Annotated in this window: 52 protein-coding genes and 1 riboswitch (2 of these 53 cut by a window edge); of the genes, 35 read left to right on the top strand and 17 right to left on the bottom strand. The window is 63.3% G+C overall.

Features of this window, described 5'->3' with window-relative positions:
- Window positions 1-140, top strand: the 3' end of a protein-coding gene (locus tag INT29_RS11520; protein WP_193071698.1) for a hypothetical protein. Its footprint begins 406 nt before the window's first position; only the last 140 of its 546 coding nucleotides appear in the window; its start codon lies beyond the left edge, outside the window; the stop codon is at window positions 138-140.
- Window positions 137-1000, top strand: a complete 864-nt coding sequence (locus tag INT29_RS11515) for a hypothetical protein (RefSeq protein WP_101571789.1) — start codon at window positions 137-139, stop codon at window positions 998-1000. The genes INT29_RS11520 and INT29_RS11515 overlap by 4 nt, the downstream gene beginning before the upstream one ends.
- Before the next feature lie 18 nt (window positions 1001-1018).
- Here the strand turns inward: INT29_RS11515 and INT29_RS11510 are convergent, their stop codons facing one another.
- A complete protein-coding gene (locus tag INT29_RS11510) occupies window positions 1019-1906 on the bottom strand; it encodes a LysR family transcriptional regulator (protein WP_193071697.1) in 888 nt (295 codons plus the stop codon).
- A 91-nt stretch (window positions 1907-1997) separates the two neighbouring features.
- On the opposite strand from INT29_RS11510, the gene INT29_RS11505 reads away from it, so the two are divergent.
- Window positions 1998-2942, top strand: coding sequence for an EamA family transporter (locus INT29_RS11505; RefSeq protein WP_193071696.1), 945 nt, complete (start codon window positions 1998-2000; stop codon window positions 2940-2942).
- A gap of 38 nt (window positions 2943-2980) precedes the next feature.
- Here INT29_RS11505 and INT29_RS11500 read toward each other — a convergent pair whose 3' ends face one another.
- Entirely contained in the window at window positions 2981-3880 is a 900-nt protein-coding gene (locus tag INT29_RS11500; protein WP_319020888.1) for an AraC family transcriptional regulator, read from the bottom strand.
- 95 nt (window positions 3881-3975) lie between these two features.
- Complete coding sequence (locus INT29_RS11495) at window positions 3976-4551, bottom strand: TetR/AcrR family transcriptional regulator (protein ID WP_193071695.1); 576 nt, start codon at window positions 4549-4551, stop codon at window positions 3976-3978.
- Window positions 4552-4624: 73 nt separating this feature from the next.
- Here INT29_RS11495 and INT29_RS11490 point away from each other — a divergent pair, with 73 nt between their 5' ends.
- From INT29_RS11490 to INT29_RS11480, 4 genes are all read left to right on the top strand, one after another.
- The gene (locus tag INT29_RS11490; RefSeq protein ID WP_193071694.1) at window positions 4625-5383 is read left to right on the top strand and encodes a metallophosphoesterase; all 759 of its coding nucleotides are present in this window, start codon (window positions 4625-4627) and stop codon (window positions 5381-5383) included.
- A 224-nt stretch (window positions 5384-5607) separates the two neighbouring features.
- The gene (locus INT29_RS20425; protein ID WP_264298415.1) at window positions 5608-5736 is read left to right on the top strand and encodes a hypothetical protein; all 129 of its coding nucleotides are present in this window, start codon (window positions 5608-5610) and stop codon (window positions 5734-5736) included.
- 151 nt (window positions 5737-5887) lie between these two features.
- Window positions 5888-7075 (top strand): PLP-dependent aminotransferase family protein, encoded by a 1188-nt coding sequence (locus INT29_RS11485; RefSeq protein WP_193071693.1) that lies wholly within the window; start codon window positions 5888-5890, stop codon window positions 7073-7075.
- Window positions 7076-7156: 81 nt separating this feature from the next.
- A complete protein-coding gene (locus INT29_RS11480) occupies window positions 7157-8122 on the top strand; it encodes a DMT family transporter (protein ID WP_193071692.1) in 966 nt (321 codons plus the stop codon).
- Here INT29_RS11480 and INT29_RS11475 read toward each other — a convergent pair.
- Window positions 8094-9572, bottom strand: coding sequence for a phytoene desaturase family protein (locus INT29_RS11475; protein ID WP_193071691.1), 1479 nt, complete (start codon window positions 9570-9572; stop codon window positions 8094-8096). The genes INT29_RS11480 and INT29_RS11475 overlap by 29 nt on opposite strands.
- Window positions 9573-9766: 194 nt before the next feature.
- Between INT29_RS11475 and INT29_RS11470 the strand changes: the two genes are divergently transcribed.
- On the top strand, window positions 9767-10018 hold the full coding sequence (locus INT29_RS11470; protein ID WP_101571805.1) for a hypothetical protein: 252 nt from the start codon (window positions 9767-9769) through the stop codon (window positions 10016-10018).
- 38 nt (window positions 10019-10056) lie between these two features.
- On the opposite strand, the gene INT29_RS11465 is transcribed toward INT29_RS11470, so the two are convergent.
- On the bottom strand, window positions 10057-10737 hold the full coding sequence (locus tag INT29_RS11465) for a uridine kinase (protein WP_193071690.1): 681 nt from the start codon (window positions 10735-10737) through the stop codon (window positions 10057-10059).
- Window positions 10738-10749: 12 nt separating this feature from the next.
- The gene (locus INT29_RS11460; RefSeq protein WP_226831358.1) at window positions 10750-11466 is read right to left on the bottom strand and encodes a TenA family protein; all 717 of its coding nucleotides are present in this window, start codon (window positions 11464-11466) and stop codon (window positions 10750-10752) included.
- A riboswitch (TPP riboswitch) is annotated at window positions 11457-11563 on the bottom strand. It overlaps the preceding gene by 10 nt.
- A 65-nt stretch (window positions 11564-11628) precedes the next feature.
- On the opposite strand from INT29_RS11460, the gene INT29_RS11455 reads away from it, so the two are divergent.
- On the top strand, window positions 11629-11991 hold the full coding sequence (locus INT29_RS11455) for a VOC family protein (protein WP_101571811.1): 363 nt from the start codon (window positions 11629-11631) through the stop codon (window positions 11989-11991).
- 76 nt (window positions 11992-12067) lie between these two features.
- Here the strand turns inward: INT29_RS11455 and INT29_RS11450 are convergent, their stop codons facing one another.
- Window positions 12068-13501: an MFS transporter gene (locus INT29_RS11450; RefSeq protein ID WP_193071689.1), complete on the bottom strand. Its 1434-nt coding sequence runs from the start codon at window positions 13499-13501 to the stop codon at window positions 12068-12070.
- A gap of 217 nt (window positions 13502-13718) precedes the next feature.
- Here INT29_RS11450 and INT29_RS11445 point away from each other — a divergent pair, with 217 nt between their 5' ends.
- From INT29_RS11445 to INT29_RS11435, 3 genes are all read left to right on the top strand, one after another.
- On the top strand, window positions 13719-14234 hold the full coding sequence (locus INT29_RS11445) for a HutD family protein (RefSeq protein ID WP_193071688.1): 516 nt from the start codon (window positions 13719-13721) through the stop codon (window positions 14232-14234).
- A 327-nt stretch (window positions 14235-14561) separates the two neighbouring features.
- Entirely contained in the window at window positions 14562-15914 is a 1353-nt protein-coding gene (locus INT29_RS11440; protein ID WP_193071687.1) for a hypothetical protein, read from the top strand.
- A gap of 259 nt (window positions 15915-16173) precedes the next feature.
- Complete coding sequence (locus INT29_RS11435; protein ID WP_193071686.1) at window positions 16174-17661, top strand: catalase; 1488 nt, start codon at window positions 16174-16176, stop codon at window positions 17659-17661.
- A 150-nt stretch (window positions 17662-17811) separates the two neighbouring features.
- Here the strand turns inward: INT29_RS11435 and INT29_RS11430 are convergent, their stop codons facing one another.
- The gene (locus tag INT29_RS11430) at window positions 17812-19434 is read right to left on the bottom strand and encodes an amino acid permease (RefSeq protein WP_101571822.1); all 1623 of its coding nucleotides are present in this window, start codon (window positions 19432-19434) and stop codon (window positions 17812-17814) included.
- A gap of 475 nt (window positions 19435-19909) precedes the next feature.
- Here INT29_RS11430 and INT29_RS11425 point away from each other — a divergent pair, with 475 nt between their 5' ends.
- From INT29_RS11425 to INT29_RS11405, 5 genes are read left to right on the top strand one after another with little or no spacing between them, the layout of a single operon-like run.
- Window positions 19910-21274, top strand: a complete 1365-nt coding sequence (locus INT29_RS11425) for a glutamine synthetase family protein (RefSeq protein ID WP_101571824.1) — start codon at window positions 19910-19912, stop codon at window positions 21272-21274.
- Window positions 21255-22079 carry a gamma-glutamyl-gamma-aminobutyrate hydrolase family protein gene (locus tag INT29_RS11420; RefSeq protein ID WP_319020887.1) on the top strand — a complete coding sequence of 275 codons (825 nt, stop codon included), beginning with the start codon at window positions 21255-21257 and terminating at the stop codon, window positions 22077-22079. Before INT29_RS11425 ends, INT29_RS11420 begins: the two co-directional genes overlap by 20 nt.
- Window positions 22076-23428 carry an aldehyde dehydrogenase family protein gene (locus tag INT29_RS11415; protein WP_193071684.1) on the top strand — a complete coding sequence of 451 codons (1353 nt, stop codon included), beginning with the start codon at window positions 22076-22078 and terminating at the stop codon, window positions 23426-23428. Before INT29_RS11420 ends, INT29_RS11415 begins: the two co-directional genes overlap by 4 nt.
- 51 nt (window positions 23429-23479) lie before the next feature.
- Entirely contained in the window at window positions 23480-24271 is a 792-nt protein-coding gene (locus INT29_RS11410) for a 3-oxoacyl-ACP reductase (protein WP_193071683.1), read from the top strand.
- 14 nt (window positions 24272-24285) lie between these two features.
- Window positions 24286-25062: a FadR/GntR family transcriptional regulator gene (locus INT29_RS11405; protein ID WP_193071682.1), complete on the top strand. Its 777-nt coding sequence runs from the start codon at window positions 24286-24288 to the stop codon at window positions 25060-25062.
- 25 nt (window positions 25063-25087) lie between these two features.
- On the opposite strand, the gene INT29_RS11400 is transcribed toward INT29_RS11405, so the two are convergent.
- A complete protein-coding gene (locus INT29_RS11400; RefSeq protein WP_193071681.1) occupies window positions 25088-27034 on the bottom strand; it encodes an aconitate hydratase in 1947 nt (648 codons plus the stop codon).
- Between the two features lie 145 nt (window positions 27035-27179).
- Between INT29_RS11400 and INT29_RS11395 the strand changes: the two genes are divergently transcribed.
- Window positions 27180-28025 (top strand): DNA-formamidopyrimidine glycosylase family protein, encoded by an 846-nt coding sequence (locus INT29_RS11395; protein ID WP_193071680.1) that lies wholly within the window; start codon window positions 27180-27182, stop codon window positions 28023-28025.
- A gap of 133 nt (window positions 28026-28158) precedes the next feature.
- Window positions 28159-29109 carry an aldo/keto reductase gene (locus INT29_RS11390; protein WP_101571834.1) on the top strand — a complete coding sequence of 317 codons (951 nt, stop codon included), beginning with the start codon at window positions 28159-28161 and terminating at the stop codon, window positions 29107-29109.
- On the opposite strand, the gene INT29_RS11385 is transcribed toward INT29_RS11390, so the two are convergent.
- The gene (locus INT29_RS11385) at window positions 29072-30307 is read right to left on the bottom strand and encodes an MFS transporter (RefSeq protein WP_101571836.1); all 1236 of its coding nucleotides are present in this window, start codon (window positions 30305-30307) and stop codon (window positions 29072-29074) included. The genes INT29_RS11390 and INT29_RS11385 overlap by 38 nt on opposite strands.
- 4 nt (window positions 30308-30311) lie before the next feature.
- A complete protein-coding gene (locus INT29_RS11380) occupies window positions 30312-31049 on the bottom strand; it encodes a TetR/AcrR family transcriptional regulator (RefSeq protein ID WP_101571838.1) in 738 nt (245 codons plus the stop codon).
- A 47-nt stretch (window positions 31050-31096) separates the two neighbouring features.
- Here INT29_RS11380 and INT29_RS11375 point away from each other — a divergent pair, with 47 nt between their 5' ends.
- Window positions 31097-32497: a flavin-containing monooxygenase gene (locus INT29_RS11375; RefSeq protein ID WP_193071679.1), complete on the top strand. Its 1401-nt coding sequence runs from the start codon at window positions 31097-31099 to the stop codon at window positions 32495-32497.
- A complete protein-coding gene (locus INT29_RS11370) occupies window positions 32494-33318 on the top strand; it encodes an SDR family oxidoreductase (protein ID WP_101571843.1) in 825 nt (274 codons plus the stop codon). Before INT29_RS11375 ends, INT29_RS11370 begins: the two co-directional genes overlap by 4 nt.
- Window positions 33319-33374: 56 nt before the next feature.
- Here the strand turns inward: INT29_RS11370 and INT29_RS11365 are convergent, their stop codons facing one another.
- Window positions 33375-34610, bottom strand: coding sequence for a threonine/serine ThrE exporter family protein (locus tag INT29_RS11365; protein WP_101571845.1), 1236 nt, complete (start codon window positions 34608-34610; stop codon window positions 33375-33377).
- Window positions 34611-34686: 76 nt separating this feature from the next.
- The gene (locus INT29_RS11360; protein ID WP_226841879.1) at window positions 34687-36315 is read right to left on the bottom strand and encodes a GMC family oxidoreductase; all 1629 of its coding nucleotides are present in this window, start codon (window positions 36313-36315) and stop codon (window positions 34687-34689) included.
- Between the two features lie 142 nt (window positions 36316-36457).
- Between INT29_RS11360 and INT29_RS11355 the strand changes: the two genes are divergently transcribed.
- Complete coding sequence (locus tag INT29_RS11355; protein ID WP_257930137.1) at window positions 36458-36739, top strand: muconolactone Delta-isomerase family protein; 282 nt, start codon at window positions 36458-36460, stop codon at window positions 36737-36739.
- A gap of 27 nt (window positions 36740-36766) precedes the next feature.
- Here the strand turns inward: INT29_RS11355 and INT29_RS11350 are convergent, their stop codons facing one another.
- Window positions 36767-38728, bottom strand: a complete 1962-nt coding sequence (locus INT29_RS11350; RefSeq protein WP_101571849.1) for a primary-amine oxidase — start codon at window positions 38726-38728, stop codon at window positions 36767-36769.
- Window positions 38729-38816: 88 nt separating this feature from the next.
- Between INT29_RS11350 and INT29_RS11345 the strand changes: the two genes are divergently transcribed.
- From INT29_RS11345 to INT29_RS11330, 4 genes are all read left to right on the top strand, one after another.
- A complete protein-coding gene (locus INT29_RS11345; RefSeq protein WP_101571851.1) occupies window positions 38817-39434 on the top strand; it encodes a TetR/AcrR family transcriptional regulator in 618 nt (205 codons plus the stop codon).
- 96 nt (window positions 39435-39530) lie between these two features.
- Window positions 39531-40499 carry a helix-turn-helix domain-containing protein gene (locus INT29_RS11340; RefSeq protein ID WP_193071678.1) on the top strand — a complete coding sequence of 323 codons (969 nt, stop codon included), beginning with the start codon at window positions 39531-39533 and terminating at the stop codon, window positions 40497-40499.
- Between the two features lie 96 nt (window positions 40500-40595).
- Window positions 40596-42092: an APC family permease gene (locus INT29_RS11335; RefSeq protein WP_226841877.1), complete on the top strand. Its 1497-nt coding sequence runs from the start codon at window positions 40596-40598 to the stop codon at window positions 42090-42092.
- Window positions 42093-42183: 91 nt separating this feature from the next.
- Complete coding sequence (locus tag INT29_RS11330; RefSeq protein WP_193071677.1) at window positions 42184-43599, top strand: aldehyde dehydrogenase family protein; 1416 nt, start codon at window positions 42184-42186, stop codon at window positions 43597-43599.
- 3 nt (window positions 43600-43602) lie between these two features.
- Here the strand turns inward: INT29_RS11330 and INT29_RS11325 are convergent, their stop codons facing one another.
- The gene (locus INT29_RS11325; RefSeq protein ID WP_101571859.1) at window positions 43603-44205 is read right to left on the bottom strand and encodes a TetR/AcrR family transcriptional regulator; all 603 of its coding nucleotides are present in this window, start codon (window positions 44203-44205) and stop codon (window positions 43603-43605) included.
- A gap of 77 nt (window positions 44206-44282) precedes the next feature.
- On the opposite strand from INT29_RS11325, the gene INT29_RS11320 reads away from it, so the two are divergent.
- Window positions 44283-46019 carry a CocE/NonD family hydrolase gene (locus INT29_RS11320; RefSeq protein WP_193071676.1) on the top strand — a complete coding sequence of 579 codons (1737 nt, stop codon included), beginning with the start codon at window positions 44283-44285 and terminating at the stop codon, window positions 46017-46019.
- 21 nt (window positions 46020-46040) lie between these two features.
- Here the strand turns inward: INT29_RS11320 and INT29_RS11315 are convergent, their stop codons facing one another.
- Window positions 46041-47003 carry a LysR family transcriptional regulator gene (locus INT29_RS11315; protein ID WP_226841876.1) on the bottom strand — a complete coding sequence of 321 codons (963 nt, stop codon included), beginning with the start codon at window positions 47001-47003 and terminating at the stop codon, window positions 46041-46043.
- Between the two features lie 101 nt (window positions 47004-47104).
- Here INT29_RS11315 and INT29_RS11310 point away from each other — a divergent pair, with 101 nt between their 5' ends.
- Genes INT29_RS11310 through INT29_RS11295 form a run of 4 tightly spaced genes read left to right on the top strand, consistent with a single transcriptional unit; the run spans window position 47105 to window position 52727 of the window.
- Window positions 47105-48517, top strand: coding sequence for an MFS transporter (locus INT29_RS11310; RefSeq protein ID WP_193071675.1), 1413 nt, complete (start codon window positions 47105-47107; stop codon window positions 48515-48517).
- A gap of 55 nt (window positions 48518-48572) precedes the next feature.
- Window positions 48573-50273, top strand: coding sequence for an acyl-CoA dehydrogenase family protein (locus INT29_RS11305; RefSeq protein ID WP_193071674.1), 1701 nt, complete (start codon window positions 48573-48575; stop codon window positions 50271-50273).
- Between the two features lie 26 nt (window positions 50274-50299).
- Complete coding sequence (locus INT29_RS11300; RefSeq protein WP_319020886.1) at window positions 50300-51526, top strand: CoA transferase; 1227 nt, start codon at window positions 50300-50302, stop codon at window positions 51524-51526.
- 1 nt (window position 51527) lies between these two features.
- On the top strand, window positions 51528-52727 hold the full coding sequence (locus INT29_RS11295) for an acyl-CoA dehydrogenase family protein (protein WP_193071673.1): 1200 nt from the start codon (window positions 51528-51530) through the stop codon (window positions 52725-52727).
- A 23-nt stretch (window positions 52728-52750) separates the two neighbouring features.
- Here the strand turns inward: INT29_RS11295 and INT29_RS11290 are convergent, their stop codons facing one another.
- Complete coding sequence (locus INT29_RS11290) at window positions 52751-53827, bottom strand: amidohydrolase family protein (protein ID WP_193071672.1); 1077 nt, start codon at window positions 53825-53827, stop codon at window positions 52751-52753.
- A gap of 185 nt (window positions 53828-54012) precedes the next feature.
- On the opposite strand from INT29_RS11290, the gene INT29_RS11285 reads away from it, so the two are divergent.
- The 4 genes in view from INT29_RS11285 to INT29_RS11270 are tightly spaced (at most 59 nt apart) and all read left to right on the top strand, a layout consistent with a single transcriptional unit that may run on beyond the window.
- Window positions 54013-55041 (top strand): 2-keto-3-deoxygluconate permease, encoded by a 1029-nt coding sequence (locus INT29_RS11285; RefSeq protein ID WP_193071671.1) that lies wholly within the window; start codon window positions 54013-54015, stop codon window positions 55039-55041.
- 59 nt (window positions 55042-55100) lie between these two features.
- A complete protein-coding gene (locus INT29_RS11280; RefSeq protein WP_193071670.1) occupies window positions 55101-56354 on the top strand; it encodes a four-carbon acid sugar kinase family protein in 1254 nt (417 codons plus the stop codon).
- Window positions 56351-57376, top strand: a complete 1026-nt coding sequence (gene pdxA, locus INT29_RS11275) for a 4-hydroxythreonine-4-phosphate dehydrogenase PdxA (protein ID WP_101571875.1) — start codon at window positions 56351-56353, stop codon at window positions 57374-57376. Before INT29_RS11280 ends, pdxA begins: the two co-directional genes overlap by 4 nt.
- 41 nt (window positions 57377-57417) lie before the next feature.
- Window positions 57418-57671 carry the 5' portion of a GntR family transcriptional regulator gene (locus tag INT29_RS11270; RefSeq protein ID WP_180958958.1) on the top strand. 682 nt of this gene lie beyond the right edge of the window, so 254 of the gene's 936 nt are visible here — the first part of the coding sequence; its start codon is at window positions 57418-57420; the stop codon falls past the right edge of the window.

Below are 57671 nucleotides of genomic sequence, written 5' to 3'. Positions count from 1 at the left end.
CAGATTCCTTTGAACGCCTCCATCCGGACGAGCCGAAGCCGGAGAAGATGATCCTCTGCCGCAGCGTGACCCAGTTGGAGAACGGCCGCAGCGTCGGCGAACCCGAACACAAGATCCTGGCGACTTGGGAGGTGCAGTGAACAAGCCCACCACAGCCGAGGCGAAGGCCGGAAACCCAGTCATCGCCTGGTTCACGCCGCAGCTCCCTCTGGCCCGGGTCGCGGTCTTCCGCGTCTTCATCTACCTCTTCGTCATCATCGATGTCCTGACCATCTCCGCCGATGTCATCCCACACGGGTGGACTCCCGACCTCTACCAGCCGCTGTGGCTGGCCAGGTTCCTCCACATCCCACCGGTCAGCGTCGTCGGCGCACAGATCCTGCTCGCCGCGATCATCGTCTTCTCGCTGCTGGCGGCCGCCGGAATTCTGCAGCGCCTGAGTGGGTGGATCGTCGCGCTGACCTTCGGGTTGTGGATGTTCTACACCCAGGGTTATGGCTACGTCGCCCACGATCACATGGCCCTCGTCATCGCTGTGGTGGTTTTGCCGACGGTCGGAGTCGCGCGATTCCGGGACGTGGGAACCACCTCGGCGAAGGCAGGGTGGGCACTGCGGGTCGTGCAGATCGCTGTCGTCCTCACCTACTTCTACTCGGTGGTTATGAAGTGGATCGCCTCGGGCAACATCACTCACTGGGCCAACGGTGCCGTCATCATCTGGGCACTCATGCGCCGCGGTGCCGAATGGTCGAAGCCGTTCCTCGAAATGCCGGGCCTGCTCATCGCCGGTCAGTGGGCGACGTTAGTCTTCGAGTTCCTGTCGCCGATCGTGCTGTTCTTCAAGGGCAAATGGCTCTACGGTGCCGTCATCTTCTTCATGCTCTTCCACCTCATGACCTACATCGCCCTGGGCATCCACTTCCTGCCGACGGTCATCTGCTGGGCGGCATTCCTGCCCTTGGAGAAGCTGGTGCCGAAACGGTTCGCCGCCCGGCGTTAGCCGATTCGCGCCGGAGTGTCAGGCGATGTGCCGCAAGGCGTCGAGCACCCGTTTGAGGGCTGCGCGTTCGGCGGTGTCGGGGCGCATGACCGCGACAACCCAGCGCGTGGTCGTGACTCCGGTCAGAGGCACGAGAGTGAGACCTGCGTTCTGCGGAGTCGTGAGTCGCGGCAGCAGCGCAAGGTGATCGCTGGAGGCGACGATCGCTTCAATGAGACGGTTGTCCCTGATGCGTTGAGTGACTTCGAGTGCCCGTCCGGTCACGTGCTCGATCGACGACATGATCGTGGCGAACGGGTATCCTTCTGGCACGCCGATCCACCGGGCATCGACGAGATCGTCTGGAGCCAGTTTGCTGCGCCTGGCCAGCGGGTGGGAGTCGGACATCGCCACATCGATGCGTTCCCGAGCCAAGGATTCGACCGTGAGCCCTTCTGTATTGGAGGGGCGTCGGGAAATCAGGCTGTGGGCGACGACGATGTCGAACTCCGAAGTCAGACCCGCGAATTCGTGTTCAGCGAGGTCCACATCGGTGGTGGTCACGACGATGCTCGGGTTGGTTTCACGCAGACGCTGCAGTGTGGTTGGAATGAGATAGGTGAGTGCGCTCGGCAGTCCCGCGATCTTCACTTCGCCGGCGGCCTCGCCGAGGTAGTCCTCCCAGTCCGCCTGCACACGGGCGATCGCAGAGGCCACGTCCTTGCCTCCCGAGGCGAGAAGTCTCCCGGCCCTCGTCAGCTTCAGTCCGCGACCCTCGGGTTCGACGACCTCGTGCCCCAGTTCTCGTGCTGCCTGTTTGAGCTGCTGAGAGACCGCCGATGGTGTGCGGTACGTGGCTCCGGCTACGGCGGTCACGCTGCCGAGTTCGGCGAGGCGCCGCAGCAGCTCAAGGTGTCTGGGGTCCATGTCCCAATGCTACAAGTGTTAAGTCAGGCTACAAATACATTGAAGAACATGTCGATTGTGTTAATTGTGGTGCTGACTCGAGAATGGAGTCATGTCCTTCAAGCACTGCCTTCTCGCCGCCACGGTGGCTGTGATGTGGGGATTGAACTTTCTGGCGATCGATTTCTCGCTCGAGCAGTTCCCTCCCTTCTTCCTCGTTGCTCTGCGTTTCGCTGTACTTGCGCTTCCGGCACTGTTCTTCGTCCCGAGACCCGATGTGAAGTTCCGCTGGATCGTGGGTTATGGAATGGGTTTCGGGCTCCTGCAGTTCCTGTTCCTCTACTGGGCGATGGCAGCAGGAATGCCTGCAGGACTGGCCTCACTCGTCCTTCAGGCCTCGGGGCCATTCACGGTGCTGTTGGGGATGACGTTCCTGCGGGAGAAGGTGCGCGGTTCGCAGATGGTGTTTCTACTCGTCGCGATGGCCGGTCTTGGAGTCGTCGGGTGGCAGAGATTCGACTCGAATGCGAGCTTCCTGCCATTCCTGCTCACCGTCGCAGGTGCCTTTGGTTGGGCGATCGGCAATATCTGCAATCGTCAGGCCCATTCCGTTGAGCCGGTGAAGTTCACAATGTGGATGTCGGTGATCCCACCGGTGCCTATGCTGCTTCTCGCTCTGGTGGTCGAAGGTCCGGCCAGAATCGGAGAGTCGTTGACGACGCTCATGACCCCCACTGGTTGGCTGGGTCTGGCAGGACTTGCGTACACGGTCGTCATCGCTACGATCCTTGGGTCCGGAATCTGGTCGTGGCTGATGTCGCGCAATCCTGCCGGAGTCGTCGCCCCGTTCTCGATGCTCGTGCCAATCGTCGGCATGAGCACCGCCTGGTTCGTCCTCGGCGAGACGGTGTCCTTGGGTGAGCTGTGCGGAGCGGTCCTCGTCATCATCGGTGTCCTCGGCGCAGGGATGCGAGCGGCGAAGGGGCACAAGATACTCGCCGAGGCGGTGTCCACCGGCATGGACTCCGTTGTCGACGTCCCAGCTGGGACGCGGTGAGCGCCCGGGTGCACCCGCGAGGGCACCCGGGCATATCGTCATCCGCGTTCGACCGGCATCCACAGTTCGGTCGTGGCGGTGCTGAAATCTTCCGACCGTTCGGCAATCGCCACGATGGACGGCCCCGGCCGAAGCTGCCACGGATTTGAGGGGAACCACTCACTTGCCGTCGCCGCCCAGGTCGTCTGAAGGGCTTCGGGGTAGGGCCCTGAGGCCGTGAAGACCGCCCAGGTGCCTGCCTCGAGGGCGATGACATCGAGGTCCTTCGGCGCCGAGGCGTCTGACCCGACTGCGACTCCGTGCAGGTAGGTGAGCTCGGTGCCCTCGCGGTGGTCCGGGTCGACATGGGCCGTGACCTGAAGGAGCCCACGGGGTTCCATCTCGCTGAGGGCCTTGAGCCGAACGTGCTCGTCATCAGGCAGTGACGAGATGTGTTCGCGGATGTGCGGATTCTCGCCCTCATAGATGAGAGGCACGCGCGCGGCATGGCCGATGAGTGAGAATGCTGGTTGTTCGGTGATTCGAGTGTCCATGGAGGATGTCCCTTCGATCGTCAGGCGGAACCTGATGGTTGGTTGACTGCGAAGGGGTCCACCGCTGCGCCGCACCTCTGCAGGGCTCGTGCCGTGGACCGAACGGAATGCTCGTCCGAATGCTTCCGCCGAACCGTATCCGAAACGGACGGCGATGCCCAGCAGTTCTCGCCCGGCGACGACCTCAGCAGCGGCCACAGTCATGCGCCGTCTGCGAACGTATTCCGACAGCGGCATTCCCGACAGGGACGAGAACATGCGCCGGAGGTGATATTCGGTGGTGCCGATCTGCGCCGTCAACGTCTCGAGGTCGAGGCCCGGATCGAGCGCAGCGTCAGCAGTTCCGTCGCCTCTGTTCAGATCCGATTCGATGAGGTCGATGAGCGTATTGAGTTCAGCGATCACGATGTCTCCCTTCGCTCATCAATACTTCCAATCCCCGAGCCTGCTCCGCCCGATAGTTCCGGTCCGATACTGTCGTGTTTCGGCTCCATCTCTCGTTATGTGCTCGACTTCTGTTCTAAGAGCTCGAGCATTCCGTTGGTGGCGTCGGACATGGGCTGGGGGTCGCCGAGTGCACGAGAGATGACGTAGCCGCCCTGAACGGTCGCGATCGCGGCTGTTGCCCGCTGTTGGGCCTTCGTTCGGTCCATCCCGTCTTCGGCAAACACATCGGTGACGATGGCGATGAGCTCCACGAAGTAGTCGGCGATCAGGTTCTGCAGTTCGGAGTCCGACATGACGGCGGCATCAGCAGTGAGCCGGCCGACTCGGCACCCGGCCACTGCATCTCGGGGATGGGACAGGTACTCGCGGATACGTTGCGGCGGAGTTGAGGAGGCGAGCAGTGCCGAGCGTGCCGACTCCAGCATTTCTTCGACGGTGCGAGTGACCGCTGCCAGGGAGAGGTCCCGCTTCGTCGGAAAATGGTGATAGAGACTGCCCTGCCCCACGCCGCTGCGCTCCAGGACCTGGCGCGGTGTCGTCGCGGCTACACCGTGCTTCCAGTGCAGATCTTGGGCGGCCTTCACCAAGCGTTCCCGGCTCAGGGTGCCGGTGGTATGTTTCGTGGTCATTGTGCCACTATACAAGCGTGCATACCTATAGGTATGGTCAGCTGTACAGTCATCTTGACAGACGGGACCGACCATGACTCGAATTGCTCATCTCAGCGACACTCACTTTGACGGCGGACCAGCTCGAGCCAAGCGCCTGCGCAGAGTCCTCGACGCGGTCCACGACCTCGCCGATATCGATGCCATCGTCGTGACCGGCGACATCGCCGACCACGGGGAAGTCGCGGAATACCAGCAGTTCTCTGAGCTGATGGAAACCGAGCTTCCAACGCTTGTCGTTCCCGGAAATCACGACAGACGTCAGGACATGGCGCATTTCATGACGCCGGCGCGGCAGGAGCGGTTCGACTCGGTGCAGACAGTCGGCGATGTGACCATCATCGGCCTCGACAGCCTCATCGAAGGCGAAGACGCGGGATATCTCAACGCGGTGACCGTGGAGTTTGCGAACGAGGCAACCGCCGCCAGTCCCGGGCCTGTCGTGCTGGCGCTCCACCACCCACCCGTCGCGATCGGACACTCGGTCATGGATGGCCTTGGGCTCCGCAACGCCGACGATCTCAGGGATCTCATTGAGGCGAATGACTCGGTCATCGGGATGTTCACAGGGCACGTGCACTGTGCCGTAGCAACGACCTTCGCCGGCCGGCCCATGCTGGGGGCGCCGGGAATCGTATCGACCATGCACCTGGTGGAACAGCCGGACCAGATCGCCGATGACAGCGCACTGCCGGGGCTGGCTGTTCACACCATTGATCCGAGCCAGCGCATCACCACCCGTTTTCACACACTGAGCCCAGAGGAGGACCCGGCGCATAAGGTGGGACTATGACCAGCGTCGAAGACAGCTTCGGGTCTGAGTGCGCGCTTGCCGCCTGTGGATCCGAGAAGACATCCGGCATCCTGGAGATCAACCGGCCCGACGGCTGAGCCGGGCTGTGTCGACGCTATCCACTTGATGTCACTCAGCACCGCTACGACTGGGGCGAAACGACCGGGCGCCGCGGGCGCTGGGTAATCCGTGACTGGTCACAGGTGGCCGAGGAGTTCGACTGTGTGAATGTCAGTCACGCAGGATACCTGTGCATTGCCGGTGCGGCCGTCGACGTCGGCGACGACAACCTGGTCGACGATCCGTCGTCTCTGCCGACGACAGGCAACACCGACGACTGGATGCGAGCCTGACTCGCTTTTCTGATATCGCTGCTGAACCACCACACGGACACCGGTGACCGCGCTCACGATTCGACGCTACGATCACCTCATCACCACTGGTGAACCACACGGATCCGTGAGCGGGGCTGCAGGTTCGCCACCACGTTTCAAGGGAGAAGAAGTGTCTCGCAAGTTCGCCGATCGCATCGACCGAGTACAGCCGTCCGCCATCCGCGAGCTGCTCAAGTACGGCGATGACCCTTCCATCACCTCCTTCGGCGGTGGCTACCCGGATGCCGCGCTCTTTCCCGCCGCCGAACTCCAACGGATCTATACCGAGGTCCTGGCCACGGAGAGTGTGACCGCTCTGCAGTACACCGCCTCGGCGGGATTGCCGAGTCTGCGTGCGCAAATCGCCAAGCGAATGTCGAATGCGGGAGCGGCAACCGATGCCGATGATGTCCTCATCCTCCATGGAGCCCAGCAAGGCCTCGACCTCGTCGCGAAGCTGCTGATCAATCCCGGCGACGTCATCCTCACAGAGAACCCGACCTTCCTCGGCGCCCTCATCGCCTTCAACCCCTGCCAACCTGAGTACGTCGCCGTCGAGATGGACTCCGATGGCATGGACGTCGACGCCCTCGAAGCAACGTTGCGGGAGACAGGCAACGTCAAGTTCATCTACGTCATCCCCGACTTCCAGAACCCGACGGGCGTGAGCCTCAGCCTCGAGCGCCGCAAGCGCATCATCGAATTGGCCAATGAGTTCGATGTGCTCATCCTCGAGGACTCGCCTTACCGCGAGCTGCGCTTCGAAGGCGAACAGCTGCCCACCCCGGCCTCACTCGACACCGAGCACCGAGTCATCCACCTTGGCAGCTTCTCGAAGATCCTTGCTCCAGGCGTGCGCCTGGGGTGGGTGAGCGCGGCACCGGAGATCCTGGACAAGCTCAGCCTGCTCAAACTGGCCGCCGACACCCAGTCGTCGACCCTGAACATGACCGCGGTGACACGGTTCCTCGAGACCGTCGACATCGACGACCACATCTCGGAGATGCGTGAGGTCTACCGCGCCAAACGTGACCTCATGCTCTCGACCATGGCCGAACATTTCCCCGCCGAGGTGGCTGTGACCAGACCCGAAGGTGGACTCTTCACCTGGGTGACCTTCCCCGACGACTTCGACACGACCGCGTTCATGGCCGAACACGCCCTGCCCGAAGCCCGAGTCGCCTACGTGCCCGGGGAATCGTTCTTCCCGACCGAACAGCGCAGCAACTTCGCCCGGTTCAGCTACTCTGGTCAGTCGGATGAGGACATGGTCGACGCCCTGACCCGACTGGGCACGATCCTGCGCGAGCACATCTGATCGTCCTTGCTGCGTCCCTGGGCTGCAGCGACATGTGCCGGAGGTAGTGCCAAATCGCAGCCGCGGGCTTACGGTCAACATATGACCGTCGCCCCCAGGGTCGCTCCAGCGCCGGAGCCGCCAACCGCACTCGCCGCCTCGGCGGTGCTTGCCGGTGCGCTGTGCCTGTCGATCTCGGCGATCCTGGTCAAACTTGCGGGTGTGGACGCGGCGACGACGGCCGTGCTGCGGTGCGCGATCGCCGTCATCGCACTCGTGCCCCTGGCGCTGTTCGAACGCAGGCGCCACAGTGGTCTTTCACGATCTGGCATCCTCTGGGCAATCGCGGCCGGCGTTGCGCTGGGCATCGACTACATTGCGTGGACGGCCTCGATCTACCTCGTGGGTGCCGGCGTCGCCACTGTGCTCGTCAACGTTCAGGTCATCGTGTTGCCCCTGCTTGCCCTGCTGATCGACCGGGAGCGTGTGAGCGTACGCTTCCTCATCTCCCTGCCGCTGATGCTCATCGGCGTCGGCCTGGTCGGTGGGATCGTGTCTCTGGCCGCGGTGGGGGAGAACGCTGTTCTCGGCACCGTTCTCGCGCTTATCGCCGGAATCGGATACGGGGTGTACATGTTCCTCACCCGCCGGGGAACCAGGCGTAAGGCCGAGGGGGCCATTCAGCCCCTGGCCTGGGCGACTGCCTCGGCGGCTTTGACCGCGGCGGTCATCGCCCAGTTCACCGGCGGCATCCACCTCGCGGGGATCGGTCCGAGGTCGTGGATGTATCTCATCGCCTTGGCTCTGCTGGGGCAGGTGGTGGCGTGGCTGTTCATCAACAGGGGAAGTGCCCGGTTGGTGCCGTCGATGACGGCGAGCCTGCTGCTCATCCAACCTGTGCTCGCCCTTGTGCTCGCAGCCCTGATCCTGGGCGAGAAGCTCACTCTGGGGCAGGCGCTTGGTGCGGGCCTCGTCGTCGTGGCGGTGGCCGTGGCCAACGGAGTGTGGCGGATGCGTTCGCACCGGCACCGGCAGGTTATCAGGGAGCCAGGCTCGGGGCCTCGCTGATGCCGAACTGCGTCTTCAACGCTCGCCGAGCCGCGAACCACCCGTTCATTCCGTGGACGCCGGGTGCCGGTGGGGTCGCGGCCGAACACAGGTAGGCGCCGGGGACGCCGAGGCTGTAGTTGTCCCAACTGGTGCGCGGGCGAGCCATCATCCGGTAGAAGGAGACGAGCCCGGTGGCGATGTCGCCGCCGATGTAGTTCTGGTTGTGACCAGCCATCTCTGAAGCCGGGATGGAGTTGTACGTGACGATCGTGTCGCGGAAGCCGGGTGCGAAGCGTTCGATCTGGTTGATGATGTAGTCGGCCGGGTCGAGTGGGCAGTCGAAGGGGACGTGGGCATATGTCCACAGTGGGCGTAGGCCGTCCACCTCACGCGCTGGGTCGAAGACGGTCGGGTCGGAGACCAAACTGACCGGGTGGGCTGGCATGCGCCCGGCGATCACATCCGCCTCGGCTGCGGCCATCTGTGCCCGGGTTCCGCCCACATGGATGGTGCCGGCGCGGTTGATATTAGGGTCGGCCCAGGGCACGGGTCCGTTGAGGACGAAGTCCACCTTGGCTGCGGCGTTGCCCTGCTTGAAGGACCGCAGCGACTTGGCGACCTTGGCCGGGATGAGGCCGGAGAAGATCTGTGCCGCGTTCAAGGCGGAGGTGTCGAGGAGATAGGACCGGGCGGTCGGCATATCGGAGACATGATCGATGCGCGCGTTCGTCGTCACAGACCCGCCGTGGGCTTCGAGGTCGGCAACCATGGCGTTGATGATCGCCTGCGAACCGCCCACAGGCGACGGCCATCCGGCGGCGTGGGCGACGGTCGAGAGCATGGTGGCCGTGGCAGCTGTGCCCATGGCCGGCAGTCCGCCGATCGCGTGCGCGGCGACACCGGTGAACAGGGATTGGGAGGTCTCATGTGAGAGCGGAATGTTCCAGGCCGGGCTGGCCTGGGACAGCAGCCGCAGCCCGAATCTCATCACATTGGCGATGCCGGGAACATCGCGCAGCGTCTCCGGAATGGAGCGTTTGTCACCGAGGGACAACCAGATCGCATCATCGACGCGTTCGAGCAGCGGGGCGAAGAAGCGCCGCCATTCTGGTCCGGCCGCGCCGAGGTGGTCGACCGTTGTATCGAGATCGTGGAATGCCAGCGCGGCGGGCTGATTGTCCAGAGGCTGAGCGTAGGAGACCTCCGGAGTGGTGAACTCGAGGCCCCGGGAGCGCAGGTCGAAGTCGACGAAGAAGGGGCTCGAGATCGCCAAGGGATGCACGGCCGAGCAGATGTCATGGGTGATGCCAGGGGCCAGGCCCAGGTCGAGGGTGCGTGCGCCGCCGCCGATGGTGGACTGGGCTTCATAGACCTCCACAGACAGGCCCGCCCGAGCCATGGTGACCGCGGCGGCCATGCCATTGGGCCCGGATCCGACGACAACCGCATCTACCTGGGGATTGCTCATGGGTTCATTCTAGGGGAGAGGACTGACACGACCAGGGCGAGGACCGGCATGAGCAGGGGCGAGCGGTGGACTTTCTCTTGCATCGAACATCCCAGGTACCCCCATGGCTCGCCAAGCTTTCAGGCGTAGCCTCAAAGTACATCGCGAGTTGCGCAGACGGCGTCGACGGTGATCAGGATCGAAGGTGATCGGCGATGAGCACATTGAACATACGGGAGCGTCGGGGGACGCTGCCGACTCGGCTGGTGAAGACAGCCGGCTTCTTCCTCGCTTTCAGCATGGTGGCATTCGCCGCTGTGAATATTCTGGCGAACATGTTCCAGCACACTTTCGTCATGATCGTCGAAACGGTGATTGTCGGAGTGCCATTCCTCATCGCAGTAGGCTGCGCCGTCGCTGCGATCGTTGCGAAGATCGTCAAGCACAATCAGCATGCCCCTGTGTGAGGCAGATGGTGCGTTGCCTGCCCCTTTCTAGTTCTCGGCTACTGAGTTATCGGTGGCCCTGCTCGTGCGGCAAGGCGGGGGTGTGCCAGATCCTCGTTGTCGAGGACCCATGTCGCCATCTCCCACGGCGAGCATTGTGCGAAATAGAGCCGCTGCCCGCCGACATAGCGATGGTTGGACTCTGCCTCGGGATCAGGATCGTACTGCCCGGAAAAGCGCTCGTTCCCGCGCGGAACAGAGACCGCGAAAGGTACCTGCACCCAAATGCTGGCGTCCCACAACTCACGGAGCTCAGGCCGATGGAGGAAGATGCCATCCACGAGAAGGACGCAATCCTGTGGCAAGTCGAGACTGGAATGTGCACTCTCGATACTGGCATCGGCAACAACATCCCAAACGGCTGTGACAACAGGCAGCCCCTGCTTGAACGCAGTCGCGACTGACCGCTTGAGCGCTGGGTAGTCGTAGGAGTCACGGTAGAACGACTCGGGTCCTCGCCCCCTCGCATACCGGGTCGAACGTGGGTGATGGAAGCCGTCGATGCTCAGCGAAGCAACAGAGCGGAGCCCATCCTGGGCAGCCAGCCGAACAAGCTCCCCGGCGAGAACGGTCTTGCCCGCTCCGTCGACCCCGTCGACGGCGATGAGGCTCCGCCCACCAGAATTGATCTCGCGGATCTGTGCAAGCAGCTGCCGCAGAACCGCACGACGGGTACTCACCTGGTGCCGCCCTCAGTCGAGCACATGGGCCTCCTCGAAGAACGCCAACTCCACATCAACCGTCCGCTGCCAGAGGCGCGCCAGCCGGGCCCGGGCCGTGGCGGATTCAGCCTCGTCGCCGGTGGGAAACACCCTCTCAAGTTCGTCGACGAGGAACTGCACCCAGGCACGGAAGTCCACACCATGATGCAGCTCGATCCATCCGGTGTGAACGTGGCGACGGGGCATCGGCTGCTCGCGCTCGCCCCAGTCGAGGTAGAGCCATTCGGCGATGACGAGCACGACGAGCAGGTCCGGGTAAGAGGCAGAAACGACCGCGTCATACATGATGGTGCGAAACCGCGCGGTCGGATCGGTCAGCACCGGATCGTCGTATTCATCGGCACTGGCACCCACCTCGGCGAAGGCCCGAAGGAAGTAGGAATTCTCATCTGCTTCGAGGAATCCGAGCTGTTTGGAAAACCGGAGTTTGGGGCCGATGCCATCGGCGTGGGCGACGCAGGCGCCGAGCATCGACAGGAACGATTCGAAGAACTGATAGTCCTGAATCAGATACTTCTTCATCACGGAATCGTCGAGGGTCCCGGCGAACAGTTCCTTAACGAACCTGTGCCCGACCGCGGCGTCCCAGGTGGGAGCGGTCGCCGCTCTCAATGTCGCCACCGGCCCGCCTGGGTTCAGGTGAATACTGGTGCTGGTCTGCTGTGGGACGTCGTTCATCCTTGTCATCTCTCACTTCCTCCGCCGGTGCTCACCGGATCAGGTTCGAAGGGTCTGCTTGCGCACTCTCAGCACCGGTCTCGTCGGCGCTCCCCTGTGGTGTTTCGAGCCTAGCACCGGCGAAGCACCTGTGCCCTTCACCGTGACACCGGTGGCGCGTAGACTTCCAGCATGGCAATCGCAAAGCAGCCCGTCGTCGTTCTCGACGCCCCTGACGCACGCGAACTCGCGGAGTTCTACGGTCAACTCCTCGACTGGCAGGTCAGAGTCGATGACGACGGCACCTGGGCAGAGATCACATCAGATTCCTGGCCGCCGATCTGCTTCCAGCAGGTCGAGGACTATCACGCCCCCAGCTGGCCGAGCCAGGCCCACCCACAGCAGATGCACCTCGACGTCGTCGTCGATGACCTTGATGTCGCCGAGGCAGCAGTGGTCGAACTCGGTGCAGGGAAGGCAGTTGACCAGCCAGGCGAGACCTTCCGCGTCTTCCTCGACCCGGCAGGTCACCCGTTCTGCATCGTTCTGAACTGAGGTTGTCACCAGGGTGGGCCGCCCCTGGGTGCGCTCGCCCTCTGGGTGTTTCAGACCCTGAGGAGACAGCACCGGCTCAGGTCGCTTCGGTCTCCTGGTTGAGCTCTTCTGCCAAGTCCTCGGCCTCTTCCTCCGAAGCCGCCGACGGAGTCGATCCCCACAGCGGACGACCATTGCTCTCTTCCACGAAATGGATCGCAACGAGTCCGATGATTCCCGCGGCCACGAGGTAGATCGCCGGCCACATGAGGAAGCCGGTGGCGCTGATGAGGCTGGTCATCACGACCGAGGTGGTGCCGCCGAACAGTGAGATCGAGATGTTGAAGGCGATCGCCAGCGCACCTGCTCGCACCATCGTCGGGAACAGGGAAGGCAGCGTCGAGGGCATCGTCGCGCTGAAGCAGATGAGGCTGAGCCCCATGATCAGCAGACCGAGGAACACGATGATGTCGCTATGACCGCGGATGAGCATCAGAGACGGGAATGAGAGCACGATGAGTGAGATCGATCCCGCGCGCACAACTGCCTTGCGGCCCACCCGATCAGAGACCTTGCCGATGACCGGAATCAGTCCGAGACAGACCGCCATAACGAGGATCTGCAGAATCTGGGACGTGAGTTCTGAGACCCCGCCGCTGCCCTGAATGTCTTGGACCATCGGGAAGTAGAGGGGAATGAATGAGGTCAACATGTAGTTCGTGACGTTCCACGCCAGGACCAGACCGCAGCAGGCCAGAAGGTTGGGCCACAGCGCGAAGATCTTCTTGAACTCGCCCTTCGTGCGGTTGCTGGATTCTTCCTGTTCGGAGAGCTTCTCCATCTCTTTGTATGCCGGGGTGTCGGCGAGTTTCGTCCGCAGGTAGACGCCGACGAAACCCAACGGCAGGGCGACGAAGAAGGGAATGCGCCAGCCCCAGGTCTCCAGGAAGCCTGTGGTGGATACGGCCTGCATGATCGTGGCAACCAGAGCGCCGAGGACGTAGCCGGTGAAGGTACCGACCTCGAGCAGGCTGCCGAGGAATCCTCGGCGCCGATCCGGTGCGTATTCGGCGATGAACGTCATCGCGTTGCTGTACTCGCCGCCGGTGGAGAATCCCTGCAGGAGTCGGCAGGCAAGCAGAAGGAAAGGCGCCCACAGACCGATCGTCGCATAGTCAGGGATCACGCCGATGAGGAAGGTGCCGGCTGCCATCATGATCATCGTCATCGCCAGGACCTTGTTGCGGCCGATCCTGTCCGCCAAGGGGCCGAAGAACATTCCGCCGAGCGGGCGGACAAGGAAGGCGACTGCAAAGAGCCCGGCCACGATGACATGGCCGATGGGGCCGGAGTCCTTGGGGAGGAAGATGCCCTCGATGACGACGGCGAGGTAGCCATAGACGCCGAAGTCGTACCACTCGGTGACGTTTCCGATCGCTGCTGCTCCGATGGCACGTTTCGTGACATCGGGTTTCGTCACGGTGATCTCTTCTGGGCGCCAGCGCTTGCGGACGTTGTCTGGTCCGAACATGTTTTTCCCTTCCGATTGCCGGGGGAGAGACACACGAGAACTGCTGTTCAGGGCACTTGAGAATCACGCGGAGGAAACCCCGGCGTGCCTCTCTTCTGTATGGGTGATGTTTCCGCTGTATCTGTTCGCAACCCGATCGTTATGGGCAAAACGCACGTTCCAAGGCTAGTCCTCTGCGCTCACTTGGCAAGTGGTGCGCCGCGACTACAGTGATCACATGCGCGTGATCACTTCATTCGACGACCTCGAACCGGTTCCCTGGGCCAATGGCGCGGGGGAGACGACCGAGCTCGTCTCGCTCACCGATTCGCAGGTCCTGACACCGGCCCTTCGGCGCTGGCGCCTGAGCATCGCGCGTCTGGACCGTCCGGCTGAGTTCTCGCTTCTGCCCGGCATGGCGCGCACCTTTCTTCCCACCGGCGCCGAGGTGGTCCTTGAGATCGACGGTCACAGGCACCCGGTGACGCCGGCCGAGCCCGCACTATTCCGTGGTGAGCAGAAGGTGTCCCTCGTCGGATTGGGCACCCCGTGCTTCGCGCTCAATCTTATGGTCGAGATGAACAAGAGGCTCGGCTCAGGTCAGCGTGGACTGGAGCTGTCGACGCGATTCACCGGCACCGGGCTGTTCGCAGTGACCTTGGATTCGGTCCCCGGGTACCCGAGATTCCAGTTGCTGGAGCTCGAGGAATCGGACGTTCTTCCGGACCACCTCGGCGTGGCCGTCCTGCACTGAGGCACAGGTCGTCGCAGACACCGAATCCGGACCTGCGAATATCATGCGAAGCGCATGTCCCGTGCGTCACATTGACCATCATCGTTGCAGGTCAGAGGCCTTGGGGCGACTTCCTGTTCACAGTGTTGTCCCAGCTTCTACGGGGGTGGGTCAGGAACTCCGGAAATCGACGGACGATACTGGACTCAGGGACCAGTCATCGGAGGAACTTTGGGGTCGAATCAGAATGAGTCAAGCAGATTGAATGGGCACGACGGATCAGCGTCCGATCACGACGGATCAGCAAAAGATCACCACAGATCAACCTCCGGAGTCGGTGATTCCGAGATGATCGTGCAGGCATCTCAGACCCTGCCTCTGATCACCGAAGAATTTGCAGCCGCCCACGCCGAGAATGCTCATTCGACACCGACGACGACCCCGCATGTGACCACACCGGTGATGCCGCCGAATCCCATCCGACGCGAAGAGTCGCCGGCGTCGGCGACTCGGATGAGGCAGGAGGACACAGCTGCCGTCGGCACACCTGCGACGGCAGCAGACGCAACCGCGACGGTCGTGAACGACACTGCTGATCACGGTGACTCGACGGCGAAGAACGACGTGGTCGAGAAGAAGGAGAAGAACGAAGGCAGGGTCTCAGCGACCCAGCTTCTCGCCGGTGCGGCGGCCGCGGCCACTTCATCGGTCATCGGCGGACAGTTGGGCGTCGCCGGAACCGTCGTCGGCGCGGGCGTCGCGAGCATCATCACCGGGCTAGCTGTGACGCTCTACACCAGCAGCCTCGACAAGGGCAAAGAGAAGATCAAGGAAGTCGGCTCGAAGCTCGCCCCAGCGGTCAAGGCGAAATCGCCTGGCGCCAAGACGCAGCGATCCGCCGCGGTAGGCGACCAGGCCTCAGGAGCTCTTCGGGCTACCAGCACCTTCGGTCATCTGAGCGATGAAACGGCCGCTGACAGAAGTGACGCAGGTGCGCCAGATTCCGGCTCGCCTGATGCCGATACAGCAGCCGCTGAATCGGAGACAGAAGGCAGTGACGCCAAGTCATGGTGGCAGAAGCTGCGTCGCAAACGGGTGCTCTACCCGGTGGCCATTGGAGTGGCGACATTCGGAATCGGATTGGGCGCCGTCGTCATGGCCGAATCATTCACCGCTGCCGACATCTCGCCCGGCACCTCGCAGATCTCGCGGTCCGTCACGGGGAATTCGAGCTCCGGCGATGAGTCCAGCACCTCGCAGGACGGCGGGTCAACCTCCAACTCGGATTCCTCTGGGTCGGCCTCCCAGTCCGGCCAGAACCCGAATCAGGGAAGCGGGAACGAGAGCTCGACGACGAGCGAAGGGCAGTCCACCTCGGCGAGCGACGGCGGCTCCGCCAGTTCCGACAGTTCCGCGACCGCTGATCAGACGGGAACCGAGCAGGCAGGAGACACCGGCAGCAGTGACAGCTCTTCGGGATCGAGCACCGACTCGAGCGGCTCCAGCAGCACTGGCGCAGACACCTCGGGAAGCGCGAGTTCGAGTGACGCTTCGGGATCCAGCTCCGACTCACAGGGCAGCAGCTCCAGCGGCTCCGGCGGATCAAGCTCCAGCTCAGGCTCTGGATCAGGCTCTGGCAGCGATGCCGGTGGGGGATCCAGTTCAGGCGGAGACGGAAGCGCCGCGACCGCGCAGGGCTGAAGACACTCCCCCCTGTGGTCAGACCAGAAATGCCGGTCTGGAATATTTGGGAGGGTGGCCTTGGTTGAACACTGTGAGGGACGTGGCTAGCGTGAAAATTGGTGACGACAGTTTTCTGTCCGCTGCCAGGAACTCGATATCAGGGGAGTCGATGTCGACCTTTCGCATCAGCATGCTGATGCGTGCTGCTCGTCCTATGATGGATGTAGTGGACCGGGAAGAATGACCCCCCGTCGCTCAATCGGTTGAAGGAGAAGCTATGACAAAACACGCTGATCATGAACATCCAGGATTCGACGGCACGAAGCCCTCGACGACCGAGTCGGGTGCCGCTCGAGAGTCCGACGCGCATTCGCTGAGCGTCGGAGCAGATGGCCCACTCCTCCTCCACGACGTCGCACTCGTTGAGAAGCTGGCCCGGTTCGACCGCGAACGCGTTCCCGAGCGCAGCCCCCACGCCAAGGGCTCCGGTGCCTTCGGTGAGCTTGAGATCACCGCAGACGTCTCCAAGTACACCCGCGCAAAGTTCCTGCAGCAGGGCAAGAAGACCGAGATGCTCGCACGGTTCTCCACCGTTGCTGGTGAGCTCGGATCACCCGACTCATGGCGCGATGTGCGCGGATTCGCACTGAAGTTCTACACCGAAGACGGAAACTTCGACATGGTGGGCAACAACACCCCGGTGTTCTTCGTCCGCGACCCCATGAAATTCCCCGACTTCATCCACTCCCAGAAGCGCACCCCTGATTCGGGTCTGCGCAGCAACAACATGCAGTGGGACTTCTGGTCGCTCTCGCCCGAGTCGGCACACCAGGTCGCCTACCTCATGGGGCCCCGCGGTCTGCCCAAGACCTGGCGGAACATGAACGGCTACTCCTCGCACACCTACATGTGGGCGAACGAAGCCGGCGAACGTTTCTGGGTCCAGTACCACTTCCACACCGATCAGGGCGTGGAGAACATGAGCAACGAGGAAGCCGGCAAGCTCGCCGGTGACGACGCTGACATCCACCGTCGCGATCTGTTCGACGCGATCGAGCGCGGCGACTACCCGTCCTGGACCGTCAGCGTCCAGATCATGCCCTACGAAGAGGCCAAGACCTACCGGTTCAACCCCTTCGACCTGACTAAGACCTGGTCGAAGAAGGACTACCCGCTCATGGAGATCGGTAAGTTCACGCTCAACAAGAACCCGTCGAACCACTTCGCACAGATCGAACAGGCTGCGTTCAGCCCCTCGAACACCGTGCCGGGCACCGGAATCTCGCCCGACAAGATGCTCATGGGCCGTGTCTTCTCCTACCCAGATGCGCAGCGCAACCGCATCGGCACGAACTTCAACCAGCTGCCGGTCAACGCGCCCATCACCAAGACCAACTCCTATGACAAGGAAGGTCAGATGGAGTACCACCATTCAGGTGATGCTCCGAACTATGCCCCGAATTCCTACGGCCGCCCATACCAGGCCGAAGAGACTCAGGTCGAGGCACGGTGGGAATCCGACGGCGAGCTCGTCCGCAGCGCAGCCACTCTGCACGCCGAGGATGACGACTTCGGCCAGGCGCACACCCTGGTTCGTGAGGTCTACTCCGAAGAAGAGCGCCAGGGCCTCATCGAGACCGTCGTCGGTGCACTGAAGGACGGTGTTGAAGAGCCCGTGCTCTCCAACGTCTTCGCGTACTGGCGCAACATCGATGAAGAGGTCGGCCGCGCAATCGAGGACAAGTACAAGTCCGAAACCGCGTGATCTGACTGGCGGCAGCGGCATCAGCCCAGCGCTGAGGCCGCTGCCGTCCTTCTTTGAGAACTCAGCAACCCTCCGGGCGCTGAACAACTCCGCTTTGGAGTGGTCAGCGCCTGGAGGGTTGCTTTCTTGTGTGTGCGAGTATGTGCGAGCTCAGTCGTCGATCTCGTCGAGAAGCTTCTTCTCATCGATGGCCAGCTGCTCCTTGTCGAGATGCTGCATGAAGTGCTTCTTGCCCCGGGCGTACCAAAGTACGACGCTGATGACGAGCACCCCGAGGACAGCGATGGGGGAGTAGTTGAAGGTCGAGATCGTGATCGGCAGGGTGGGTGGCAGCACGAAGAGGATGCAGATCAAGATCACCCAGACGACAGCGACCCACCCGATGACTGCGCTCCACCGTCCCAGGTTCCAAGGGCCGGCCTTGAATCCTTTGCCCTTGAGCCGACGCAGCAGAACGGGTGCAACGTAGGCGATGTAGAGCCCGATCACCGCTACGCTCGTCACCGCCAGGTAGGCGGTCTCATTGAACAGCGCCGGCACGGTCAGAATCGAGGACAGCACGATGCACAGCCAGATCGAGTTGGTTGGTGTTCCGGTGCGAGGGTTGACCTTCTTCCAGTACTTGGATCCCGGGATCGCATCGTCACGGGAGAACGCGTAGCTCATCCGCGAATTCGCCGTCACCGATGCCATGCCGCAGAAGAACTGGGCACCGCAGACGATGAAGAGCAGGAATTTCGCCATCGTCGGGTTGTTCAAGGCATCGAGGAACACCTGCGCAGGCGGCAGGCCGGTCGCGGTGGCGTTGAGCGCGGTCAGTCCGGCTTCGGAACCGTCCTGAATTGCGGCCGTGATCGAGTACAGCAGGATCCAGCCGCCGATGATCGAGATCAGGACGCTCATCACGATGCCTTTGGGAGCGGCAGTGGAAGCGTTCTTCGTCTCCTCCGCCACGTGAGCCGAAGCGTCATACCCGGTGTACGTGTACTGCGCCATGAGCAGACCCATGAGGAAGACGAACGGCATGAACGTGAACCCGGTTTCGTTGTGCCACGCCGTCATGGTCCAACTGAACGACTGATGTTTCGTGGGCATGATCCACAGGGCGGCGACGATGACGAGCACACCGACGATATGCCACCAGGCGGAGACGCCGGAGAGCAGGTTGACCAGGTTGACGCCGAAGGTGTTGAGCAGACCGTGCAAGGTGATGATGACGAGGAACAGGATGAAGGTGTTCAACGCGGTGGGCACCACGCCGAAAGTCAGTGCCGCGAAGGCCATCATGGTCGTCGCCGCACCGTAGTCGATAGCAGCGGTGACAGCTACCTCGCCGAGGAAGTTGAACCATCCGACATACCAGGCCCAATGTCGTTTGTTGCGTTTGGCCAGACGCCCGGCCCAGAAGTAGAGTCCACCCGCCGTCGGGTATTTGGAACAGACTTCAGCCATGGCCAGGGCCACGCAGAGGACGAAGATGCCGACCAGCGGCCATCCGATCGTGATTGCGGCCGGCCCGCCCGAACCCAGCGCAATGCTGTAGGAGGTGATGCAGCCGGCGAGGATCGAGATGATGGAGAAGGAGACCGCGAAGTTGCCGAAGCCCGACATGCCGCGCTTGAGTTCCTGCTTGTACCCCAGCTCGGCAAGACTGGCTTCGTCAGCGCTGAGGGCCGGGGCCGCACCTCCCTGAGCGCCGGTGCCATCGGGAGGCGTCGGCCCGGGAGCCGCCCCGGATGTCGGGTCAATGGGTGGAGGGGCTTCATTGCTCATGGAGAACACCGTTCTTCTCGAAATGATTGCTTCCGCGGGCCAAACCCATATGGCCCAGATCTGCGACCCGGAGCGGTCGTCGCTGACCTACCGGCGTCGTCGGAATCTGGCCGTTGTCTATCGGGTGCAGATGCCGAGACCCAAGCGTGCGCGTCCTTGTGGAACGTGACTGTGGAACGCGTGCGGCAGTCACGAAAATAGTGCGTGATGCAGTTCACAACTCTGTTCTGACGTTGAGCCTGTCACCGTGCAAATGGTTTGTCAATAGGTATTTGTTCTGACCGCAAGGCCGCGCTGTCATCAATTTTCCCTTATGTATTGCGCATGAATGGTTCGGTGGCATACCTTAAATGGGAGAGTCTTCCTGAACTGCCGCAAGGCACGACCACCGCAACGATGCGTGACCACCACCGGGATGCAGTCCATCGCAAAGATGCGTACACATCGCGAAGGTGGGCTACCGAGAAGAGGAACCATGAGCGTGACTTCATCAGATATGACCCTGGAGCAGCTGCAGGCCGAGATCGCCGCCGGCCGCGTCGACACTGTGCTCGTCGCCGCCACGGACATGCAGGGTCGCCTTCAGGGGAAGAGAATCACGGGCCGATTCTTCCTCGACGAGGTGATGGACAACGGCACCGAAGGCTGCAACTATCTCATGGCTGCCGATGTTGAGATGAACACCATCGACGGGTACGAACTCACCTCTTGGGAACGCGGCTACGGCGATCTCATGTTCGTCCCCGACTATTCGACTCTGCGTCGCATCCCTTGGCACCCGGCGACGGTGATGGTCCAGTGCGACCTGGCCTTCGTCGACGGCTCACCGCTGACCGTCTCCCCACGACAGGTCCTCAAAGCACAATTGGAGCGACTTGAGAATTTGGGCTATTCGCCCATCGGCGCCACCGAACTCGAATTCGCCCTTTACAACACCGGCTACCGGGAAGCCATGGCCAACGACTACCGCAACCTCGAAGCCGCCAGCACCTACAATATCGACTACTCCCTCTTCGGCACAGGACAGGTCGAAGGCTATCTGCGCCGTCTGCGCAACGAGATGGACGGAGCCGGCCTCTACACCGAAAGCGCCAAGGGCGAATGCAACCTCGGCCAGCTCGAGGTCGGATTCCGCTATACCGACATGCTCGCCACCTGCGACAATCATGTCGTCTACAAGCTCGGCGCGAAGGAGATCGCAGATCAAGAGGGCAAGTCGGTGACCTTCATGGCCAAACCCAATGACCGTGAAGGCAGCTCATGCCACATCCATATGAGCCTCAGTGACACCGCGGGCACACCGGTCTTCCCCACCGGCCACGGCACCGAGATGTCAGAGACGATGAAGCACTTCGTCGCCGGAGTCGTCGCCACCCAGCATGACTTCACCTACCTCTACGCACCGAACATCAACTCCTATAAGCGCTTTGCCGAGGGCTCCTTCGCCCCCACCGCCGTCGGCTGGGGATGGGACAACCGAACGTGTGCCGTGCGCATCGTCGGCCACGGTCCGGCACTGCGCTTCGAGCAGCGCGTGCCCGGCGCAGACGCCAACCCCTACCTTGCGAGTGCAGCACTCATCGCCGCCGGAATCCACGGACTCGAGAACAAACTCGACCTGCCCGAAGCGCTCGCCGGCAACGCCTACACCCAGGACGTGCCCAACATTCCGCGTCGCCTCCACGACGCCGTCGCGGCCTTCGAATCCTCCGACGTCGCTCGCCATGCCTTCGGCGACGAGGTCGTGAACCACTACAGCCATGCGGGCCGTGTTGAGATGGCAGCCTTCGACGCTGCAGTCACCGATTGGGAGGTCCGGCGTGGCTTCGAGCGTCTCTGACCCGGTCCTTGATCCTGCGACGCGTCGCCCGCTCATCGGACTGCCCACCTACTACGGGCGCGGACAATTCGGGGTTTGGGACCGAGACGCGGCCTTCCTGCCCAGCGTCTACGTCACTGCCGCGACTCGGGCCGGTGGCCGCGTCGTGCTCCTGCCTCCGGAAGATCCCTGGAGCCTCGTCGAGGTGGCCGACCTCGACGGCATCATCCTCACCGGAGGCGATGATGTCGATCCCGCCCTCTACGAGGCGCAGCGAGACCCCCGCACCCAGGTGGCGAACACGCGTCGCGACTCCTTCGAAACCACCCTGTACCGTCACGCCCGCACCGCGAATGTACCGGTCTTCGCGATCTGCCGCGGAGCCCAGATCGTCAACACCGTTCACGGCGGAACCCTGCACCAGCACCTGCCCGACCTCGACGGCTACGACGCTCACGAGGCACCGAAGAAGGACGAATTCGCCGAGGTGGCAGTGCGAACCGCACTAGGTACCGCCGTGTCCGGCCTGATCGGAGACGGGACCACGGTCCGGTGCCATCATCACCAGGCCATCGACCGCCCAGGTGAGGGACTGATCGTGAGCGCACGCTCCGACGACGGCTGCATCGAAGCCCTGGAGACACCAGACGGTTCGATGCTCGCGGTCCAATGGCATCCGGAGGAGACGCTGGACGATCTGCGCCTGTTCACCGGCCTCGTCGAAGCCGCGGCCCGACGCGCGAGCACAGCACCACCGAACACCACGCCAGCTACGACGCCCACGACACCCACGACACCCCAGACAAAAGCGGAGGCTCAGCGATGACCGAAGTGATCAACCCCGCGACAGAGGCACTCATCACCTCGGTCGACGCTCACAGCGCCGAGGCGACGAAGGATGCGATCGGCCGGTCCGCCGACGCTTTCACACGGTGGCGGGCCACAGCACCGGCCGAACGGGCCGAGCTGCTGCGTGCCTTCGCTCGCGCCGTCGACGCCGACATCGACAATTTGGCCGCGCTTGAGGTTGCAGAGGCCGGGCACACGATCGGCAACGCCCGGGGCGAGGCCGGAAACGTCCGCGACGTCCTCAACTACTTCGCCGGCGGAGTCGAGCGCCACCTCGGCGACCAGATTCCCGTGGCAGGGGGAGTCAACATCACGTTCAACGAACCACTCGGTGTCGTCGGCATCATCGTGCCGTGGAATTTCCCGATGCCCATCGCCGGATGGGGTTTCGTGCCCGCGCTCGCCGCGGGAAACACTGTGGTCCTCAAACCTGCCGAGCTGACCCCGCTGACGGCGATCCGCCTCGGCGAACTGGCCCAGCAGGCAGGGATTCCCGCCGATGTCTTCCAAGTTATCCCCGGCAAAGGCTCCATTGTCGGTCAGACCTTCACGGATGACCCGAGGATCGCGAAGATCGTGTTCACCGGATCGACTGCGGTGGGTGAGAAGATCATGGTAGACGCGGCGAAGACGATGAAACGCACAACGCTGGAACTCGGCGGCAAATCCGCGAACATCGTCTTCGACGACGCCGACCTCGAACTCGCAGCGGCCACCGCACCCTACGGGGTCTTCGACAATGCCGGCCAGGACTGCTGCGCCCGCTCGCGCATCCTCGTCCACGACTCCGTCTTCGACCGTTTCATGGAACTCCTCGAACCCGCGGTCTCCGGAGTCGTCGTCACCGATCCCAGCCTCGAGGAGGCAGAGATGGGCCCGCTCATCTCGAAGAGCCACCACGAGAGCGTGGCCGGATTCCTCGACGGCGTCGACATCGCGTTCACCGGCAGCGCCCCGACCGGTGCCGGCTACTGGATGGCGCCGACGGTCGTGCTCCCGAAAACATCGCGTGATCGCATCGTCACCGAAGAGGTGTTCGGGCCCGTTGTGAGTGTGCAGCGCTTCAGTGACGAAGCCGAGGCGATCAGCATGGCCAACGATTCGCCTTATGGCCTCTCTGGCTCGATCTGGACCCGTGATGTGGGCCGCGGACTGCGGGTCGCCCGCGGTGTCGACTCGGGGGCGCTGTCGCTGAACTCCCATTCCGCAGTTCGCTATTCGACCCCGTTCGGCGGGTTCAAACGCTCCGGCATCGGCCGCGAACTCGGCCCCCGCGCGATGGACTCGTTCACGGAGACGAAGAACCTCTTCATCGCCACGGACTGAGCAGACTCACCCTCCCCACGAGCACCACCACCAACGGGCAAAGGACACACCATGAACGAGACAGCAGAGCAGATCATCTGCCGCCGCCTCCCGGGGCGCACCGCAGTCGTCACCGGAGGGGGCAGCGGCATCGGGCTGGCCACCGCAAAACGTCTCGCCTCCGAAGGGGCGAACGTCGTCATCGCCGACACCAACACAGACTCAGGAACGGCCGCCGCCGAGGCGGTCGGGGGCCTCTTCGTGTCCACCGACGTCACCGATCCGGACCAGGTGGGCAAGCTGTTCCAGACTACCTTCGACACCTACGGCAGCGTGGATGTCGCCTTCAACAATGCGGGAGTCTCCCCACCGGCCGACGCCTCGATCACGGAGACCGGTCTCGATGTGTGGCGCAAGGTCCAAGACATCAACCTGACTTCGGTGTACCTGTGCTCGAAGGCGGCGTTGAAGCACATGCGCAAGCAGGGGAGCGGCTCGATCATCAACACGGCCTCATTCGTGGCGCTGATGGGATCGGCGACCTCCCAGATCTCCTACACCGCGTCGAAGGGCGGGGTGCTGGCCATGTCACGAGAACTCGGCGTGGAGTTCGCACAGGAAGGCATCCGCGTCAACGCCCTGTGCCCTGGACCGGTCAACACCGAGCTGCTGCGCGAACTCTTCGCCAAGGACCCGGAGATGGCAGCCAGGCGTCTGGTGCACGTGCCGATGGGACGCTTCGCCGAGGCCGACGAGATGGCCGCGGCTGTGGCGTTCCTGGCCAGTGACGATGCTTCCTTCGTCACAGCACAGTCGTTCACCGTCGACGGGGGACTGTCCAACGCCTACACGACCCCGCTGTGAGTGATGATGGTTTGATGGCGAGTACCCCAGCTGCGGGCAGGCAGACCGGCAGCCAGGTGACGGCGTTGCGGGCGATCGCCCCTGCTCGCTCGGGCAACATCTTCGAGGAGACGATCGAGTGTCTGCTCCAGATCATCCGCCTCGGGATCATTCCGCCTGGTCAGCGCTTCCCGCCCGAACGTGAACTTGCGGAGCAGCTGAGGGTCTCCCGGGCGACCTTGAGGGAGGCGATCTCGGAACTGCAGACCGCCGGCTGGGTCAACGTCCGCCGAGGCCGTGGTGGCGGAACCTTCGTCTCCCGCACTCCTGCAGGGGGCTGGGCTCACAGCCCGGCTCATGGCGATGACGCAGGTCTCGGCGCAGGGTTCTCTGCGGTCGAGGTCGAAGATACACTGGCCTGGCGCCGTGTCATCGAAATGGGAGTCGCAGAGGTGGCTGCCGGGCAGGATCTCACCGCGCGCCAACGAGGTCAGCTGGCGGAGGCCATGGACACGAGTCGGCAGTCGAACCTGGCCGAGTACCGGCGCTTGGACTCCCAGCTGCACCTGACCTGGGCGCAGGTGACAGGGTCTCCGAGCCTGGTGCGCTCGATGGTCGAAAGCCGAACCCGGGCGAACAAACTGCTCGAACGGATCCCCATGATCGAACCCAACCTGGCTCATTCGCACGAACAGCACCAGCGGATCCACAATGCGATCCTCGCGGGAGACGCCGCCGCGGCCCGCACAGCCATGGCCGAGCATCTTGACGGCACGGCCGCATTGCTGCGGGGCTTCCTCGCCGAGCCCTGATCACGGGTGGGCTCGAGCCGACCCCTCAGCGCCTCTCGGCCGCCTCCTGCTGGGCACGTTGGGCGATGCGACCTCCGGCGAGGACCATGTCGGCCTGCCGAGGCGAGAGTGTATGGCGGAACTCGAACTGTCGTCCGCCTACCTCAGCGCTCACGGTCTTGCCGGCGGCCAACTCATCGCGCAGTCCCCGGAACTTCAGGACATCGCCCTGGGACAGGGACTCGTAGTCGCTCTCATCTGAGAATTCGAGGGCGAGGACGCCGAAGTTCGCGAGGTTCTGCCAATGGATCCGCGCCAGGGATTTGGCGATGACGATGCGCAGCCCCAGATAGCGCGGGGCGATCACGGCGTGCTCGCGGGATGAGCCCTGGCCGTAGTTCTCCCCGCCGATGATCGCATGGCCGCCGGTATGGCCCGCTGCACGTTCGGCGTAGCTCGGATCGATCTGGATGTAGACGAACTCGGAGATCTTGGGAATATTGCTCCGGTAGGGCAGGACCCGGGAACCGGCGGGCATGATCTCGTCAGTGGAGACGTTGTCGCCGACTTTGAGCATGATCTCGAGATCGATGTCCTCAGGCAGCGGTTCGAAGTCGGGCAGTGAGGAGATGTTCGATCCTTTGACCAACTCAACCTCGCGTGCTTCCTCAAGCGGCAGCGGCGGGACCAGCATGGACCGGTTGGCGGAGAACTTCTCCGGCAGCTTCACCTGCGGATACTCGATGCCCAGCTCGCGAGGGTCAGTGATCTTGCCCGTCAGTGCTGCGGCCACGGCAGTCTCCGGCGAGCACAGCCACACGGCGTCCTCGTCGGTGCCCGAGCGGCCGGGGAAGTTCCGCGGCATCGTGCGGAGGCTGTTGCGGCCCACAGCCGGGGCCTGGCCCATGCCGATGCAGCCCATGCAGCCCGATTGGTGGATGCGCGCGCCGGATCCGACCAGCGAGGTCAACCAGCCACCGGCGATGAGGTCGGCGAGGATCTCTCGCGATGTCGGGTTGATGTCGAGTGAGATCTGCTCGTGGATGTGGCGACCTTCGAGTGTCTCGGCGACGACGGCGAAGTCCCGCAGCCCCGGATTCGCCGAGGAGCCGATGACGACTTGGAAGACGTCCTCGCCAGCGGCCTCCCGCACGGGACGGACGTTGCCCGGCGAGGAGGGGGCGGCGATGAGCGGTTCGAGCTGTGAGAGGTCGATGGCGTCGTGGAGATCGTACTGCGCGCCTTCGTCTGCTTCGATCCGAGTGAAGTCCTCGCCCCGGTCGCTGGCTTCGAGGAAGTCCCGGACCGCGTCGTCGGCAGGGAAGACTGTGGCCGTGGCACCGAGTTCGGCCCCCATGTTCGCAATCACGTGGCGGTCCATCGCGGTCAGGTCCTTGAGTCCCTCACCGTGGTACTCGATGATCTTGCCGACTCCGCCTTTGACGCCGTGACGGCGCAGCATCTCGAGGATGACGTCCTTGGCCGAGACCCACGGGGGCAGTGTGCCGGTGAGTTCGACGCCCATGATCTGGGGTGCGCTGATGTAAAGCGGTTCACCCACCATGGACATTGCGATCTCGAGACCGCCGACGCCGATGGCCAACATTCCCAAGGCCCCGGCCGCGCAGGTGTGAGAGTCGGAGCCGATGAGAGTGGCACCGGGCGTGCCGAACCGCGATTGGTGGACCGGGTGGGAGACGCCGTTGCCGGCGGGGGAGAACCACAGGCCGAATCGCTGCGCGGCAGAACGCAGGAATATATGGTCCTCTGGATTCTTCTCATCGGTCTGCAGAAGGTTGTGGTCGACGTACTGGACAGATGTCTCCGTGCGGATCCGGTCGATGCCCAGCGCTTCGAGCTCGAGCATGACCAGCGTTCCCGTCGCGTCCTGAGTCAGCGTCTGATCGATGCGGACTCCGATCTCGTTACCGGGCTCAAGCGTCCCGGATTCCAGATGTGAGCCGATGAGTTTCTGAGCGACATTCTCAGCCATCGTCACCCTCCTTATGAAGTGGTCGAATTGCTGGTGCAGCACGCTCTCACGTGGTCTGTCCACGTTAGCCCTCGTTCAGGGAACTCACAAGGGCGGTATCCACGGCGGCAGTGCCACTGTGTGTGCAAGGGCGCATACTGGTTCCATGCCGGAATTGCCCGAAGTCGATGCACTCGTGAATTTCCTGCGCTCGCACATCGTCGGGGATTTCATCTCCCGGACCGATATCGGCGAGCTGAGCATCCTCAAGACGGCGGATCCGCCGCTGGCGGCGATCAGCGGGCTCGAGATCAGTGGGGCCTCCCGGGTGGGCAAGGCCCTCGTCATCGAGCTCGACGGGCTCGAACTGGTCTGCCGGTTCGCCCGTGCCGGCTGGTTGGTCTGGCACGATCAGGTGCCCAGCGGTCCGGTGAGGATGGGCAAGGGGCCCTTGGCTCTGCGCATCCACTTGGCCTCCGGTGCCGGATTCGACATCAGCGAAGCGGGAACGAAGAAGAACGCCGCGGTCTCCCTCGTGACCGACCGCGCCGCGGTGTCCGCCATCGCCAACGCCGGACCCGATGCCCTGTCCATCGGAGTCGAAGAGTTCACTGCGGCGCTGGCCGGTTCGACGGCACGGATCAAGACCGTGCTCGGAGATCAGAACCTCATCGCCGGCATCGGCAACGCCTACTCCGACGAGATCCTCCACACCGCACAACTCTCCCCATTCGCCCCAGCCAATCGGGTCGATGCCCCGGCACTCCTGGAGACGATTCGCGAAGTGCTTGGCCAGGCCCGCGAGGCCCTCTTCGATCTGCCACCGGCGAAGGTCAAGGCGGCGAAGAAACGTACGTTCTGCGTCCATGGCCGCGCCGGTCAGACCTGTCCGGTGTGCGGGTCGACCATCGCCGAGGTCTCCTATGCCGATAAGTCGCTGCAGTACTGCCCCGGCTGCCAGACCGGAGGCAAGAAGCTCAGCGACCGCAGAATGGACCGACTCCTCAAATAGCGAAGGACCTCCATCGCCGAGGTGGCCCGGCCAGCGGAATTTTCACCGCCGGGACTGTCGTTATGCCAGGTGAAAGACCACGCGCGAACCACGCGTGAACCGACCACGAACCTCGAGTCGACACAGGAGCATCATGACGCAGCAGGTAGCGATTCCCGGCACAGACCTTTCCATCTTCCCCATCAACCTGGGCACGAACACCTTCGGCTGGACCGCTGACGAGGCCGGATCCCACGCCGTCCTCGACGCGTTCGTCGCCGCTGGAGGCAACTTCCTCGACACCGCAGAGTCCTACCCGGCGTGGGTTCCCGGCAACACCGGCCGCGAATCCGAGACCATCATCGGCACCTGGCTCGCCGCCCGCTGCAACCGCGATACGGTCGTCATCGCCACCAAGGTCGGAGACCACCCGGATCACAAGACGCAGAATCCCGATTACATCCGCACCGCCATCGACGCATCCCTTCAGCGCCTGCAGACCGATCATGTCGACCTCTACTACGCGCACCGAGATGATGAGGTGACCCCCATCGCCGAGGTGGCCCGGGTCTTCGATGAGATCGTGCGTGCCGGTAAGGCCAAGCACATCGCCGTGTCCAACTACTCCCCAGACCGCCTCGCCGAATGGTTGGCCGTGGCCGAGGCGGAGAACCTGGCCAAGCCGGTGGCGATCCAGCCCCAGTACAGCCTGGTCTTCCGGAAGGAATACGAAACGCAGCTGGCGCCACTGGCACGCGAGCACAACCTCGGCGTCTTCAGCTACTTCAGTCTCGCCGCCGGATTCCTGACCGGAAAATACCGCACCGAAGAAGACCTCGAGGGAGCCAGCCGCGGTGGCATGGTGCAGGGCTACTTCAGCACTGAGGGGCTCAAGGTCGTCGAAGAGCTGGTCGCTGTGGCCAAAGCCCACGACGTGGCACCGGCAACCATTGCGCTCGCCTGGCTGCTGGCCAAAGGTGCAAGCGCCCCGATCGTCTCGGCGCGCACACCCGAGCAGCTCGATGCACTGATGGCCGCTCCGGAGATCACGCTCACAGATGACGAGGTCACCCGTCTCGATCGAGCCTCGTCGCCTTTCGCCTGACCAGGAGCGGGCGCATCGCGATCAGGCCGAGGATCGGCCCCGGCAGGAGCAGCCAGACGGCGGCCACTCCGATTACGGCGATGAGGCTCTGCAGGATGACGATGCTGATGACGCTGACGGCGAAGCCGAGCGAATTCATCACCGTCAGCCCCGTTCCCGTCAGCTCTGCGGGAGCGTAACGGGCAGCGAGATCCGAGAACTGGGGAGAGTCTGCGATGACAAGGAGACCCCAGAGCATGAGAGCCGCAATGAGGAGCGGGCCGATGTCAGGCAGCAGAGGGTAGATCAGGCACATCAGTCCCGACCCAGCCAGGGCCGTTGCGGCGACCGCTGCACTGCCGGTCCTGCGGCTGATGATTCCGCCGAGCACACATCCCAGGACCCCGGCGGCGATGACGAGGAAACTCGTTGTCGCAAACCCCGTCGGGCCGTCCGCGTCGGCCAAAGCCGCGATGACGAGTGTGGGCACGACTGCCCAGAAGGCGTAGAGCTCCCACATGTGGCCCACGTATCCGAAGACGGCGGCGCGAAACATCCTGTCCCGGAACAGTCTCCGCAGCGCTGGACTTCCGACGGACTTCGAGGGCCCGGAAGTCGCATCGGACGCATGTGACCGAGCCGCTCGGGGCCCGGAGATCGTTGCCACGAGCACGGCTCCCAGCACCGCCAGTGCGGAGGAGCCCCACATGATCGACTCCCAGGGCAGGGCGGCGCCGACGGCTGACAGGAACTGTGGCATCGCGGTGCCCAGGGTGAGCATGGCCACGAGCCAGGCCAGAGCCTGCGCGGACTTCGCCTGCGCCCGTTTGACGATCATCTTCATCCCCATCGGGTAGATACCCGCGAGGCTCACGCCGACGGCGAAGCGAGAGATCCACACGAGGACGAGGTCAGAAGGACCTAGCGTCCACACGAAGTTCAGTCCAGCACCGAAGAGGCTGGAGAGAATGAAGATCCGCTCGGGCGGGAACCGATCGGCGATCCCGGTCGCCGCGCTCAGCAGCGTTCCGACGATGAACCCGATCTGGGTGGCCGCGATCAGCCACCCGAACTGAGCCGGCGTCGAACCCAGCCAGGCGGAGAGGCCGTCGACGGCACCGCTGGGGCTGAACCACAGCGACGTTCCGAACCACTGCGCCACGACGATGGCCAGGATAGCCACTCCTGCTCCCCGCCCCATCTGCGATTGCGACGCCATCGAGTCATTCCTCGCTCGTCGGGGACACGCCATAGGCGCGGAGGGCCACCTCGGCGATGCGGGTGAGGAATTCGCTTGTCGAGGTACGGTCCGCAGCCGGTGTCTGCACCCGCTGGACAAGTGCCTCGGTGATGCCTCCGACGAGGATGAGGCTGGTGAACCCGAGCTCGTCCGGCTTCTGCAGCGCGGGAATCTCCGGCAGCTCGTAGGTGGTGTGAACGCGCACGAATGCGGCATCGACGGCGGCTGCGAGGATGCGCATCGTCTCCCGCCGCCGCGCTTCGAGCGATTCATTGACGCCGACGGCCTCGACCTCGAGGACGCGAGCCTTGCGCTCATCACCGAGCATCGGCATCAGCGCGGCGGAGACGACGTTGACGGTGGCCTCGACGAGACTCGCGCCGGCCGGGATCGTCAGCGTCGTCAGAGCATCGACGATCTCCTCGTTGAGGACGGCGTAGAGCTGTTCGAGCAGCGACTCCTGCGCAGTGATCGACTCCCGCACTGCCCCCGACTCTCGCACTGAACCCGATCTGTGAGCGGGGAAGAGATCGTAGAAGGACCGACTCGAGACCCCGGACTCCTGACACAGGGCCTGGATCGAGGTCGCACGGAAACCAAGCGTTCCGTACAGTTCGAGGGCGGCCTCGAGGAGACGCTCACGACGTTCTCCGTCACGGTCGGCGCGTGAGGTTCCACGCCACAGTCCCGCCGAGGCTGCGCCGGAGGAATGATCATTCATTTCTCCAGTGTAGTGAAAATTTTGATTTTCAATGGCAGTATTGTGACATGCCTTACAATGTCAAGCAGGAGCATCGTGCTCCGAAAGTGACCGCGCCCATCCCGCCGAACCCCGCACTGCCGCGGGTCTGCGTGATCGGAGCCGGAGCCTCGGGCCTCGCCGCAGCCAAAGCCCTCTACACCGCGGGCGTTCCGTTCGACTGCTTTGAAAAGGGCAGCGAATTCGGTGGCAACTGGCTCTTCGACAACCCCAATGGCGTCAGCGCCTGCTACGAGACCCTGCAGATCAACACCTCGTGCCCGCGCATGGCCTTCTCCGATTTCCCGATGCCGGCTGACTACCCGAACTACGCCAGCCACGATCAGGTCTACGCCTATTTCCGCGATTACGTCGACCACTTCGGATTCGGCCACACCATCACCTTCAACACCGAGGTGACCCATGTCCGCCGAGGCGAGAACGGCGGTTGGGATGTCGACATCCGCCCGACAGGTTCCTCCGCCGAATCTTCTGCCAACAGCGACACGGCAGAGTACGAGACTCGCCGTTATGACGCAGTGATGGTCGCCAACGGCCACCACTGGGATGCCCGCTGGCCCGACCCCGGCTACCCCGGTCACTTCGACGGCGGGCAGATCCACGCCCACGACTACCGCAGCGGCGAACAGCTCGAGAACCGCGACGTCGTGGTCGTCGGCGCCGGCAACTCCGCGATGGACATCGCCGTCGAGGGCTCCTACCGGGCGCAGAGCGTCAACCTCTCCATCCGTCGCGGACAGTGGGTGATGAAGAAGACCATCTTCGGCAAGGCGGCAGACCAGATCGCACTGCCGGGCTGGGTTCCCTGGTGGGCCACAGCGGCACGGCTGCGCATCGCCGCGATGCTCTCCGGGGGACTGCGCAGATACGGCCTGCCCACCCCGGAGCACACGCCCGGCCAATCGCATCCGGTGCAGTCGGATGCGATCAGGGACCGCCTCGACGAGGGTGCGATCACGGTGCGACCGGGCATCGAACGACTCGAGGGGGATCGTGTGGTCTTCACCGATGGAAGTGAGGCTCCGGCCGACCTCATTGTGTGGGCGACGGGATATCGGGTGAATTTTCCGTTCTTCGATCCGGACCTGATCTCCGCAGAGGGCAATGATCTGCCGCTGTTCAAGCGCATGGCCCACCCCGACCGCCCCGGGCTGTTCTTCATCGGCCTGCTCCAGCCGGTCGGTGCGATCATGCCCCTGGCCGAGGCTCAGTCCAAGCTGGCAGTCAAGACGCTGACCGGGGACTATGAACTGCCGAGCCGCCGGGACATGACCCGGCAGATGCATGAAGACGACCGCCGAAACAAACGGCAGTTCTACGATTCGCCCCGGCACACGATGCAGGTCGACTTCGATCACTATCTCTTGGAGCTTGAGCGCGAGATGCGCAGAGGAAAGGTGGCGGCATGAGCCGGACGACAACATTGGCAGGTCAGGTTGTGGCTATCACCGGCGGAGCCCGTGGCATCGGGAGAGAGATTGCCGCCGAGCTCACCGCGGCCGGGGCGAAGGTGTCGATCGGCGACCTCGACCTCGTTCAGGCCCAGGCCACCGGTGCAGAACTGGGTGTGCTCGCCTACCGGCTCGACGTCACGGATCCGGACTGTGTGAGCGCGTTCCTCAGCGAGGTGGCCCATGACCTGGGACCCATCGACATCTTCGTCAACAATGCGGGCCTGATGTGGGTCGGTCCCTTCGCACAGGAACCGCACTCCGCAGCTCGGGCGCAGGTCGACGTCAACCTGCTCGGTGTGATCAATGGGATCAAGGCTGCCGCGCCAGCCATGGTCGCGCGCCGACGCGGTCAGCTCATCACCGTCGCTTCGGCGGGCTCTATTCTGCCGACCCCGGGTGAGGCGACCTATGCCGCGACGAAGCACGGTGTGCTCGGCTACCTCAAGGCCATCCGCGCGGAGCTGCGCGGCACCGGTGTGCGGGTCACATCGATTATGCCCGGGGTCGTCGACACGGCACTGGCGGCCGGAACGTCGAGCGGGGCGGCAAAACTGCTCACCCCCGCCGAGGTGGCCCGCGCCGTTGTCAAGGCTGCCGCACGACCGCGGTTCGAGGTCACGGTTCCCGGATTCATCGGCCCCGGCGTCAAGGTCGTCAATCTTCTGCCCTTGCCGATCCGAGACCGGATCTTCGCTGCGCTGGTGCCCAATCAGCTCGAAGCGCGTAAGAATCAGCGGCAGGACTACGAAGCCTCATTCACTGCCCCGAAGAGCTGAATTCCGCAGCAGCCAGCAGCCAGCAGCCAGCAGCCAGCAGCCAGCAGTTGGCAGGATCAGGCGACGATCTCGTCCTTGGGTTCGACTGCGTGGGCGACCGCCGCACCGATGACGGTGCCGATGGCAATCGAGAAGAACGCCGCACCTGCCGCGAGCAGACCGCCCGCCACTCCGCTGCCCTCGCCGAACTCGAGTTGCGAGGCGTTGAGCAATCCGAATGAACCGGGCGCGACGATGAGGAACGCGGGGACGAAGCTGATACGCCAGATCGGTCCCCGCGGCAGACGGGAGAGGAGGACGGCTACCAAGGAGGCGGTCAGCGCCCCGGCGAGACCACCCACTGTGGCGCCGAACTGTGCACCGAGGCCGAGCTGCGCCAGCGCGGCCGCAGCGATCGTGAGAACGATCGGCACCGTGTGCTCGAGCGGGGTGTAGAAGTAGATCATCAGCCCGATGGTGGCAGCCAGGACGCCGAGGGCCGAGAGCTGCCAGGTCGAATCCGCCAGTCGAGTATTCCTCATTGCCTCGGCTCCGGTGCCGGTGATTGCGGCCGCACCGGCAACGCCCGCGATGAACATCGCCAGCTGCACCGTGGCTGAGACGAGGCGTGAACTGCCGGCCGAGAGTGCTCCGGCTGAGATCTCCGTCAGCCCTGTGACCACGGCGCTGCCGGGCAGCAGCAGCGCGAGAGTGGCGATGATCGTGCGCAGGGGACTCTCGAGCCAGCCCAGCTGGTAGCCGATGAGCACGATGACGGAGATGAGGAACGCAGAGCTCACAGGCAGCAGCGGATTGAGATTGGGCCAGCGACCGTTGAGGGCGAGGACGCCGGCGACGATGAGCGAACCGAAGGCGGCGAAGGCCAGATTGACCAGTCCGGGTTCGAGCAGCAGACACAGTCCGATGCCGATGGGCACGGCGCCGAGGTGGGAGAGCCAGCCGGGCCAGCGTGGCGGTGCCGCGTGCACTTCGGTTTCGATCTTCCGTGCGGCTGCTGACACGGTGAGCCGCCGCGCTCGGAGTGCGTCGACGATGTCGAGCAGCTTCGCGGTCTGATCGAAGCGCAGATCGGGCCCGATGCGTTCGAACTTCGTGGAATCTCCGGAACCCGACGTGAGGAACAGGCCACGGGGCAGGGCGGCGACGCGGAGTTTGCTGATCCCCAATGTGCGGGCCAGGCCGGTCAGGGCATCCTCGACGTCGACGGAGGAGATGCCGCCCGCGAGCAGCCCGGCCCCGATGGTGACCAGCAGGTCCTGGGCGGACGCAGGTGAATCGGTTTCCTCGTTCACTCACACACACCCTCTCGTTTGCAGGCCGGCCAACGAAATCGAAGACTACCAGCAGCCGGCCTGGCGAGGGAGCCGGTCACTGCCCGGGAGCGGTGATCCCCTCCACGCTGGAGCCCACGAGGGTGGCGGCCGCGCGTTCGGCGATCATGATCGTCGGGGCGTTGGTGTTGCCAGTGGGTACCTGCGGCATGATCGAGGCATCGGCGATGCGCAGCCCCTCGAGCCCGTGGACCTTGAACGACTGCGGATCGACGACAGCGGTATCGTCCTGACCCATCCGGCAGGTCCCGACTTGGTGGTGATAGGTCACGACCGAGCCGCGGACATAGTCTTCGAGGTCATCGTCGCTGACCTCGGGGCCAGGGAAGATTTCGGTGGGCTGCCAGTGTGCCAGCGCTTCGGCGCGACCAATCTCCCGGCACTGTTTGACCGAGGCGGCGAGGGCATCGACGTCGGCCTGTTCGGAGAGCACATTCGGGTTGACCAGTGTTGGGTCCTGCGGATTCGGGCCGCTCAGGGTGACCTCGCCGCGGCTCTGTGGTCGCACGAGTCCACCCTGGAGGGTGAAGCCGTTGTCGGGGCCCGACTGCACATTGGGTGCGGAATCCTGGGCGTACATCGGCACGGAGAAGAACAGAGGCTGAGTGTCGGGAACCGGAAGTTCGGGATGCGACTTCCAGAACAGATGCACCTCGGCGGGGGCGATCTCACCCATCGGCACCGGCTCGGATCCGGTGGTGAAGATGACGGGGGAGAGCCAGTGGTCCTGCAGGTTCTTGCCGACCCCCGGCAGGTCATGGACAGGTTCGATCTCGACCTCACGCAGCTCGGCGGCAGGTCCGATTCCTGAGCGCAGGAGCAGCTCGGGGGAGGCCAGCGCTCCAGCGGTGAGGATGACTTCGTCTGCGTTCAGTGTCCCCACCCGTCCGCGGAAGTCCACCTCGAGACCGGTGACCTGTGTGCCGTCGAGGAGGAGACGACGAGCATGGGTCGATGTGAGAACCGTGAGATTTCCGGCGCCGAGGCGGGGCTTGAGGTAGGCCCGCCACGTGTTCAGGCGTTTGCCCTCGCGCACGTTGAGCTGGATCCGGGAGATGCCTTCGACGCTGCCCGAGTTGTAGTCGGGGTTGTAGCTCAGTCCGGTCTGTTGACCTGCGGTGACCATGTCCTCTTGGATGGGGTTGCGCTCATAGTTGAGGCGCACATCCATGGGTCCCTGGGTCCCGCGCTCTTCGGTGATGTCGCCGTCGAAGTTCTCGATGGCCTTGAAGACTGGCAGTACTTCGTCCCACGACCAGCCTGGGCACCCGGAGTCAACCCACTGCTGGTAGTCCCAGGCATCGCCGCGGACCCAAATCACGGCGTTGAGCGCATTCGATCCGCCCAGGACCTTGCCGCGCGGCAGATGGATCTTGCGATTCATCGCGGATGGCTGCGGGGTCGTGTAGTAGTCCCAGTCCTGTGCCGAATGCCAGATCAGGCCGAGGGTGTTGAGGTGGTCGATGTTCGGGTTCGTCTCATCCCCGCCGGCCTCGACCAGGCAGACCGTCTTGCCCGCGTCGATGAGCCTGCTGGCGATGACACAGCCGGACGAGCCGGCCCCGACGATCACATAGTCGAAGTCAGTGTCGGGCAGTTCGGTGGGGAAGTTCTCACTGTGCTCGCTCATCGAGCCGGCGCTGTTCTGTGCAGTTGAGGCGTTCATGACGCCAGGCTAGTGACCTGGCTCACGAGACAACAGCGGTGGGGCGGAACTCTGCACGCACACTCAAGCGGGACCGCTGTCTGTGCACGGAGGATCAATGCGGGAAGCTTGTTGTGGGACGGCCGAGTTGTCCCCAGCACGCATGGATGTCGAATTTCCAGAATCGATGACCGACGAGACCAAGGCTGATTTCCAGGTCAAGGAGATGGCCTATTCCGCCGAACTTCAGGAACGCGGAATCATGAAGGGCATCTGGCGCATCGTGGGAGAATACTCCAATATCTCGATCTACGACGTCAATGACCTCGACTTCCTGCACGCGACGTTCCAGGGCTTCCCGATGTTCGCCTATATGAACGTCAAGGTCACACCCCTGGCGAAGCACCTCAACGCGATCACAGACGACTTCTTCCGCCAGCTCTGAGCCGCGCGGGGGCGCCGCGCAGCAGTCTCACCCCTCGCAGCAGTCGCCGCCGGACCCACAGCAGTCTCCGTCCGAGGCCGGAGCAGGCACATCGAGAACGGGGGAGCGGTCGAAGAACCCCTCCGGCCGCAGCTTGAACCCGACCGTATCCACGGGCATGATCGGCCAGTCCTCGACCCGGGGGAAGTGGGTGAGGCCGAAGCTGTGCCAGAGAACGATGTCCTCACCGTCGACGTTGCGATCAGCAGCAGTCCAGGTAGGCAGCCCCGCATGGCCGGGATGCTGGTTCGGGAAATCTCCGGTCGGGTAGCGCTCATCCTCGTGATACTGCGAGACCCACAGGGCCTTTGATGCGAACGTCGCGCGCTGGTGGATCGAAGAATCCTCGGCCGCCAGCAGGGTCGGCAGACCCGTCGGATGGAGTTTGTAGCCGACAGGCTCGCCGAGGCGGTTGGTCGACTCCAGGTTCGACACGACCCAGGTCCGAGCTTTCGACTGATCCGCATCGCGCTGCGCCTGAAGCTCCGTTCCCAGCACCGTGCGCTTGCGGCTGAAGGCGTTGCCGCGCGGATTGGTCTCGGAGACCGGGAGCCGCACGACGTCTTCCTCCTCGACCCGGCACTGGCCGCCGTCGAGGGCGAAGTCGAGTCGAGCTCCGAAGAGATGCTGATGGAACGGGGCTCCGAGGCCGGGCGCGATCTCCGAGGCGAAGTCCGTTGACCCGTTCGGCAACGCCGAGGTGAAGACGACGCCGGTGGCCTTGGCCTCGAACTCGATCGTGCCGTCGAGGTAGAGGTACCAGTAGAAGCCGTAGTCGTAGTTGCCGACAGTGGTGAAGAAGGAGACGACGAACCGGCGATTGCGCCTGGTGTAGGCCACTCCCGACCACAGATCCGAGTGCTTGGCCAGGATCGAGGCATCCTCCTCGTGCATGCAGATCCCGTACTTGATCTGCCGTGGTTCGCCGAGGTTGTTCGCCACCCACGGAGACAGATACGTGATATCGCCCAAGCAGTCACACCCGAGTTCGAGGGAGTTCGCCCACTGCCCGACGAGGTACTCCCCGGTGTCGAAGTAGTTCTGCCAGGACCGCACTGGTGACGGGTCACCGTAGGGCACGACCATCTCCGCGATGGCCGCCCGATCGAGGATCGTTCGGGTGCGCTCGCCGTCAGTGAAGGCGATGTTGTGCAGGATGAGGCCCTCACGCATGTCGAAGCCGACGTCGAGGGACCACTTCTCCCACTCGATGTGATTGCCCTCGGACACAGTGAAGCTCGGACCCTCTGGCTGAGTGATTTCGATCGGCTTCTGCGTGGTGCGCACCGGACCTGTCAGCTCCGGATCCGTGTAGTTTCCGTGCTCGGCGGGCACCGGCATGTCCTCGAGATCAAGGATCTGGTCGACGGTCTTGTTCGTGACATCGACATAGGCGACGAGGCCATCGATCGGGTGCGCCCACGCGGAATCACTCTCATACTGCTGGTGGAAGGCCAGACCGCGCAGGATGCGCCGGCCCGATTCCTCCGGATATTCGAAGACACCGGCCGACAGGGGTGCCACACGGACTTCCTCGACGGGCAGGCCGCGACGGGCCAGGATCGACTGCCATTTCGGATCGGCGGCCAGCACCTCCTCGACGAGCTCGAACTCCTCTTCCATGACGGGGAACTCACCCTGAGAGGTGGAATCCACCTCGGTCACGGAATCGATCCGCGAATGTGTCACGGACACGATGATGTCCCGGGCACTGCCAGCGGTTTTGTCGAGGATGAAGGCACGGAAACGACGATCCACCTCGGCGGCACTCCGGGCCTGCCCGCGGACGGGATCAAGCAGGCCGAGGTAGGTCAGGCGCGCCTCGGCAGGGAAGTGCCCGGCCTCGCGCAGCACCGAGGTCACGGACGTGATCTCGTCCTCTGTGGGCAGTGAGAACGGCGTGAGAGTGGTCGAGGTGGAGGGTTCGGCGGGAGCGGAATGGCAAGACATGGGTGCACCTTTGCAACGTAAAATGTGTGCTGAGTCATGTAATAACCTACGCTTGTAGAAAATAAAGTCAAGAGCGGCCGGAGGAAGCATGCCCAAGATTGTGGACCACGACCAGCGTCGTCGTGAGCTCGTCGAGGCGACCCTGCGCATCATCGTTCGGCAGGGCTTGGCAGGGGCGACGATGCGCGACATCGCCACCGAGGCGGGCTTCGCCAACGGGGCGATCAAGTCCTACTTCGCCTCCAAATCCGATCTGCTGGCGGCCACCTATCTGTTCGTCTTCGAGGCCACGAATCGTCGCGTCGAATTCTCGACTGCGCACCTGCGAGGCATCGCGGCACTGCGGGCCTTCGCCCACGAAGTCCTCCCGGTCACCCCCGAACTCCACGACGAAGCCCGGGTCGTCCTGTCGTTCCTCGCCGAGGTGGCCCAGAGTCCCGACCATGCCCAGACCACTCGTACGACCATGAGCCTGTGGCGCACGTGGATCCTCAGCTGGCTGCACCAGGCCCACAGTGACCGGGAACTGGCCGCCGAGGTGGCCATCGAGCCCACGGCCGATGTGCTGCTGACGTATCTGCTCGGCGCTCAGACCACCGCGATCATCGGCGGTGACACCTTCGACTTCGCAGGCTTCCGAGGTCAGCTCGACTACGTCATCGTACGGCTGAGCGCCGTTCATGACCATTCGGTCGGTAAAACCTGACAGGCTCGTGACTCCCTGCGTGGTTGGGGATAGAGTGAGCGCCAAGCGGTCGTCGACGCTGACGTCGCCGACCGATCGTTTCTGCAGAGGACGAAGATGTTACTTGAGAGCACAGCCTCAGACTTCGACGGGTGGAAATCCCTCGTCTCGGACTCATTTGTGCCGCTGGACACCGAACCTCAACGCCGCGGCGGCTTCCGAGGGGCGATCAGCGCCCGTGACTACGATTCCGTGGTCATGTCCTATATCAGCGCCAACCCTCACGCCGTGCTGCGCACACCCAGCCTCATCTCCGCCGATACCGGCACAGGCGCCGGCACCGGCGGCCAGGGGGCAGGCCGGTCGAGCTACTATAAGGTGTCACTCCAGCTCAAGGGGCACGGGCTGCTCGTCCAAGACGGACGGGAAGTGTCCCTGGCACCCGGGTCACTGGCCATCTATGACACCTCGCGGCCGTACACGCTCAGCTTCGACTGCGACTTCTCCTCCTATGTCATGATGTTCCCGCAATCGCGGGTCAATCTGCCCGCTGAAACCGTCCGCCAACTCACGGCGACCTCGATCGGTGCTGAGCATCAGCTCGGAGTCGCCGCCACCCAGCTCATCACCCAGGCCGGGGCCATGCTGCCTACCCTTAGCCGATCAGTGGGCATCAGATTGGCCGGCAACGTCGTCGACCTGCTCGCCACGGTCATGGCCGATGAGCTGTCTGCGACAGAAGCGCCAGGGGAGAGGCAGCGGCTGTGGTCGCAGATCACCACCTACATCAAGGACCATCTCACCGATCCGCAGCTCACCCCCTCAACGATCGCCGCCGCACATTTCATGTCGGTGCGTGCCCTCCACCAGATCTTCGAAGGCAGCGGTGAGACGGTCTCCAGCGAGATCCGTCGCCTGCGCATCGACCGCTGCCGAGAGGACCTTGCTGATCCGTTGCAGGCTCAAGTGCCCGTCGCCGCGATCGGCGCCCGGTGGGGTCTGAGCGACCCTGCCCACTTCTCGAGGCTCTTCCGCAATGTCGTGGGCTCACCGCCGGCCCAATACCGCAGCAGCTCGCTGACCTGACTGCGCCGAAAGTCAAGAGTCCTGCCCCCAGAGCCAAGACGCGTCACACTCTGATGAGAGAACCTGACCATACAGTCAATCTCAGAGGTGGATCACATGGAAGTGAAAAGCGAACCAGGCTTCTATGCAAAGAACACAGTGCCGGAGGCTGCCAGTCTGGGGCTGAACTCCCGCCGGATCGGAACTCTCGCCCTCGTCTTCATGATCATCGCCGCCTCGGCGCCGCTCACGGTTGTCGCCGGCGGAGTCCCGAGCAACTTCGCAGTGACCGGGCTGCTGGGGATCCCTCTGTCGTTCATCGTCCTCGGCGTCGTCCTCGTGCTGTTCGCGATCGGATATGCGGCGATGAGCCGGCACGTGCACAATGCGGGTGCCTTCTTCGCCTACATCTCCAAGGGGCTGGGCAAGCCCGTGGGAATGGGTGCGGCACTGACCGCTCTGGTGGCGTATAACTCGTTGCAGATCGGCATCTCCGGAATGTTCGGCTTCGTCTTCTCCTCCTTCCTCGATTCGCTGTTCGGCTTACAGGTCTCCTGGTGGATCTGTGCGCTTGTCGCCTGGGCGATCGTCGGACTCATGGGCATCAGCCGGGTCGACTTCTCCGCGAAGGTCCTCGGGATCATCGTCGGCACCGAGTTCCTCGTCGTCATCGTCTTCGACATCATCGGATTCGCACACAGCCCCGAGGGCGTGACGGCTGACGGAATGCTTCCGGATCAGCTCTTCGCTCCTGGAGTCGGTGCCGCATTGGCCTTCTCGATCGCAGCATTCATGGGCTTCGAATCGGGTGCGATCTACAACGAAGAGGTCAAGGACCCCAAGCGCACGGCCGGGCGGGCGACGATCATCGCGGTGAGCGTCATCGCCGTCTTCTATGCGTTCTCCGCCTGGGCGATGACCGTGGCCGAAGGTGCATCGAACGTGGTCGGACGGTCCCAGGAGTTCGGACCTGACCTCATGTTCGTCTTCCTCGGTGAGCACGCCCCGGTGTGGTTCGTCGACCTCGCGAACCTTCTCTTCCTCACCTCTCTGCTGGCTGCGCTCGTCGCCTTCCACAACATCGTGGCCCGCTACTTCTTCGCCCTCGGCCGTGACCGGGTGCTGCCCGCATTCCTCGCCGCGACCTCTCGCCGTTCCGGTGCCCCTGTTGCCGGGTCCCTAGCCCAGTCGGGACTGGGTCTCATCGTCATCCTCGTCTTCGCCATCGTCGGCGCCGGCAGCCAGGACCCGCTCTTCCCCGTCGTCACCCTGTTCACCTGGCTCACGAACATGGGCGCCTTCGGCCTCGTGCTCCTCATGGCGCTGACCGCGTTGGCCGTGGTCGGATACCTGCGCTCTCACTCTCTGGAATATTCGCTGTGGACGCGAGCCATTGCACCGGGGCTCTCGGCGATCGGACTGATCGCCCTCTTCGTGTCCATCGTCATCAACTTCAACGTCCTCATCGGCTTAGAAGGCACCTCGGTGCTGTCCTGGCTGCTGCCTGCCATCGTGATCGTGCCCGGAATCATCGGAACCATCTGGGCCATAGTCCTCCGGTCGCGTCGCCCGCAGCTCTATGCAGGCATCGGCACAGGTGGAAGCCTGGGGTGAGGCCCCGACCCGTCCGATCCATGACCCAGCTTCGATCCGTGCCTCTCGTCCACACCTCAACCACTCGTTCCACCCCCGAAAAAGGAGAATCATGAGCACCGACCTCACCACTTTCGCAGGACTGCTGACATCGATCGATGACCCGAACGGTCGCGAACTGCTCGATCCTGCCACCGGCGAGGTCGTCGGTCGCACCCGTGAGGGCAGCACCGCCGACATCGACACCGCCGTTGCAGCTGCACGCAAGGTTCAGCCGGAATGGGCGTCGCGGACGTCGAAGGAGCGCAGCGATCTGCTGAACCAGGCCGCTGACGCGGTCGAGGCCTCCGCCGAGGCTCTGGCCGAGCTGCTCTCGCGTGAGCAGGGCAAGCCGCTCAACGGACCCAATGCCCGTTTCGAGGTCGGCGCCTGCGCCGCATGGCTGCGGGCCAACGCCGCTTTCGAGCTCGAGCCTGAAGTTCTTGTCAACGACGAGGAGACCCATGCCGAACTCCACTACGGACCCGTCGGCGTCGTCGGAGCCGTCGGCCCCTGGAACTGGCCGATGATGATCTCCGTCTGGCAGTTCGCGCCCTCTTTGAAGATGGGCAACACCGTCGTCCTCAAGCCCTCCGAATACACGCCGTTGTCCGTGCAGGCACTCGTCGCAGTGGTCAATCAGGCCCTCCCTGCCGATGCCCTCACCGTCGTCCCCGGCGGCGGCGAAGTCGGTGCCGCACTGACCTCGCATGCGGACGTCGACAAGATCATGTTCACCGGTTCGACGAAGACCGGCCAGGCGATCATGCGCTCGGCCGCCGATACTCTGGCCCGGCTGACCTTGGAGCTGGGCGGCAACGATGCAGGGATCGTGCTCGAGGACGCCGACCCCGTGGCCATCGCCGGCGACCTGTTCTGGGGTGCATTCATCAACACCGGTCAGACCTGTGCGGCGATGAAGCGCCTCTACGTGCCCGAATCCCTCTATGACCAGGTCTGCGAAGCCCTCGTCGAGGTGGCAAAACAGTCCCCGATGGGAGTGGGCCTTGATGAGGAGAACGTGCTGGGCCCGCTGCAGAACAAGCAGCAGTACGACATCGTCGCGAACCTCGTCCAAGCGGCCAAGGACTCCGGTGCGCGTGTGCTCACCGGGGGAGATCCCGTCGCGGGTCAGCCCGGGTACTTCTACCCGACCACGCTGGTGGCCGACATCGACAATGACAACCCATTGGTCGCCGAGGAACAGTTCGGGCCTGCCTTGCCGATCATCAAATACACCGACCTGGAGCAGGCCATCGGCTGGGCCAACGGGCTCGAGGTCGGGCTCGGTTCCTCGGTATGGGGCAGTGACCTCGAAGAATGCAAGAAGGTCGCAGCGCGGCTTGAAGCAGGCTCGACCTGGATCAACAAGCACGGTGCCGTGGATCCGCGCATCCCCTTCGGCGGCGTGAAGAAGTCAGGCTTCGGCCTCGAATTCGGACTCGAAGGACTCAAGCACGTCAGCGTTCCTCACGTGATCAGCTGGTAAGACCTACCCGAGGATCTCCTGGATCGCCGGGGCGGTGATCGCGACGATGTCGTCGACCTCCGCTTCGGACAGGGTGGGCACTCCGATGACTGATCTGCCGGTGACGATGCCGACGAGCATCGATGATGCCAGTGCTGCGCGCAATGCGGCACTGGCATCACTGCTGTCCGCAGTGCCCTTCAGCAGTCGGGACTGGATGAAATCGGCCAGCTGGTTGCTGGCATTCTCATTGACGATGGCGCCGCGCAGCATCGCCATCAGCGGCTGTGACTCCTCGGGGATGGATTCCCAGGCGCGCAGAAACGCGTGCACGACACGTTCGCCGAGGTGCTCGTCGGGTCCTTCAAAAGCGGTGTCGAAACGCTCCAGCGCCGAAACCGGCACCGCCATCACCGCGGCGAAGAGTTCCTCCTTCGAGCGGTAGAACTGCATCACCTGGGAGGCGTCGACCCCCGCATCGGCGGCGACCAGGCGGATCGTCGTGTCGGTGAATCCTTGGTTCGCGAACCGAGTCCGTGCGGCATCAAGGACCGCCTGACGGGTGGTTCCAGACCCGGGACGCCTGCCCCGCTTGGACGGTGACGACGATTCCTTTTCCTTGCTCATGGGACAAATGTATCTCCCAGAGAAATTTAACTCAACACCTGTTGAGTTTGGGTGCAGTGTGGACGTAGGCTCTCATCATGAGCGATGACCAGAAGGCATACATTCCATCCAGCCCGCTGCCGGAGGCCAGAACCGGCATTCTCACCGCCTTCGATCCAGGAACCAGAACCCTTGAAGCCGGCTTCCGAATCGCACCGCAGTTCCGAGAATTGCCGGTCGACATCGTGTTCGAGAAGGACACCTCCGTCCAGCTGCGCGACGGCACCACCGTCCACGTCGACATCTTCCGCCCTGCGGGAGCTGAGCAGGTACCGGTCATCGTGGCCTGGAGCCCCTACGGCAAGGCCCAGGGCACCTCGGCGAGCGTAATGGGAGTCTTCGGCCTCGCCGGACTCGACAACTCCGTCGTCTCCGGTCTGGAGAAGTTCGAAGGCCCGGACCCGGTGTACTGGTGTGCTCGCGGATACGCCATCGCCAACCCAGATATCCGCGGCGTCGTCGACTCCGACGGAGACAGTGTGCTCTGGGATCGTCAAGAAGGTCGCGATTGCTTTGACGTCATCGAATGGCTCGCCGAGCAGGAATGGTGCACCGGAAAGGTCGGCATGAGCGGAACGTCCTACCTGGCTGTCTCGCAGTGGTTCACCGCGGCGGAGCAGCCCCCGCACCTGGCCGCGATCAACCCTTGGGAAGGAGTCAGCGACGTCTACCGTGACCTCGTGATGCGCGGCGGAATGCCTGACACCGGGTTCGCTCGCCAGCTCCAGGAAGGCAGCTTCTTCGGCAAGGACCAGAAGGAAGACATCCTCGCCGAGACTGATGCCCACCCGCTGATGGACGAGCTGTGGGAGAATAAGATCCCCGAGTTCGACCAGATCAATGTGCCCGCCTACGTCGTGGCAAGCTACTCCAACACCCTGCATACGGCCGGAACCTTCCGTGCCTGGAGGCGGATGGCCGGCGAAGAGAAATGGCTGCGGATCCACAACTCCCAGGAATGGCCTGACTATTACGACGAGGCAAACGTCGAGGATCTGCGCCGATTCTTCGACCACTACCTCAGGGGTGAAGACAACGGATGGGAAGAGACACCTCGGGTGCGCTACTCGGTCCTCGACCTCGAAGGTGGTGACCGCACCGGCATTCCTGCCGAGTCTTTCCCACCTGCCGAAGTGGACTCGACGAGGTTCTACCTCGAGGCGAACTCGCGGAGCTTGACACTATCGGCACCGACCGCCTCGGCGGAGGCGAGCTACGACGTGGCAGCAAACCCGAACGCGGTCTCCTTCATCACCCGATTCGACGAAGAGACCGAACTGGTCGGATACCCGAAGGCCCACCTGTGGGTCGAGGCCCGCGGCTCCGATGACATGGACCTGTTCGTCCTGATCCAGAAGCTCGACGCACACGGAACACCGCTGCAGGCCTTCACCGTGCCGAACCAGAATGCCCGGATCCACGACGCCACCGATCATGGGGCGACGATCTTGAAGTACAAAGGATCTGACGGACGGCTGCGCGTCTCGATGCGCCACCTCGACGAGGCGCTGGCCACCGAGGACGTGCCCGCCCACACCTTCGACCGGGTCGAGAAGCTGCAGCCTGGTCAGGTCGCTGAAGTCGAGATCGAACTGCTGCCCATCGGCTTGGCCTTCCATCCGGGTGAGCAGCTGCGCTTCGTCATCAGCTCACGGAACCTGCTGGGTACGATGATGCCGGGAATCCACGAGTACGTCGGTGCGAACAGCGGTCAGCATGTGATCCACACAGGTGGAGAGAATGCTTCCTACCTCCAGCTGCCTGTGCTCAAGTAGTCGGCGAGGCAAGTCGCCTGCTTAGGCCTCGGGCAGGATCTCCCGCACGACCTCGATCACCCGGGCCAGGGCCTCCGAGGGGTTGTTGCGGCGCCAGCCCAACGCGAGGGTGAAGGCATCCCCGCCCTCTGCGAGGCGAACATAGGTGACTCCGTCGATGTGGATGTGGTCTGAGGATTCGACGACGATCGCAATGCCGACCTGGGCGCCGACGAGTGCAAGCAGGCTGTAGGGGTCGGGTGCTTCCTGCATGATGTGGGGGAGGAAGCCGGCCTCGTCGGCCAGGCGCATCATCACCTCACGGACTTGGGAGCCATGCGACGGGGCATAGGAGATGAATGGCTGATCGACCAGATCGGTCATCGACACGATCTCTTTGTCGGCGAGTTCATGGTCGGTGGGAAGGGCGACCATCACCCGCTCCTGGCGGATGGCATGGACGTCGATCCCGGCAGGTGAAGGTGGGCTGACCACTGCCAGATCCATTCTTCCGTCACGGATCGCCAGCGCCGCCTCGCCGGAATATGTCTGCGGGTGCAGCTCGAGACTGATGCCTGGTTGTCGGTGGGCGACTTCACGGGAGAGTCGGGACAGGATCGAATAGCCGCTGGTCCCGCCGAAGCCGATCTTCACCCGACCGACCACGCCTTCCTGCGCGGCCCGGGCGATGCGACGGGCCCCGTCGACCTGGGCTTGGATCCCCTGAGCCGGTTCGAGGAGCGCCTCACCGGAGGAGGTGAGTCTGACTCTGCGTGTGGTGCGCTCGAACAGCTGCACGCCCATGTCCTTCTCCAGCGAGCGGATCATCTGGCTCAGCGCTGGTTGGGCGATGTGCAGAGTCTCGGCGGCCCGACCGAAATGCAGCTCCTGTGCCACGGCAGTGAACGCCGCGAAGTGCCGCAGCTCCATCCGATGAACCTTCCTCCGAGGGGCAGCGAAGCTTCCTTCGTCGATCGCCGATGCCTCATTGATAAAAATATCCAATTAATAACCTAGAGATTACGTCTTGGACTCTGAGTAATACAAGTGGAACAGTGATCACTGGCACAGATTGAGCCACCACCTCCAGCAACTAGAGAGCAGACATGAGCAATCTTGGATCAGCGTCGATCCGCGACACGGACGCGACACCAGCTTCGACAGTCGATCCCAAGCAGGGGCGCCGCGCAGGCACCGCAGCCTTCGTCGGCACCACCATCGAATGGTTCGACTTCTACATCTACGGCACCGCCTCGGCGCTGGTGCTGGGCAAACTCTTCTTCCCGGAAGTCAGCCCCGCCATGGGCACACTCGCTGCCTTCGCCACGTTTGCCGTCGGCTTCATCGCCCGGCCACTCGGTGGCGTCATCTTCGGTCACTTCGGCGACAAATTCGGTCGGAAGAACACCGTCATCACGACACTCCTGCTGATGGGGATGGCCACGGTCGGCGTCGGCCTCCTGCCCACCTACGAGCAGATCGGCTTCATGGCTCCGATCCTCTTGGTCCTCCTCCGCATCATCCAGGGAGTCGCCATGGGAGGCGAATGGGGCGGTGCGGTCCTCATCGCGACCGAGTTCGCACCTCCGGGCAAGAAAATCCTCTACGGTGCCTTTGCACAGCAGGGTTCGCCGGTGGGCAACCTGTTGGCTACCGTCTCCTTCCTCGGACTGACCTATATGAGCGCGGAGAACTTCGGTTCCTGGGGTTGGCGGATTCCCTTCCTCGCCTCTGCCATTCTCATCCTCGTCGGACTCTACATTCGACTCAAGATCACCGAATCTCCCGAGATGATTGCGGCGACGGAGAAAGCACCGCAGACGCGCACCCCGATCGTCGAGCTGCTGCGCGACCATTGGAAGGTCGTCGGCCTGGCCATCGGTGCCGTCGTCACCGGCGTGGCTATCACCTACGTCAAAACCACCTTCGCTCTGTCCTGGGCGACGACCGACCTGGATTTCGGGCGCACCGAATTCCTTCAGATCGTGACTGTGGCCCTCATCGCCCAGGTGATCATCCAGCCCTTCGGAGCCATCCTTGCGTCGAAGATCGACACCAAAAAAGCCATCCTCGTCATGCTGCTGCCAGAACTGGTGCTGCTGCCGGCGATGTTCCTCCTTATCCAGACCGGCAACTTCGGGCTGGCGATGCTCGGCATGGTCCTGGCCACCGCGCCCCACGCAATGTACTACGCGGCACTAGCCGGCGTCCTCGCCCAGTTGTTCCCCACCACCATCCGCTACACCGGGATCTCCGTTGCCTACCAGGTTTCGACGGCGCTGTTCGCCGGCACCGCACCCTTCCTCAGCCAGTTCCTGCTCAGCACCACCGGATCGATCTGGGTCGTCGTCTGCCTCGGCCTCGGATACGTCCTCATCTCCATTGTCTGCATGTCGCTCCTGCTGCGCGGCAAATCCTGGATCAACCGCGAAGGAGAAGCCGGGCACCAGGCGAAAGCAAGCACCACCTCGGCGACCCCAACAGAACCCGCCGTCACGATACCCACCACGAGCATCTGATCACCACCGATTTCACCGATCAGCACAGCAGCCACCGATGACCAGAGAAGGAACAATGAACTACGTCGATCTCGACCCAGCCCTGCAGCCCCTCATCGAGTCCTATCTCGAGCCGGCGGATCGGGATCGCCTGGCCCCCGTGCTCACTGCCCTGGGCGCCGATGCGGCCGAGCGGCTCGCACCCTTGGCTGACGTGGCCGACAAGAACCCGCCGACTCTGGCCCAGTTCGATCGGGAGGGCGACCGGGTCGATGCCATCGACTACCACGCCAGCTACCAAGAGCTGCAGAAGGCCGCCTACGAGGAGTACGGTCTCTCCGCGCTCTCCCATCGCGGTCTCCATGGTTGGGATGACCTGCCCCCTCACCTGGTGAAGTACATCCTCTCCTACGTCTTCGTCCAGGCCGAGTTCGGTTTGGCCTGTCCCGTGTCGATGACCGATGCCGCTGCCAGGACCCTGCGGAAGTTCGGTGAAGGTCAGCAGATCACCGAGGCGATCGATCGTCTGATCTCAACTGATCCCGATCATCGGTTCACCGGTGCGATGTTCATGACCGAGATCCATGCGGGCACGGACATCGCCCAGACTTCGACGGTGGCCGAACGCGACGGTGAGAACTGGAAGCTGTCCGGGCGCAAATGGTTCGCCTCGAATCCCGACGCAGACATTATCCTCACCCTCGCCCGCTTCCCCGGCGGCGATGACACCACACGCGGTGTCGGACTCTTCATGCTGCCCAAACGTCGCCCGGACGGGTCGAAGAACTCCTATGTCATCGACCGTCTCAAGGACAAGCTGGGCACCCGATCGATGCCCAGCGGCGAGGTCACCCTTGACGGCGCCTACGCCGTGCAGGTCGGGAAGCTCGAACGCGGCTTTCGGCAGATGGCGGAGATGGTCAACACCTCCCGCCTGTCCAATGCGATGCGCGCCACCGCACTCATGCGCCGGTCGATCAACGAAGCGCTCGCCCACGCCCGCACACGGGTGGTTTTCGGCAAGCCCCTCATCGAGGCGCCACTGATGCGGATGACCCTTTTGCCGCTGCAGGCCGAAGCCGAGGCCGCCCTCGGGCTCGTCTTCTACTGCGGTGACATGCTTCAGCGCGGTGACGCCGGCGACGAGTCCGCGGCCGCGCAGATCCGTGTGCTCACCCCGCTGGCCAAACATTACATCTGCAAACGGGCTCGCTTCGTCACCGGAGAGGCGATGGAGATTCGCGGCGGTCGCGGCTACATCGAAGAATGGCCCGATGCTCGCCTCGTCCGCGATTCCCACCTCGGCTCCATCTGGGAAGGCTCGAGCAATGTCATCGCCCTCGACGTGCTGCGTTGCATGCGCAAACAAGACACCCACCGCCTCCTGGCGAAGACGATGGAAGAGAAGCTGACCCCCATCACCCTCGCCGAGGCGGGCCCTGAGGTCCGTGAGCTCCTGACCCGGTGGACGGCGATCGTCGACCGCGGTGACGTGATCCTGGGTGCTGAGCCGGATGTTGCTGAGGCTCTCATCGGCGGCTATGCCGACGATCTAGCACAGCTGATCATGGCTACCCTGCTGCTCGAACAGGCCGATGCCGAAGTCACCCGCGACACCAACTTCCGCAAGCTGCTCGTCGCCAAGGCCTTCATCGGCGGCAACATCAGCGCCGATGAAACTGCCGTCGTCGACACGCTCGCCCATTTCGAAGACATCGTCGACGGGGCAAGCGTGACCCGCGAAGCGCTGTCCTCACTCCCTGCACCCGTGGCCTGAAGCCACACACGACACCGGAGAAATTCGTGAGAACCACAGACACAGAGCCCACCCCCGATGCGACCACCGCGGCAGGTAGGACCTTCGAAGGGCCACTCGCCGGCGTGCGCGTCATCGATCTTTCGAAGATCCTCGCCGGTCCCTATGCCACGATGTCACTGGCGGACCTCGGTGCCGAGGTGATCAAGGTTGAGCATCCGGACGGGGGAGACCCGACACGTGCCTGGGGCCCGCCCATGGTCGGGGCCGATGCCACCTATTTTCACGCAGCCAATCACAGCAAGAAGTCCGTGACGATCGACCTCAAATCCTCTCGGGGACAGGCGCAGGTCCACGAACTGTTGGCTGGGGCCGATGTCCTTGTCGAGAATTTCAGGCCTGGCAGCTCCCTGCAGACGATCTTTGACTACAAGGAGCTCTCGACGAAGTTCCCGCACCTCGTCATCCTCCACATCTCCGCCTACGGTGACCACGGGCCGATGCGCGATGAACCCGGCTACGACATGGTTGCCCAGGCTCGGGGTGGGCTCATGTCCCTGACCGGTGAGGCCGGAGGCCCCCCGATGAAGTCCGGGTTCGCCATGGGTGACCTGGGGGCGGGCCTGTTCGGCATCATCGGCATCGTCTCCGCGCTCTTCGAACGCAGCCGGACCGGCAAGGGCCAATACCTGACGACCTCGCTCTACGAGGGTCAGCTGGCACTGCACGTGAACTGGGCGACGAACTACTTCGCCGACGGCAAACGCCCACAGGCTCTGGGCTCAGGTCACCCCAACCTCGTGCCCTACCAGGCCTACCCTGCCGCCGATGACTACTTTGTCATCGCCATCGGCAACGACTCCCTCTGGCAGCGGCTCTGCACAGCCATCGATCGGCCAGACCTCGGTGGTGACGAACGCTTGTCGGTCAACCGCGGTCGAGTCGAGAACCGCGAATACCTCAACGAGGAGCTCTCCCGCACCCTACGCACGAATACTGTTGACCACTGGTGTGCGCTGTTCTCGACCACCGGTGTTCCCGCCGCACCGATCAAACACCTCGACGAGGTCTATGCCGATCCGCAGACCGAGGCTCTGGGGATGGTCCAGACGGTCGAACATCCCACCGCCGGACCGATGCGACAGGTGGCCTTCCCGGTCAACTTCAACGGCGTCCGCCCACCTGTACGCTCGGCGCCACCGGAGCTCGGGGCCGATACGGACGACCTCCTCGGAGCCTCAACATCACCGACCACGACCACGCAAGGAGCCTGATATGACCACGCCCACCGCCACTGCGCAGGACAGCGTCGACATCGATAAATCCGATCTCCTCAACCTCGCCGGGCTCTTCAGCGAGACCGAGATCGAACTCCGTAACAAGGTCCGTGGGTTCGTCGACGCACGGATCCGCTCGAACATCGCCGACTGGTACGAGAACGCGGTCTTCCCCCGCGAGATCGTGAGGGAGATGGGCGAGCTCGGACTGCTGGGAATGCACCTGCACGGTTACGGCTGCCCCGGACGTTCGGCCGTCGAATACGGAATCGCCGCACTGGAACTCGAAGCAGGAGACTCCGGTCTGCGGACCTTCGTCTCCGTGCAGGGATCGCTGGCGATGTCCGCGATCCACAAATTCGGTTCCGAAGAGCAGAAGAACCAGTACCTGCCGGGCATGGCGAAGGGCGAGATCATCGGCTGCTTCGGCCTGACCGAACCCACGGCCGGATCCGATCCCGGATCCATGGCCACCACAGCAGTACGCAATGATGATGGCTCGTGGACCCTCAACGGAGCCAAACGCTGGATCGGCCTGGCATCCATCGCTGACATCGCGGTCATCTGGGCGGCGACCGACGAGGGCATCCGCGGCTTCCTCGTCCCCACCGACACCGCAGGTTTCACCGCGACTCCGATTGAGCAGAAACTCTCGATGCGGGCCTCCATCCAGTGCGACATCGACATCGACGATGTCCATCTACCCGCTGAGGCGGTTCTGCCCGATGTCACGGGACTGAAGGGTCCGTTCTCCTGCCTTAACGAGGCCCGCTACGGAATCATGTGGGGCGCGATGGGTGCCGCCCGCGACTCCTATGAGGTGGCTCTGAAGTATGCGCAGGAGAGGATGCAGTTCGACAAACCTCTCTCCGGCTATCAGATCACCCAGCAGAAGCTGGTGAATATGGTCCTGGAGATCCAGAAGGGCATTCTCGTGGCTGTGCAGACAGGGCGACTCAAGGATGCCGGCACGCTCGACCCGATCCAGATCTCGGTCGGGAAGCTCAATAACTGCCGCGAGGCGATCGCCATCTGCAGGGAGGCTCGCTCGATGCTCGGCGGCAACGGCATCACACTCGAATACTCACCGCTGCGGCACGCGAACAATCTCGAATCGGTGCGCACCTACGAAGGTACCGACGAGGTCCACACGCTCATCCTGGGCCGCCACATCACCGGTGAGCAGGCATTTCGGTAGGAGCTGATTTGGAACGGTCGACCCTAGGAGCGGTGCCGCGAGACTCCTGCCACCCATACCTCGGCGGGGGTGCGCAGAGCGCCGATGTTCCTGAGCGGATCGTGGTCAACGAGGACGAGGTCGGCCCGGGCACCTTCGACGATCCGACCGCGATCATGCAGGCTCAGCGCCTCGGCGGCTGAGGATGTGGTTGCCCGGATCGCCTCTGCGCTCGTCATCCCGGCGGTGATGAGGTAGTCGAGTTCGTCGTGCAGCGAGGACCCATGGTGGACCGGGGCGAACGGAGTTTCGTTCGCATCGGTGCCGGCGACGACGGTGATCCCGGCGTCGATCATGGCGCGGACGTTGTTCAGTGCGATGCCGAAGGCAGAGTCGGCATGCTCGCCGAGGCGGGCGTCTGCGATGGCGCGCATCATCACCAGTGTGGGGGAGGCGATGGTGCCCTGTTCCTCCATGCGGGCGAGGGTGTGGTCATCGAGTGGCCGATCAATCGGGGCGTGAGTGAGGATGTCGACTCCGGCCTCCAAGCCACGGTCGAAGGCCGCGGCGGTGACAACGTGGGCCACGGTCAGCAGTCCACGCTCGTGGGCGCCGGCGACGAGGGCCACCAACGTTGGAATGTCGAGCGCGGGGACCTCGCCGGTGTCCGGGTCCTCGGTGATGATCTTGATGAGATCGGCACCGTTGTCCACTCGCCAGTCAAGGAATCGTGCGGCATCGGCCGGGCCGGTGACACCTGAATCTGCGGGGAAGCCCATCATCTCGATCTGAGTGCTCCCCGGCGCCGAGGCGGCAGATCCGGCACTGAAGATCGATGGCAGTTCGGCATCGGCTCGCAGCTCGTGCACGCGAGAATCAGGGTGGGTACCCAAATCCAACACCGTTGTCAGTCCCGAACGCAGCGCTGTGACCAGCTTCTCTCGTTCACCGAGGTGGAGATGAGTGTCGATGAGACCCGGCACCAGGAAGCGTGCGGTTTTGTTGTCGGGTTCTGAGGCAGGCCGGATCGAAATGATCGTAGCAGAGAATTCGACGTCGACGAGCTCGCTGTTCCAATTGCCTTCGGTATCGGTTACGTGGACATTGCGCAGTACAGTCATGTGCCCACTGTACGGATCGATGATTGAGTACTGAGTGAACTCGGAACCCGAGTTCGGCCCGGTCATGTGATGGTGCCCATGAAGTGAACTCAGATGGGTATTGGCGATCAGATCATTTGTACGTACACTGAGTACCTACATAGACGATTATGTACTCACTACGGCTCTTAAAAAGGGGATTCGCCATGGCTGCCGAATCACAGATCACCAGTCGCATTCCACTCTTCGACGGGATGAACCGGATTCCGGGCGGGATCATGCTGATCCCGCTCATCCTGGGCTCAGTCGTCGGAACGTTCTTCCCCGGGTTCCTCGAACTGGGCAACTTCACCTCGGCGCTGTTCCGCGATAGCGCGCTGCCGCTCATCGGTATTCTGATCTTCGCCACAGGCATGCAGATCACGCTCAAGACCTCGGGGCCGGTGTTGGCGACGACCGGTACCATTCTGCTGACGAAGTCGATCATTCCGGCCGGCCTCGTCGTGCTGCTGGGTCAGTTCGTCGGCATCGAGGGAATTTTGGGAGTCTCGATCCTGGCGCTTATCGTCACGATGGACAACAGCAATGGCGGATTGTGGCTCGCCTTCACCGGCCGCTACGGAGACGCACGCGACCGAGGTGCCTACATGGCCTCAGCGATCAATGATGGCCCCTTCTTCTCGATGCTCTTCCTCGGAGCAGCAGGACTGGCCGACATTCCCTACACACTTCTGCTTGCGGCGATCATTCCGCTTGTCATCGGCATCATCGTCGGAAACCTCGATGAAAAGTGGACCGAGATCATGCGTCCCATCCCCAACATGGTCATCCCGTTCTTCGCTTTCGCACTCGGTACCGGAATCGACCTAGGCAACGTCGTCACCGGTGGACTCTCCGGTCTCCTCGTCGGCGCGATCGCCACGGTCATCACCGGTACACTCGCCTATTTCGGCTACCGCTGGATTCTGCGACGAGGCAAGCAGTCAGGTATCGGAATCGCCTCGGCGACAACGGCCGGCAATGCGATCGCAACCCCGGCGATCATCGCGGGAGCCGATCCGAGCTTCGAACCGTATATGGAAGTTGCCACGGCTCAGGTGGCCTCAGCTGTCCTTGTCTCTGCGGTCCTCGCTCCGCTACTGGCCGCCTGGGTACTCAAGCGTCAGGGCGGCATCAAAAAGCAGAACCAGGGTTCGGGCGAGCACGCGCAGCCGCTGCGGGCTGAGGGTCTGTGACAGTGGCATCGATTTCTGAATCCATTTCGGCTTCGAAACTGCCTTCGGAAGCTGCGTCTGTGCTGGTTGTGGCCGACGATCTGACCGGGGCCACCGACTCCTCAGTGCAGTTCGCCCACGCAGGGTGGACGACGGCGCTCGTGCTCAGCGACGATGACAATGATCAGCAGCCACCGGGAACCGTCAACGCGCGGGTCACCGACTCTCGCACACTGGCCAGTGCAGATGCGCAGGATCGGACGCAGAGAGCTGTCCTGTCGGGAAGGCACATCGCGACTCGTGTCTATCTCAAGATCGACTCGACCATGCGCGGAACAGTCTCCTCCCAGATCGCAGGCGCTCTGGCCGCCTGGCAATCAGATCATCCGCAGGCCTTCGCCCTTGTCTGTCCGGCCTATCCTGCGATGGGTCGGACGGTCGTTGACGGTCAGCTGCAGGTCAACGGGACTGCGGTTCATGAAACTGCGATTGGGCGTGACCCGGTCACTCCGGTCACGACGAGTTCGATGTCCGATTTCCTTCCCGGGAGCATCAGGGTGAGGGTTCCACATGGTGGCGTCTTCACGCGTGACTCCCTGGTGTCGTCGATCAGGGCCGCACGCTCAACGTCATCCGTCATCACGATCGATGCCGTTGAATCGGCTGACCTGGACGCCATTGCCGAGGCAATCGCTGAGTTCGGTGACGATATCGTCCCGGTCGGCTCGGCAGGTCTCGCCGCCGCGCTGGCTGGAGTGTGGCGGAGCGGTCTCGATTTCCCGGCTGAGGCGCAGGGCAGTTCAGAACGGGTGATCGTCGTCGCCAGCTCGCTGCACACCGTCACCAGAGACCAAGTCGCAACCCTGTCCGAGCTTCTTAGCAACGAGGTTGCAATGTGGACTCCTGATCTGGATTCAGTCTTCAATGATTCGGCTCGGCTCGCCTGGCTCCAAGCCCTCTCCTCCAGCAGTTCAGATGCGCCGATAGTGATCGTCAACGCCCCCGAAGAGAGGACAGATTCCACCGAATTCGTCGCGGCTCTCCTCGCCGACGCGGCCGAACTGCTGATGCACGACACCACTCCCACGAGTCTCCTGCTGCTGGGAGGCGAGGGTGCACGGGCCGTGCTCAACCGCCTCGGCGCGGTGCGGCTCCGCATTCACTCGACCATCCGAGAAGGTATCCCGATCGGAACCATTGAGGGCGGATCGGCTCATGGCACGACAGTCGTGACGAAAGCCGGAGGATTCGGACGTCCCACCGACGTCACAGATATCGCAGAAGAGCTTCTGCACAATAGTTTGCACAACAACAACGAAGGACCAGCGCAATGACCCTCCCCGTATTGGCAATCACCCTCGGCGATGTCGCAGGCATCGGGCCGGAGATCACCGCCAAGTCCCTTATAGGACATGATGACCTGAGAGAGAAGTGCACCCCGGTCGTCATCGGCGACATCGCCTCCCTCAAACGAGGCGTCGAATTCGTCGGTGGAGACGCTGGATCCGTGCGTGAGATCGGAGCCCCGGCAGAAGCGAAGAACATTCCGGGCACCATCGAGGTCATTCAAGTCGGCTCCTCCCTGGCCGATGTCGGCGTAGGCGAACTCAGCGAGGCAGCCGGGGACGGCTCTTACCGATTCGTCGTCGAAGCCTGCAGGCTCGCCAGGGAAGGAAAAGTCGACGGGATCGTCACAGCACCTCTCAATAAAGCGGCCATGCATGCCGGCGGTCACAACTTCCCTGGTCATACCGAACTGTTGGCTCATGAATTCGGTGTCAAAGACTATTCACTCGTTCTTTCTGCCGGAGATCTCTACTTCTTCCACCTGACCACCCATGTGTCGATGCGCCAGGCGATCGAGAACATCACCTTCGATCGCACACTGAGTGTCCTCAGACTGGCCGGCGCCTTCGCAGACTCCATGGGCAAACCCGAGGAAACGATCGGACTCGCAGGACTCAATCCGCACGCGGGAGAGAACCGCCTGTTCGGCGACGAGGATGCCGATGTTCTTGCTCCAGCAGTCGAAGCAGCACGCGAACAGGGCCTCAACGTGGTCGGCCCGCTGCCCGGAGACGCACTCATCCCAGCCGCTGTGCGCGGTAACTACAATCTCGTAGTCGTGTGCTATCACGATCAGGGACATGCCCCATTCAAAGCCGTCTACGGTGATGACGGAGTGAATATCACAGTCGGACTTCCCGTTGTCCGTGTATCGGTCGACCACGGCACCGCGTTCGACATCGCCGGGCAGGGCATCGCCCGCGAAGCCAGCCTCGTCCTGTCGATCGAGCGGGCCGCAACCTTGGCTCCCGAATGGAACGTCGTTTGGGATGCAGCCCAAGCCATGTGAGCGGCTGTTACGCTGAGTCTGCCGAACGGAGAGGAGCGGAAATGTGGATCGATGACCTGAATGCCAACGTCCTCGACTCCGCTCACGACGAGCCTCTCCACCGGCAGTTGAGCGAAGTCATCCGAGAAGGAATATCCGGCGGTGCGTTGCCTCCTGGCACGCGGATGCCCACAGAAGCGGACTTTCAGAAGAAGTTCGGCATTTCGCGCTCCGTCGTCCGCCAGGCGATGGCAGCGCTGACTAACGACAATCTCATCCAACGCGGCCGCGGCCGTGGAAGTGTAGTAGCTCCACA

The sequence above is a fragment of the Brevibacterium sp. FME37 genome (assembly GCF_014897485.1).
GTDB lineage: Bacteria > Actinomycetota > Actinomycetes > Actinomycetales > Brevibacteriaceae > Brevibacterium.
Note: the sequence above shows the minus strand (reverse complement) of the source record. Positions and strands in the feature narration are given on the sequence as shown.

Coding starts and splice junctions, on each gene's coding strand:
- INT29_RS11510 (WP_193071697.1), bottom strand. CDS start 1,906: ATGGACCCCAGACACCTTGAGCTGCTGCGGCGCCTCGCCGAACTCGGC.
- INT29_RS11505 (WP_193071696.1), top strand. CDS start 1,998: ATGTCCTTCAAGCACTGCCTTCTCGCCGCCACGGTGGCTGTGATGTGG.
- INT29_RS11495 (WP_193071695.1), bottom strand. CDS start 4,551: ATGACCACGAAACATACCACCGGCACCCTGAGCCGGGAACGCTTGGTG.
- INT29_RS11490 (WP_193071694.1), top strand. CDS start 4,625: ATGACTCGAATTGCTCATCTCAGCGACACTCACTTTGACGGCGGACCA.
- INT29_RS11480 (WP_193071692.1), top strand. CDS start 7,157: ATGACCGTCGCCCCCAGGGTCGCTCCAGCGCCGGAGCCGCCAACCGCA.
- INT29_RS11475 (WP_193071691.1), bottom strand. CDS start 9,572: ATGAGCAATCCCCAGGTAGATGCGGTTGTCGTCGGATCCGGGCCCAAT.
- INT29_RS11470 (WP_101571805.1), top strand. CDS start 9,767: ATGAGCACATTGAACATACGGGAGCGTCGGGGGACGCTGCCGACTCGG.
- INT29_RS11460 (WP_226831358.1), bottom strand. CDS start 11,466: ATGACAAGGATGAACGACGTCCCACAGCAGACCAGCACCAGTATTCAC.
- INT29_RS11455 (WP_101571811.1), top strand. CDS start 11,629: ATGGCAATCGCAAAGCAGCCCGTCGTCGTTCTCGACGCCCCTGACGCA.
- INT29_RS11450 (WP_193071689.1), bottom strand. CDS start 13,501: ATGTTCGGACCAGACAACGTCCGCAAGCGCTGGCGCCCAGAAGAGATC.
- INT29_RS11445 (WP_193071688.1), top strand. CDS start 13,719: ATGCGCGTGATCACTTCATTCGACGACCTCGAACCGGTTCCCTGGGCC.
- INT29_RS11440 (WP_193071687.1), top strand. CDS start 14,562: ATGATCGTGCAGGCATCTCAGACCCTGCCTCTGATCACCGAAGAATTT.
- INT29_RS11435 (WP_193071686.1), top strand. CDS start 16,174: ATGACAAAACACGCTGATCATGAACATCCAGGATTCGACGGCACGAAG.
- INT29_RS11430 (WP_101571822.1), bottom strand. CDS start 19,434: ATGAGCAATGAAGCCCCTCCACCCATTGACCCGACATCCGGGGCGGCT.
- INT29_RS11425 (WP_101571824.1), top strand. CDS start 19,910: ATGAGCGTGACTTCATCAGATATGACCCTGGAGCAGCTGCAGGCCGAG.
- INT29_RS11415 (WP_193071684.1), top strand. CDS start 22,076: ATGACCGAAGTGATCAACCCCGCGACAGAGGCACTCATCACCTCGGTC.
- INT29_RS11410 (WP_193071683.1), top strand. CDS start 23,480: ATGAACGAGACAGCAGAGCAGATCATCTGCCGCCGCCTCCCGGGGCGC.
- INT29_RS11405 (WP_193071682.1), top strand. CDS start 24,286: ATGGCGAGTACCCCAGCTGCGGGCAGGCAGACCGGCAGCCAGGTGACG.
- INT29_RS11400 (WP_193071681.1), bottom strand. CDS start 27,034: ATGGCTGAGAATGTCGCTCAGAAACTCATCGGCTCACATCTGGAATCC.
- INT29_RS11395 (WP_193071680.1), top strand. CDS start 27,180: ATGCCGGAATTGCCCGAAGTCGATGCACTCGTGAATTTCCTGCGCTCG.
- INT29_RS11390 (WP_101571834.1), top strand. CDS start 28,159: ATGACGCAGCAGGTAGCGATTCCCGGCACAGACCTTTCCATCTTCCCC.
- INT29_RS11385 (WP_101571836.1), bottom strand. CDS start 30,307: ATGGCGTCGCAATCGCAGATGGGGCGGGGAGCAGGAGTGGCTATCCTG.
- INT29_RS11380 (WP_101571838.1), bottom strand. CDS start 31,049: ATGAATGATCATTCCTCCGGCGCAGCCTCGGCGGGACTGTGGCGTGGA.
- INT29_RS11375 (WP_193071679.1), top strand. CDS start 31,097: ATGCCTTACAATGTCAAGCAGGAGCATCGTGCTCCGAAAGTGACCGCG.
- INT29_RS11370 (WP_101571843.1), top strand. CDS start 32,494: ATGAGCCGGACGACAACATTGGCAGGTCAGGTTGTGGCTATCACCGGC.
- INT29_RS11360 (WP_226841879.1), bottom strand. CDS start 36,315: ATGAACGCCTCAACTGCACAGAACAGCGCCGGCTCGATGAGCGAGCAC.
- INT29_RS11355 (WP_257930137.1), top strand. CDS start 36,458: ATGGATGTCGAATTTCCAGAATCGATGACCGACGAGACCAAGGCTGAT.
- INT29_RS11350 (WP_101571849.1), bottom strand. CDS start 38,728: ATGTCTTGCCATTCCGCTCCCGCCGAACCCTCCACCTCGACCACTCTC.
- INT29_RS11345 (WP_101571851.1), top strand. CDS start 38,817: ATGCCCAAGATTGTGGACCACGACCAGCGTCGTCGTGAGCTCGTCGAG.
- INT29_RS11340 (WP_193071678.1), top strand. CDS start 39,531: ATGTTACTTGAGAGCACAGCCTCAGACTTCGACGGGTGGAAATCCCTC.
- INT29_RS11335 (WP_226841877.1), top strand. CDS start 40,596: ATGGAAGTGAAAAGCGAACCAGGCTTCTATGCAAAGAACACAGTGCCG.
- INT29_RS11330 (WP_193071677.1), top strand. CDS start 42,184: ATGAGCACCGACCTCACCACTTTCGCAGGACTGCTGACATCGATCGAT.
- INT29_RS11325 (WP_101571859.1), bottom strand. CDS start 44,205: ATGAGCAAGGAAAAGGAATCGTCGTCACCGTCCAAGCGGGGCAGGCGT.
- INT29_RS11320 (WP_193071676.1), top strand. CDS start 44,283: ATGAGCGATGACCAGAAGGCATACATTCCATCCAGCCCGCTGCCGGAG.
- INT29_RS11310 (WP_193071675.1), top strand. CDS start 47,105: ATGAGCAATCTTGGATCAGCGTCGATCCGCGACACGGACGCGACACCA.
- INT29_RS11305 (WP_193071674.1), top strand. CDS start 48,573: ATGAACTACGTCGATCTCGACCCAGCCCTGCAGCCCCTCATCGAGTCC.
- INT29_RS11295 (WP_193071673.1), top strand. CDS start 51,528: ATGACCACGCCCACCGCCACTGCGCAGGACAGCGTCGACATCGATAAA.
- INT29_RS11290 (WP_193071672.1), bottom strand. CDS start 53,827: ATGACTGTACTGCGCAATGTCCACGTAACCGATACCGAAGGCAATTGG.
- INT29_RS11285 (WP_193071671.1), top strand. CDS start 54,013: ATGGCTGCCGAATCACAGATCACCAGTCGCATTCCACTCTTCGACGGG.
- pdxA (WP_101571875.1), top strand. CDS start 56,351: ATGACCCTCCCCGTATTGGCAATCACCCTCGGCGATGTCGCAGGCATC.